The organism is Pseudomonas frederiksbergensis (assembly GCF_017114915.1).
GTDB lineage: Bacteria > Pseudomonadota > Gammaproteobacteria > Pseudomonadales > Pseudomonadaceae > Aquipseudomonas > Aquipseudomonas frederiksbergensis_I.
Map to the genome: position 1 here is coordinate 57672 of NZ_JAAUOE010000019.1, position 45753 is coordinate 103424.

Consider the following 45753-nt stretch of genomic DNA (forward strand, 5'->3'; position numbering starts at 1 on the left):
GGGGCGCGAACCGACGTCGATCGCGTTCTTCAACGGCGCCGGCACCGAACGGTTGTATTCCGGGGTCACGAACAGCACCGCGTCGGATGACCGCACTTGTTGTCGGAAAGTGCTGTAGGCTGCCGGCGGTGAATCTCCATCGATGTCTTCGTTGTACAGCGGCAAATCGCCGATTTCGACGATAGTCAGCTTCAGATTGGCAGGCGCCAGCTCGGCCAGCGCCAGCGCGACCTTGCGGTTGATCGATGCTTTTCTCAGGCTGCCGACCAGAACGGCGATCTCGTAGACATTGCTCATGGAAGATTCTCGACTGTTCGATGGGAAGAGCTTCTAGTTATAGATGATCGCAATGACGATTCAACCAGCGGGCGCTGGAAAATCGCCGCCCCTGACTATTTTTTTCCTGTAGGAAAACTTACCTCGCCCAACCACGGTCTACAGAGCCGCAAATTGAGTGATTTATCCCCAGAGGTTCTAAGCAGATGGCAGCAGTACTCGTCGGTCAGTTCCATGCAAGAGACGCGGAAGGCCGCATTTATTCCGTGCATGAGTTCCAGGAATCCACACCATCGCACGACGGCCAGGCCGGCTCTGCGCCTGTCACCACCTATAAACTGGCCATTGGCGACCGGGTCAACAAACTCGACGACAATGCGTTTGTGCTGGTGCAAACCGGCGTCACCCTCATTCGCGAACCTGAAACGAACGTTGCCTCATAACCCGCTGTTATGAGCAGAAGTCATATGCGCGCACTTGAGTTAGGATTCAGTCACTGACTCCCTCACCTGCTGAACATGGACTTCACGCATGCGTTTACGTCATATCGAAGTGATCCAGGCGCTCCTGCAGACCGGTCACCTGGGCACCGCCGCCGAATGGTTGCAGTTGCCCGTGACCGAGGTTGAACGCACCCTGCGCGATGCCGAGGATCAGCTGGGGTTCATGCTGTTTGCCAGCGTGCGTGGCCGTCTGCAAGCCACCCGCGAGGCGCGGGAGTTGCAGGTCGAGATCGCCCGCGTCTACGAAGCCCTTGAGCCGGTCCAGCGACTGGCCAGCAGCCTCAAGCAATATCTGGCCCCACCCCTGCGAATTATCTGCACCCCACCTTTGGCGCAACAATTGTTGCCCCAGAGCATCGCGGCCCTGCGCCGACGCCTCCCCGACGCGCCTTGCACCCTCCTGAGCCAGCCGACCCGCGAGATTGTCAGAAGCCTGCTGCTGCGTGAAAGCGATCTGGGTCTGAGCCTGCACGACCCGGACCACGCCGACATCCATTGCCAGGTCATCGCGCAGGGCAAGCTTCAGCTATTGGCGCCCCATGGCTGGCTGCAACCGAAACAGAAGTACATCTCGCTGCAAGACCTGGCCGGCCAGGCGATGGTCGGCCTGGAAGGTCACGACCCGCTCAGCCCGGCGCTGGATAACAAACTGCATGCGCTGCGCCCTGCCCCGGTCATCCAGACCCGGGTCCAGACTCATCAAATGATGCGCAGCATGGTCGAGGCCGGCGAAGGCCTGGCGATCGTCGATCCGTTCACCGCCCTCGGCGCCAAGTCGGCCGGGCTCGACGCCTGCCCGTTGGCGCCCGCCGTGCCGATCAGCGTCTATGCCTTGAGCCTGAAGAACGCCGAGCCCTCTTCGGCCATTCAGGCGCTACTGGCCATCATCACGGAACAAGCCGGGGCGATGCTGGCGAGCTGATCGGGTTTTCCAGCGGGTTATCGAACAGTCGATACCAGAACAACGCTACTTCGGCGGTGTTCGGGTCGATCCCGCGATAACGCAGATGATCGATCCCGCCGACCACGTAGCCACAACGTTCGTAAAGCCGACAGGCGCCCAGGTTGTTGTTCTGGGTTTCCAGCATGATGCCCGGCAATTTTTTCTTGCGACTCCAGAACTGCGCCACGTCCAGCAACGACTTGGCCACGCCATGGCGACGCGCCGGCGCATGCACCGCCAGCTCATCGATATGGGCAAAGCCGTTCCAGTTGGTGCTCACCACCAGGTGCCCCACCGGCTCGTCATCCAGATAGGCCATGAAAATCGCACTGTCGGCGGCATCGCGAAAACCGCTGAACTCCTCGGGATCGATGCCGTAGCACTTGCGGTACGGGGTGATCGGCGTCACCGGCCATTGCGCCACCGGTTTACCGATTTCTGCTGCTCCATAGGCGGCGACTTCAAAACTGAAATCACTGCCCCAGATATAAGCCGCAAAACCCTCATCGGCGACACGCACCGAGAGGCCTGGGTATTTGGGATTCATGACGGGTTGCATACGCGCAAAGGTCCTCATTCCTTGATGCAATCGACGGTGTAATGCCGTCCATTGCCCTCGTCTTCATGTTGCAAGCCATGCACATCGGCGACAAACCCGGGGAAGCTACTGTCGAACGTACGGGCAAACTTCAGGTAATCGATGATCGAACGGGTCGACTCGGTGAACCGCTCGCCGGGCATGATCAACGGGATCCCCGGCGGGTATGGCACCAGCATCACCGCCGCGATCCGCCCGTCCAGGGCATCGATCGAAACGGCCTCCACGTCCCCGCGTACCAATTGATCATAGGCGTGCGCCGGCTTCATCGCGACTTCCGGCAGCACCGTGTACATGCGTTTGAGGTGTTTGGCCGTGGCATTGCTGCGATAACAGGCGTGCAATTGATCGCACAGATCGCGCAAACCCATGCCTTGATAGCGGGCAACGTTCTGTTGCGCCACGCACGGCAGGCAGATGGCCAGGCTGACGTTGGCGTCATAATTGCGCTTGAATTCCAGCAACTCGGTCAGCAGCGTGCTCCATTTGCCCTTGGTGATGCCCATGGAGAACAGCACCAGAAACGAATACAGCCCGGTTTTTTCCACGACCAGCCCGCGTTCCCAGAGGAATTTGCTGACCACCGCCGCCGGAATCCCCCGCGTACTCAGGGCACCGCCCGCCGTCAAACCCGGCATCACCAGCGTGACCTTGATCGGATCGAGCAGCACGTAGTCGTCGGTCACACCGCCAAAGCCATGCCAATCGGCGTCGGGTTGCAGCAACCAGTCTTCGGTGACCACCTGCTCGATACCTTCGGCCGAGGGGGGTTGCCAGATAGAAAACCACCAGTCATCGGCGGCGATATGCTGACGCAGATTGGCCAGGGCCCGGCGAAAGCTCAGGGCTTCGTCGAACATTTCCTGCAACAGCGAACGACCGGCCGGCCCTTCCATCATCGCCGACGCCACGTCCAGCGAGGCGATGATGCTGTACTGCGGCGAGGTCGAGATGTGCATCATGAACGCTTCGTTGAAACGGTCGCGATCCAGTTGCCGCGCACCGCCGTCCTGAACGTGAATCATCGACGCCTGGCTGAACGCCGCCAGCAGTTTGTGTGTGGAATGGGTGGTGAACACCAAAGGGCTGTCTTCGCTGCGGGAAGTGCCCATGCCGTAACGACCGGCAAAGAACTCGTGGAACGCCGCGTAGGCGTACCAGGCCTCGTCGAAATGCAGCACTTCGACGCTGTTGCCCAGGCTCTGTTTGATCAGCTCGGCGTTGTAACAGAGGCCGTCGTAAGTCGAATTGGTCACCACCGCCAACTTGACCTTGGGCTCGCGGCCCTGGGTCAGCGGGCTGGCGTCGATCTTGGCCTGGATCGATTCGCGGCTGAACTCACTCAACGGAATCGGACCGATGATTCCCAGCTCATTACGCTCCGGGCACAGGTACAGCGGAATCGCGCCGGTCATGATGATCGAGTGCAGCACCGACTTGTGGCAGTTGCGATCCACCAGCACCAGATCATCGCGGGCCACCATGGAATGCCAGACGATCTTGTTGGCAGTCGAGGTGCCATTGATCACGAAAAAGGTGTGATCGGCGCCGAAATTGCGCGCGGCTCGCGCTTCTGCCTCCGCCAGCGGGCCGGTGTGATCGAGCAGCGAACCGAGCTCCGGCACCGACACCGACAAATCCGAACGCAGGGTGTTTTCCCCGAAAAACTGGTGAAACGCCTGCCCCACCGGGCTCTTGTGGTAGGCCACGCCGCCGCCATGGCCGGGGGTGTGCCAGGAATAATTGGAGTCGGCGGTATGTTGCACCAGCGCCTTGAAGAACGGTGGCAGCAAACCGTCCAGATACTTGCGCGCAGCGCGAGCGACCTGACGGGCGAGGAATGGCACGGTGTCTTCGAACAGATAGAGAATGCCGCGCAGCTGATTGAGCTCGGCCATGGCGTCGGCCGGGGCATTTTCCAGGGTGACCTGCTCCCCCAGGGCGAAGATCGGCAGGTCCGGTGCCCGAACCCGTGCCCGGCGGATCAGCTCAGCCATGTTCTGTAGAAGGTGAGCATTGGAGCTGGCGTCTTCGGCGGCAATCAACATGCAGGCGAGGCCGTGATGGGTCGAGGCGACCATACGCCCCTCGGTGTAATCGACCGCCGAGACAATGCTGAAGCCTTCCTGCTCCAGTTCCCGGGCAATGCCCCGCACACGATCACCGGCAACGGTGTCGGCCTTGATGTCGCGGTGGACGATCAGGACCGGGAATTTCAAATCTTTATACATGAGGCTCGGCGTCCTGAGGCGGCAGACCATGGCCTGCCAATAACCTCAGGGTAGAGGGTTGAAGCGCATGTGGCGAGGGGATGCCCTGAAGTGGGGCATTGGGTGCGATCTTTTAAGGCCTTCAGGCCTGAGCCTTGGCCTCGGCCAATTGCTGCCACAGCGACGGTGCGCCGGCGGATTTGGCGATGGCTTCCAGACGTGCCATGTGTTGAGCCAAATCTTCTTCACTGGCGCGGATGATCCGGGCTGGCTGACGGTCGGCCGGAAGACGACGGATTTCGGTAGCGGAGTTGTCCGCGCCCTCACCGGACCCATTGCCATCGGATGCGTTACCGGCCAACGACAGGCTGGTCTGGCCGCCGGTCATGGTCAGGTAAACGTCGGCGAGAATCTCTGAGTCGAGCAAGGCGCCGTGCAGTTCACGGCCGGAGTTGTCGACACCGTAACGTTTGCACAAGGCGTCGAGACTGTTGCGCTGCCCCGGGTGACGTTCCCGGGCCATGATCAGGGTGTCGAGGACCGTGCAGTGTTGCGTGATGTCCGCGCGATCGTGCTGGCCCATCAGCGCAAATTCGTTGTTGATGAAGCCAACGTCGAACGCCGCGTTATGGATGATCAGCTGTGCGCCCTTGATGAATTCAAAAAACTCATCGGCCACTTCCGTAAAACGCGGTTTGCCCACCAGAAACTCGTTAGTGATGCCATGGACGCCGATGGCGCCCTCGTCACTCTCGCGATCCGGTTGCAGGTATACGTGGAAATGCCGGCCGGTCAGGCGCCGACCGATCAACTCGACACAACCGATTTCGATAATCCGGTGGCCGTCGGTCACCGGCATGCCGGTGGTTTCGGTATCGAGTACAACGGATCTGGTGGCCATCAGTGCTCAGCTCTCAACGGGTCAATCGTGCAAAAGCGGCGATGTTATCACGCTCGCGGGATCGGGCGGGCGTCCGCAATCTGATCGTTCCCACGCGCAGCAAAGGAATGCATCCCGTGACGCTCTGCGTCACCCGCGAAGCGGAACGCGGAGCGTCCCTGGCGGCATTCCCACGCAGAGCATGGGAACGATCATCCGTAGAGGGTCTAGGCTTGCTTGTACCCGCGCACTTCATCAACGCCACGGTTGGCCAGCTGGTCAGCCCGTTCGTTGCCATGATGGCCAATGTGCCCGCGCACCCATTTCCAGGTGACATTGTGGCGGTTGACCTGCTCGTCGAGCAGTTTCCACAGGTCGGCGTTTTTCACCGGTTCTTTCGACGCGGTTTTCCAGCCGCGTTTCTTCCAGTTGGCCATCCACTCGTTGATGCCTTTCATCACGTACTGGGAGTCGGTCACCAGCAGTACGTCGCAGGAGCGCTTGAGTTCTTCCAGGCCGCGGATCGCGCCCATCAACTCCATGCGGTTGTTGGTGGTGTTGGCTTCGCCGCCCCAGAGTTCCTTTTCAACACCCTTGTACACCAGCAACGCCCCCCAGCCGCCCGGGCCAGGGTTGCCCTTGCAGGCGCCATCGGTGAAGAGTTCTACGCTATCGCTCATGCCAATCTATCCAGAAAATGCGGTGGCTCGCCGATCGGTGATCGACGATGCCCGAGGCCGGGGCGAACCCGGCCGGGAATATAAACGTGTATTACGGCTCGATATGGCGACGGTTGACCTTGGCCATCGGTAACGGGATCAGCTTGCCCATTGGCTCGCGCCGCTCCTGACGCAACGGCCGCAGCCCCACAACGATCTTGCGCGCGACCAATAAATAGAAGCCGCCACCCGACAATTGCCAGTCACCGGCCTTGCGTTCCCAACCGGCCAGACGGGCCTGCCAGGCGGGTGAGGCGAGCGGCGGACGATAGCACCCGAAGCGGCGTTTCTCCAGCGCGAAGCCCAGCAGGTTCAACCAGTCGCTGACCCGCGACGGCGAAATGCAGCGAGCCTGACGCAAGGCGTCATGGGCGAATACGTGACGCAGGCCCCAGCTGCTCCAGGGGTTGATCCCGATAATCAGCAGATGCCCGCCGGGGCGCACGCTGCTCGCCGCTTCGCGCAACAAACCGTGGGGCGACAGGCAGAAATCCAGTCCGTGCTGCAACACCACCACATCAGCGGCATGCTCGCTCAGGGGCCAGGCCTGCTCTTCGCAGACGATCTCGACCCCCGGCAACGGCGCACCGAGCCGCACATTGCGCTGGACCTGCGGTGCCGACGGGGGAGTCTGCGCCGAGGGGCCGTAATGCACCAGATAACCACCGAAGAAGCGCCCCAACTCGTCTTCGAGCATGCGTCGTTCTTCGTCGAGCAGAAATTGCCCGATGGGGCCGGACAGCCACTCACGGGCCGCGCTGATCAACGCCAGCCAGTCAGGATCAGCCTGAGCGAACGCTTTATCGGTCATTGCATTCTCCAACGCGCCAGGAAGTTCTAAGATGCGCCAATGTTTTCCGCTTGGCGAATCCGACGATGATACAGATCAGTGCCCTGCCCGCCTTCACCGACAACTACATCTGGTTGTTACAAGACCACGGCACCCGGCGCTGCGCCGTGGTCGATCCGGGCGATGCCGCGCCGGTACAGGCCTGGCTCGCGGCGCACCCGGGTTGGGTGTTAAGCGACATTCTGATCACTCATCACCATCATGACCATGTCGGCGGCGTCGAGCGGCTGAAAAAAGCGACAGACGCGACCGTCTATGGCCCGGCCAGCGAAACCATCCCGGCGCGGGACGTGGCCCTCAAGGACGACGACCGTATCAACGTGCTGGGCTGGGACTTCGAGGTCATCAAAGTGCCAGGCCATACCCTCGGGCACATCGCCTATTATCACCACGGCCATCTGTTTTGCGGCGACACCCTGTTCGCTGCCGGTTGCGGACGATTGTTCGAAGGCACACCCGAGCAAATGCATCACTCGCTGAGCCGTCTCGCGGCGCTTCCCGAAGACACGCTGGTCTATTGCACCCACGAATACACCCTGAGCAATCTGAAGTTTGCCGTGGCGGTCGAACCGGGCAACTCCGATACCCTCGAACGACTGGCCAAAGTCACCCGGCAACGGGAAGCCGGAACCATGACGCTGCCTTCGACACTGGCGCTGGAAAAGCGCACCAATCCGTTTTTGCGTACCGGCGAAACATCCGTTAAAGAAAAAGTGGACGAACGGAACGGAACGGAAAACCGGGCGCCGAGTGCGGTCTTTGCGGCACTACGGGCTTGGAAAGATACGTTCTAAAGATCCTGTGCGCTGGTACAAAAGTTCTGAATGGTTGACCGCAGGGGGTGCGCTTTCTAGAATCGCCCGACATTTTTGCCCGGAACTTACTTCCAGCCAATGTCGTCATCTATTCGTAAAGCCATCAATTCAGACGCATTGACCCGCTTGGCTCAAGCCATTGCGGTGGCTGTGTCCGCCACTTTGGCGGGCTGTTCCAGCCATGTGCCGCAGACCGAAGCGACACACACGCCGAAGGTCGCCGCGCGAGCCAAGCAAAAACCGATCTGGCTCAGCGAAAAACCGACACCGCAAATTCCACAAGACATCTGGGAGCGCATGCGCCAAGGCTTCCAGTTGCAGGACAACCTGGGCGTCAACCCGCGCATCGAGCAACAGCGCCTATGGTTCGCCAGTAATCCGTCCTTCCTCGAAAACGCCGGCGAACGCGGCAGCCTCTACATTCACTACATCGTCGAACGCCTTGAAGAACGCAACATGCCGCTGGAACTGGCGCTGTTGCCGGTGATTGAAAGCGCCTACAACCCGATGGCCTATTCCCGGGCCGACGCGGTGGGTCTTTGGCAATTCATTCCTTCCACCGGGCGTTACTTCAACCTGCGTCAGACCCGTTTCTATGATGGCCGTCGCGATATCACCGCCTCGACCACCGCGGCCATGGATTACCTGACCCGCCTGCACGACATGTTCAACGGCGACTGGCTGCTGGCCCTGGCGGCCTACAACGCCGGCGAAGGCACGGTCAGCCGGGCCATCGAGCGCAACGAACGACTCGGCCTGCCGACCGATTACTGGAACCTGCCGCTGCCGGCGGAAACCCAGGCTTATGTGCCGAAGCTGCTGGCGTTGTCGCAAGTGGTGTTGGCGCCCGATGCCTATGGCGTGAACCTCAACCCGATCGCCAACGAACCATACTTCCAGGTCGTCGAAATCAACCAGCGCATGGACCTGTCCAAGGTTGCCGCGGTGGCCAACATCGACGAAGACGAACTGTTCCAGCTCAATCCGGCCTTCAAGCAGCGCACCACCATCGACGGTCCCCAGCATCTGCTGGTGCCGACGTCCAAGGCGCAACTGCTGACCGCCAGCCTGTCGACCATGCGCCCTGAGGAGCTGATCAGCCAGCGGCCGCTCAAGCCGGTATTCGAAGGTGCCGACGACAGCGAAATCGCCAGCGTCAAGCGCGCTTACCGGGTCAAACGTGGCGACAATCTGGGCACCATTGCCAAGGCCAATAAGGTCGACATCAAAGACCTGCAACGCTGGAACAAGCTGAACGGCAAGAACCTCAAGGTCGGCCAGACCCTGGTGATGCAGGACACTACCAGGCGCAAATCCGGGCGCGTCAACACCGTAGTGGCGGCCAATAGCAAGGCAACGGGCAAAGCTGAGAAACAGAAGTCGCAGACCCAATACAAGGTCCAGCAAGGGGACTCGCTGTACATGGTCGCCAAACGCTTCAACGTCGAAATGCAGCACCTCAAGCGCTGGAACCCTCGGGTTGGCCAGGCGCTGAAGCCGGGGCAGATGCTGACGGTTGCTTCGCCACAATAAGCAGCGCGCCCTGTCGAGGGCTATTGTGGCGAGAGCTTGCTCCCGTCGGGTTGCGAAGCAGCCCCAAAACCTGATATCCGATGATTTCTGACACACCGCGTACTTAGGTTTACGACTGCTTTTTCCTGTCGGTACAAGCTGTTACTGTACGGCCGATAAAGCCCAAGCCGCCTGGATCGGATCTCTGACTTGAAGCGTCCCCTCCTCCTGCTCCTGATCAGCCTGGCCTTGAGCACCTGCGCAAGCGCGACGATCAGCGAAAGCCACGGTTATGCGCAGTTCGGCACGCTCAAGTACCCGGCCCGATTTACCCACTTCGACTGGGTCAACCCGCAAGCGCCCAAGGGCGGTACGTTGCGGGTGATGGCGTTTGGCACCTTCGATACGCTCAACCCCTACACGTTCAAAGGTTCAAGCCCGGTTTCCACCGGGAACTTCCTGCAATATGGCATCAACGAACTCAACGAACCGTTGATGGTCGGTACCGGCCAGTACGCGCCGTCCGGCGATGAGCCGACGTCCAGTTATGGCCTGATCGCCCAATCGGTGGAATACAGCGAGGACCGCAGCTGGGTGGTGTTCAACCTGCGCCCCGAAGCGCGCTTCCACGATGGCACGCCGATCACCGCTTACGATGTCGCGTTCTCTTACCGACGGCTGCTCAAGGAAGGTCATCCGCAATACCGCACCAACCTTCAGGAAGTGTCGCGGGTCGACATCCTCAACCCGCAGCGCATTCGCTTCGTCTTCAAACGCTCCGGCAATCCGTTGCTGATCCTGCGCCTGGGCGAGTTGCCCGTGTTGCCCCAGCACTACTGGAAAGATCGCGACTTCAAGGCCACCACCTTCGAGCCGCCATTGGGCAGCGGGCCATATCGCATCACCTCGGTAACCCCCGGGCGGCAGATCGTCTTCGAACGGGTCAAGGATTACTGGGGCAAGGACCTGCCGGTCAATCGCGGCAAGTACAACGTCGATCGCATGGAAGTCGAGTTCTACCGTGACAGCGACGTGGCCTTCGAAGCGTTCAAGGCCGGCGAGTTCGACATCTACATCGAGCATCAGGCGAAGAACTGGGCCAACGGCTACGACTTCCCGGCCGTGCGCCGTGGCGAGGTGATCAAGGCGCAGATCCCGCACCGGATCCCGACCCAGAGCCAGGGCCTGTTCATGAACACCCGGCGGCCAGCCTTCGCCGAGATCAAGGTCCGTGAAGCGCTGGGGCTGATGTTCGATTTCGAGTGGACCAACCGCACGCTGTTCAGCAGCGCCTACACACGTGCCATGAGCTATTACCCCAACAGCGAGTTTTCCGCCACCGGGCTACCGGTCGGTCACGAATGGCTGTTGCTCAAACCCTATCGCGACCAATTGCCCGCCAGGTTGCTCATCGAGCCGTTCAGCCTGCCGCAGACCGAAGGCCGCGGCATTCCACGGGAAACCATGCGCAAGGCCTTGAGCCTGCTCGCCGAGGCCGGCTGGAAGCTCAACGGTCAGCGACTACAGAATGCCATTGGCCAACCGTTGCGCTTTGAGATCCTGCTGGTCAACCCGAACCTGGAACGCATCCTTCAGCCTTACGTCGAGAACCTCGCCAGCATCGGCATCGACGCACGGCTGCGCACGGTCGACCGCGCCCAGTACAAACAGCGCCTCGATCAGTTCGATTACGACATGATCCTGATGACCCTCAACCAGACCCTCAGCCCGGGCCTGGAGCAATGGCAGTACTTCCATTCCAGCCAGGTCGGGGTCAAGGGCAGCAAGAACTACGCAGGCATCGCCAACCCGGTGGTCGACCATTTGCTCGAACAACTGCTCGCCGCCCAGACCCGGAATGAACAAGTCGCCGCCGGCAAGGCGCTCGACCGGGTGCTGTTATGGCAGCACTACATCATTCCCAACTGGTACCTCAATTATCACCGTTTGGCCTACCGCAACCGGTTCGCCTTCGTCACGACGCCGCCCTACACCCTGGGCCTGAGCGCGTGGTGGCTGAAATCTTCGGAGAAAGATCGATGAAACCCGTACGTGCCCTGCTCTTGCAGGCCAGCGGTCTGTTGTTCGCCGGGCTGGCCTGCGCCGCCCCGCAACATGCACTGACCCTGTACAACGAGCCGCCGAAATACCCGGCCGATTTTAAACACTTCGATTACGTGAATCCCGACGCGCCCAAGGGCGGTATCTTCCGTCAGGCCGGGTTCGGTGGCTTCGACAGCCTCAACCCGTTCATCAGCAAAGGCGTGCCGGCCGACGACATTGGCATGATCTACGACACCCTGGCCAAACAGGGCCTGGATGAACCCTTCACCCAATACGGCCTGATCGCCGGCAAAATCGAGAAAGCCCCGGACAACGGCTGGGTACGCTTCTACCTGCGGCCCGAAGCCCGCTTCCACGACGGCCACCCGGTGCGTGCCGAAGATGTGGTGTTCAGCTTCCAGACCCTGGTCAAGGACGGCGCTCCGCTCTACCGCGTCTATTACAGCGATGTGGAAGAAGTGGTCGCCGAAGATCCGCTCAAAGTGCTGTTCAAGTTCAAGCACACCAACAACCGCGAACTGCCGCTGATCCTCGGCCAGTTGCCGGTACTGCCCAAACATTGGTGGGCCACCCGCGACTTCAACAAGGGCAATCTGGAACTGCCGCTGGGCAGCGGCCCGTACAAAGTCAGCGAAGTGAAGGCCGGGCGCTCGGTGCGCTATGAGCGGGTCAAGGATTACTGGGGCAAGGACCTGCCGGTCAATCGCGGCTTCTACAATTTCGAGGTGATGACCACCGACTATTACCGCGACAACACCGTCGCGCTGGAAGCGCTCAAGGCCGGTCAGTTCGATTACTGGCTGGAATCGGCCGCGAAAAACTGGGCCAAGGCCTACAACATTCCGGCGGTGACCGAAGGGCGGCTGATCAAGGAAGAGATTGCCAACGGCAACCCGACCGGCATGCAAGGTTTCGTGTTCAACTTGCGCCGCTCGGTGTTTCAGGATGTGCGCGTGCGCCAGGCATTGACCCTGTTGCTGGATTTCGAATGGACCAACAAGCAACTGTTCAACGGCGCCTATGTGCGCACCCGCAGCTACTTCGAAAACTCGGAAATGGCCGCCACCGGCCTGCCGGACGCCGATCAACTGGCGATCCTCGACCCGTTCCGCGGCAAGATTCCCGAGCAAGTGTTCAGCGAGGCGTTCCAGAACCCGGTGACCGACGCCAGCGGCATGATCCGCACCCAGCAGCGCCAGGCTTATCAACTGCTGCAAGAGGCTGGCTGGCTGATCGTCGACGACAAAATGGTCGACGCCACCGGCAAACCGGTGACCCTCGAATTCCTGCTGGCCCAGACCGAGTTCGAGCGGATACTGCTGCCGTTCAAGCGCAACCTCAGCGACCTGGGCATCGACCTGGTGATCCGCCGGGTCGACGTCTCGCAATACATCAACCGCGTGCGCTCACGGGACTTCGACATGATCGTCGGCAGTTTCCCGCAATCCAACTCGCCGGGTAACGAACAGCGTGAGTTCTGGATGACCGACGCCGCCGACAAACCCGGCAGCCGCAACTCCATGGGCCTGAAAGACCCGGTGGTGGACCAACTGGTCGAGCAACTGATCAACGCCGATTCGCGCCAAAGCCTGGTGGCCCATGCCCGGGCGCTGGACCGGGTGCTGCAATGGGGGTATTACGTGATCCCCAACTGGCACATCAAGACCTGGCGCGTGGCGTACTGGAATCACATCGGCCACCCGAAGGTTTCGCCCAAATATGACATCGGCATTAACACCTGGTGGGTCAAGCCCGATGCAAAACCTGCGGTAGAAATCGAAACCCAACTGCAAGCCGACCCTGCGGGCACGGAGTAATCAGATGCTGGCGTATATTTTTCGGCGACTGCTGCTGATCATTCCGACCCTGCTGGGCATTCTGCTGATCAACTTCGTGATCATCCAGGCCGCCCCCGGTGGGCCGGTGGAACAGATGATCGCCAAGCTCGAAGGCTTCGAAGGCGCCACCAGCCGCATTGCCGGCGGCGGTGCCGAAGTGTCGGTGGCCGGTTCCGCCTATCGCGGGGCCCAGGGCCTGGACCCGGCGCTGGTCAAGGAAATCGAGCACATGTACGGCTTCGACAAATCGGCGCCGGAACGCTTGTGGATCATGATCAAGAACTACGCCACCCTGGATTTCGGCGACAGCTTCTTCCGCGACGCCAAGGTCATCGACCTGATCAAGGAAAAGCTGCCGGTGTCGATCTCCCTGGGGCTGTGGAGCACGCTGATCATGTACCTGGTGTCGATCCCGTTGGGGATCGCCAAGGCGACGCGACACGGCAGCCACTTCGACGTCTGGACCAGTTCGGCGATCATCGTCGGCTACGCGATCCCGGCGTTCCTGTTCGCCATTTTGCTGATTGTGGTGTTCGCCGGCGGCAGTTATCTCGACTGGTTCCCGCTACGGGGCCTGACCTCAAACAACTTCGATGAACTCAGCACCGGCGGCAAGATCCTCGATTATTTCTGGCACATGGCGCTACCGGTGACCGCCTTGGTGATTGGCAACTTCGCGACCATGACCCTGCTGACCAAAAACAGCTTCCTCGACGAGATCAACAAGCAGTACGTGGTCACCGCCAAGGCCAAGGGTCTGACCCGCCACCGCGTGCTGTACGGTCATGTGTTCCGCAACGCCATGCTATTGGTGATCGCCGGTTTCCCCTCGGCATTTATCGGGATCTTCTTTACCGGCTCGCTGCTGGTGGAAGTGATTTTCTCCCTCGACGGCCTCGGTTTGATGAGTTTCGAAGCCGCGATCAACCGCGATTACCCGGTGGTCTTCGGCACGCTGTTTATCTTCACCCTGCTGGGGCTGGTGGTGAAGCTGATCGGCGACCTCACGTATACCTTTGTCGATCCGCGTATCGACTTCGAAAGCCGGGAGCATTGAGATGAACCTGTCCCCGCTCAATCGCCGACGTTTCGAACTGTTCAAGGCCAACAAGCGTGGTTGGTGGTCGTTGTGGCTGTTTCTGATTCTGTTCGGCGCAAGCCTCGGCGCCGAGCTGATCGCCAACGACAAACCGCTGGTGGTGCATTACGACAACGCCTGGTACTTCCCGGCGCTCAAGCGCTACCCCGAAACCGCGTTCGGCGGCGAATTCCCGCTGGAAGCCAATTACAAAAGCCCGTACATCCGCGAACTGCTCAAGGCCAAGGATGCCTGGGTGCTGTGGGCGCCGATTCCCTACAGCTACCAGAGCATCAACTACGACCTGAAAGTCCCCGCCCCCGCGCCGCCTTCGGCCGACAACCTGCTGGGCACCGACGACCAGGGCCGCGATGTGTTGGCCCGAGTGATTTACGGCTTCCGGATTTCGGTCCTGTTCGCCCTGACCCTGACCCTGCTCAGCTCGATCATCGGCGTGATCGCCGGGGCCTTGCAGGGCTTTTATGGCGGCTGGGTCGATCTGGCCGGCCAGCGTTTCCTGGAGATCTGGTCCGGCCTGCCGGTGTTGTACCTGCTGATCATCCTCGCCAGCTTCGTGCAACCGAATTTCTGGTGGCTGCTGGGGATCATGCTGCTGTTTTCGTGGATGAGCCTGGTGGATGTGGTGCGCGCCGAGTTCCTGCGCGGCCGCAATCTGGAATATGTGCGCGCGGCCAGGGCGCTCGGCATGCGCAATGGTGCGATCATGTTCCGCCACATTTTGCCCAACGCCATGGTCTCGACCATGACCTTCATGCCGTTCATCCTGACCGGCGCCATCGGCACCCTGACGGCCCTCGACTTCCTGGGCTTCGGTCTGCCGCCGGGGGCGCCGTCGCTGGGTGAACTGGTGGCTCAGGGCAAATCGAACCTGCAAGCACCGTGGCTCGGTATGAGTGCGTTTGCAGTGCTGGCGCTGATGTTGAGCCTGTTGGTGTTTATCGGCGAGTCCGCTCGCGATGCCTTCGACCCGAGGAAGTGAAATGAATCAGGACAATCTGATCGAAGTGCGCGACCTGGCCGTCGAATTTGTCGTCGGTGAACGCGTGCAGCGGGTGGTCGAGGGCGTCAGCTTCGACATCAAGCGCGGCGAAACCCTGGCGCTGGTGGGCGAAAGCGGCTCCGGCAAATCGGTGACCGCCCACTCGATCCTGCGGCTGCTGCCCTACCCGCTGGCCCGGCACCCGTCCGGCACCATCACTTATTCCGACCGGAATCTGCTGGACCTGAAAGAGAAAACCATCCGCCACATCCGCGGCAACCGGATCGCGATGATCTTTCAAGAGCCGATGACCTCGCTCAATCCGCTGCATTCGATCGAGAAACAGATCAACGAGGTGCTGGGCATCCACAAAGGCCTGACCGGCAACGTCGCGACCAAACGCACGCTGGAGCTGCTGGAAATGGTCGGCATCCCTGAACCGCAGAAGCGTCTCAAGGCCCTGCCCCACGAATTGTCCGGTGGCCAGCGCCAGCGGGTGATGATCGCCATGGCCCTGGCCAACGAGCCGGAATTGCTGATTGCCGATGAGCCGACCACCGCGCTGGACGTGACCGTGCAGCTGAAAATCCTCGAATTGCTCAAGGCGTTGCAGGCCCGCCTGGGCATGGCGTTGTTACTGATCAGTCACGATTTGAACCTTGTGCGAAGAATTGCGCATCGCGTATGTGTCATGCAGCGTGGTTGCATCGTCGAACAGGCATCGTGCGAAGAATTGTTCCGCGCGCCGCAGCATCCGTACACCCGGGAACTGCTGGCAGCGGAGCCCAGCGGCAAGCCGGCAACCAATGTCATTGGCCCGCCGCTGTTGCAAGTCGAGGACCTGAAAGTCTGGTTCCCGATCAAAAAAGGCTTTCTGAAAAAGACCGTTGACCACATCAAAGCGGTGGACGGGATCAATTTCAGCCTGCCCCAGGGCCAGACCCTGGGGATTGTGGGGGAAAGCGGTTCCGGCAAGTCGACGCTCGGCCTGGCGATTTTGCGGCTGATCGGTAGCAAAGGCGCCATCCGTTTTGAAGGCAAGCAGCTAGACTGCCTGACGCAACAAGAGGTTCGACCGCTGCGGCGGGAAATGCAGGTGGTGTTCCAAGACCCTTTTGGCAGCCTGAGCCCACGGATGTGCGTGAGCCAGATCGTCGGCGAAGGCCTGCGGATCCACAAGATGGGCACCGAGGCCGAGCAGGAACAAGCGATTATTGCGGCACTCAAGGAGGTAGGTCTGGATCCGGAAACCCGGCACCGCTACCCCCATGAATTTTCCGGTGGGCAGCGGCAGAGGATCGCCATTGCCCGTGCTTTAGTGCTAAAACCGGCGTTGATTCTGCTGGACGAGCCGACCTCGGCCCTCGACCGCACCGTGCAACGCCAAGTGGTGGAGCTGCTACGTTCACTGCAAACCAAGTACAACCTGACGTATCTGTTTATCAGCCATGACCTGGCTGTCGTCAAAGCGCTGAGCCACCAGCTGATGGTGGTCAAGCATGGCCAAGTGGTCGAACAGGGAGACGCGCAAAGTATCTTTGCCGCCCCCCAACATCCGTATACACAGCAGTTGCTGGAAGCCGCTTTTCTGGCACCAGCCACTGCGCAATAAACCTGAAAGAGAGGAGCAACACATGGGTTTTCTCGCCGGTAAGCGCGTACTGATCGTCGGTGTCGCCAGCAAGCTGTCCATCGCATCCGGCATCGCTGCCGCCATGCATCGCGAGGGCGCTGAGCTTGCCTTCACTTATCAGAACGACAAACTCAAGGGTCGTGTCGAAGAGTTCGCACAAGGCTGGGGTTCGAGCCCTGAGCTGTGCTTCCCGTGCGACGTGGCCAGCGATGAAGAAATCGCCAAGGTCTTCGAAGAGCTGAGCAAGAAGTGGGACGGCCTGGACTGCATCGTGCACTCCGTCGGCTTTGCCCCGGGCGACCAACTGGACGGCGACTTCACCGAAGCCACCACCCGTGAAGGTTTCCGCATCGCTCACGACATCAGCGCCTACAGCTTCGTGGCCCTGGCCAAGGCCGGTCGCGAAATGATGAAAGGCCGCAATGGCAGCCTGCTGACCCTGTCGTACCTGGGCGCCGAGCGCACCATGCCGAACTACAACGTAATGGGCATGGCCAAGGCTTCCCTGGAAGCTGGCGTACGTTACCTGGCCGGCTCCCTGGGCCCGGACGGCACCCGCGTCAACTGCGTATCGGCAGGCCCGATCCGCACCCTCGCCGCTTCCGGCATCAAGAACTTCCGCAAAATGCTGGCCGCCAACGAAGCGCAAACCCCGCTGCGTCGTAACGTCACCATCGAAGAAGTCGGCAACGCCGGCGCCTTCCTGTGCTCGGACCTGGCGTCCGGCATCAGCGGCGAAATCATGTACGTGGACGGCGGCTTCAACACCACCGCCATGGGCAACATCGAAGAGTGATCTTCGGTTAGCCGTTAAAAACCCGCCTCTTCAGGCGGGTTTTTTTGCAGCCTCAATATTTATTCCATTGCCATCAACTCAGGATCCCAATAACCGTAGGCTCTTTTTTGGTCGTGTATGAACCACAATCAGCGGCAAGGATAATACGCCCACTGTTTCCCTGAACAATTCCGTCACTCGCATCGCCGGGCCCGAGCTTGATACTACCTGCACCGCCAAAGTCGAGGTCAAGCTCGCCGCGATTGTGAACACGCATCACGTGAATCCAGATATCACCGTCAAACCGGTACACCAACGCAACGATCCTCTGCTTAGAATGCATAACAGTCACGGGAAATAGGCGGCCCTCTCCAACATCAATCGGCAGTGGAGCTCCATCGTTAAATGTCGGGTCCGGTTTGCCATCAGGCATCAGCTTGAACATCGAGAAAGTCGAAACTGCTGCACCATCCCTTTTCTCGGTGCCTAGCAAGATGATTTTATCGTCGTCTACAGTCATCTTGGCACTGGAGCTATAGTTCTTCGCCTCCCAATATCCCCCGTCGGCGAATGTTTGGTCCAGCTTGCCATTGGACTCAAGGCACGCTACAGATATTCTCGCGTTAGAGGTGTCGTCTTTGACTCTGTCAAGCGTTGCACTGACTACGATCTTAGCGTCTGGCAAAGCCCCAATACCCTCGATCCGTGTGTCCTGACCCTTTATACGTATCTCAATCTGCCCGTCGATACCGAAGCCCCGATCGGACAAACCATTCACATCAAGACGATGCAGCCTTCCTGCCTCGTAAATGGGCCTCCCGTCCACATCGTCTACCCTGTACCCCGACGAAACCAAGAGTTTGCCGTCGGCCTGGAGACATGCAACAGGTCGATGCGGATAAAACCGGACGCTATCAGGATCGTACGGATAAGGAAAAATCTTAGTACCGTACTCCAAGTCCGGCCTGCCGTTGGGATGAAATCTCGAAACTGCAGTGCGCCAGAGGAAGTGTGTGCGGATCGAGCTTCCGACCAGCAAAAACTTGCCGTCGGCTTGACGGATCAACTGCTCGGGTCTCGCGTCTTCATCTTTCTCGAACTGGCATTTTACGACCCCGTTGTCACCAAAGGTCAGATCCTTCGAACCGTCTGATAATACCCGATGCAATTGGGTTTCTTCATCGATCCATACTGCGAGGATCAGTCCTTCACCATCGTCCGTAACCGCTCGTATTGAGCCCTCAGTAAGTTTGACCTCGCCATTCACGCCGAAGGAGAGATCAATGTCTCCGGCGCTTTGGGGATTTTGTTTGTTCGACTGGGTCATTTTTTAATCCTCTGGAAAGTCTATTGACTCCATCCAGGTTCAAAATGCCCATCAAACCTGACTGCGCGGAGATGCCGTTGGCAGCCCACTGTCGCGATTATCCAAATAGGTGGCAACTATCAGAACTGATAGTTGACTTTCCTTAAGAGCCAATTGACTGGCCAGGCATAGGTTTTTGTACAGCGATGTGTGCGCGCTTGCTCGCGAAAGCGGTTGGCCAGTCAACATTTTCTATATGCCGGACTCCGCCTTCGCGAGCAAGCCCGCACACAGGGATCAGTCGTCGATTTGTGTCAGACACCGGGCAAACAACTGCTGGATCGGTTGTGTCCGCTGGCTATAACGCTGCAACAGCACGATCTCCCGGTAGAACGTCAGCTCACCCAACGGGATGACCCGCACCTTCGCCCCATGCTCAAGCCATAATCCCGCCTCGGGCAATAGCGAAACACCCAGCCCGCATTCCACCATTTTGACGATGGCTTCCAGCTCATCCAGCTCCAGGGCCACTTGCACATCAATCTGCTGCTCGCGCAAAAAGCGAGTCACCAATCGCCCGCCGAACGAATTGCGGTCATAGCGTACGTGGGGGTGGTTGGCGAGTAACTGCAGCGGGTCGTCGCCCTCAAGGTCTACCGGCACGATCAGTACAAACGGCTCCCGGCGGATGACTTGCACCGACAATTCCTTGGGTAGTTCAAACGGTGGCTTGATCAGAATCGCCAGGTCCACTTCGCCGGTGTCCACCTGGCTCAACAGGTTCAGGGATACCCCCGGCACCAGTTTCGCCTCCAGCAACGGCGCCTGTTGCCTGAGTCGCAATAACGCCTGGGGCAACAACCCGGTCTGGGCGGTGGCCACCGCGCCGATCTTCAATTCGCCACGAAACTCGCGGATGTCATCACTGACGGCCATGCGGCTGAAGGTCTCGAGCATTTCCTGAGCCATCGGCAACGCCCGCTGCCCCGCCGCATTGAGAATCGCCTGACGTCCGGTGCGATCGAACAGACGTATACCCAACGCCTGCTCCAGATTGCGGATCTGCGCGCTGACTGCCGACTGAGTCAGCCCGATGTGGATGCCTGCCGCAGCAAATGTGCCATGGCGTGTCACGGCAATGAAGGTTTTCAGTTCCCGCAGCATACGGCCCCCAATTGATCGAAATAATTTGAGCTCGCTGCAAAAACTATCGTCTTTCAATCGAAAAGCACAAGATTAAACTCAGTCTCAACTCCTACCCCGTCGAGGCACATCCGATGCAACTGTCCCCTTTTCATTTGGCCATCCCGGTTTACGATTTGGCCGCTGCCCGGCGCTTCTATGGCGAAGTGTTCGGCCTGCAAGAAGGTCGTTCCAGCGAGCACTGGGTCGACTTCAACTTTTTCGGCCATCAACTGGTGATTCATCTGGCGCCGAAAAACGCTTCTCAGGAAGCGGCCCATACCAACGCCGTGGATGGCCATGACGTACCGGTGCCGCATTTTGGTGTGGTATTGGGGATGGAGGAATGGGAAGCGCTGGCCGAGCGTTTGAAAGACCTTGGTACACACTTCGTGATCGAGCCGGGTATCCGGTTTCTGGGATTGGTGGGCGAACAAGCCACGATGTTTCTCTTCGATCCCTGTGGCAATGCCCTGGAGTTCAAGGCATTCAAAAATATCGATCAGTTGTTCGCCAAATGATCCGCCCGGCGCCCTTCAAGAATGACGAGCGTCGAACTGTCGGGCGCGCAACGCCTTATCAACCAGCGCCAGCAGGTCTTGCGCCGTTTGGGGTAGCTGAGCATCAAACTCGATCTGCCCGACACTGAAACGAATGTCATACCCACGATGCACCGTGGCATTGCGCTCATCGAGTATTTCTTCGAGGCGCGCCCTGATCGCGGCGATTTCCACTGGGGCGGCGCCCGTCAACAAGGCAACAAATTCATCGCTGCCCAGCCGGCCGATCACGTCGCTTTCACGAAAGGCTATACGCAGCACATCGGCGAAGGTTTTCAGGGCATTGTCGCCCTCGGCACGCCCATACAGCTGGTTGATGCGCTTGAAGTGATCGAGATCGAAAAACAGTAGCGTCGCGGGTTTGCCCATCTGCCGACAGGCCTCCAGCCCCAACCGCGCCAGAGCCTCGAAACCATGACGATTGGACAGCAGCGTCAACTCATCCATGCTCGCCATCTGCACGCCCATCAGTTCTTGCTCGGCCTTGCGCGACAAGTCGCGCAGTGCATCGCGATCCTGCGCTGCGCTGTCGAGAACGTTCGGCGCGCCAGCGCCGGGTTTGACCGGTTTGCCTGGGGTTAGCATCACTCACTCCTTTGATGGGTATGAACATTAGAGTCGTTCACACCCGGTATGACTCCCTGTAAACACGCCGCTGGTCAGCTACCCGCCACCGGACACGGCCCTCCAGCGTCCGCCCAGAGTTTGAACCGGGTGACGAAAATATGATGGGGGACCGGCACCGGCACCCGTCCCTCACCCGGACGCCAGCCCCAGAGCACCAGTTTGTCTTCGCTGACATGTTTGATCAGTGCCGCAAAATCACGATCGCCATTACTGGAGCGGTCCTTGATCGTCGCGCACAACCGGTCGGGTGGCAGGCCAATCCAGGCCATTTTGTGCGCGGCCGGCGGCAGGCTCCAATGTGGCGCCCCGGGCGGTGCGTGAGGCCCATAACTGGCGGGCGGATTGCTTTCGGCATGGCAACTGGCACACGGCAAACCAGCCGCCCCTTTGCCATCCATCCCGCGAACCACACTCATCGCGTGAGGATTGCCGGCGTCGAACTGTAAAGGCGAATCGCCGGGGATATGGCAGTTCTGACAACGGGGGCTCTGGAACACCTTCTGCACCGTCTCGAATGCCTTCACCGCTTCCTTATCATCAGCGAACAGGTCCGAGGCGTAACCACTCAGCCCGATCAACACCACCGCGCCCAATAACAGATGTCGTCTCATCTCACACCCCCGACAGTTGCAGCGGCAGTTCCCGCAGACGCTGCCCGGTCAGCGCAAACACCGCATTCGCCACGGCTGGCGCCACGGGCGGCACACCAACCTCGCCGATGCCGCCGGGTTTGTCGCTGCTAGGGACGATGTGCACCTCGACCACGGGCATCTCGTTCAAGCGTAGTACCTGATAGTCGTGATAATTGGACTGCTGCACCTGGCCGTCCTTGAACGTCAGTTTGCTGTGCAAGGTAAATCCCAGACCGAAGGTGATGCCTGATTCCATCTGCGCGGCGATGCCCTGCGGATTCACCGCAATGCCGCAATCCACCGCACACACCACCCGGTGCACATGAATCGCCAGGTTGTCCTGGGACACCTCGGCCACCTGGGCGACGTAACTGCCGAAGGACTCATGCACCGCCACACCCAACGCGTGGCCATCCGGCAATGGCGCCTTCCAGTTGGCTTTTTCCACCGCCAGATTCAACACCCCCAGATGCCGCGGATGCGCCTTGAGCAAGGCCCGTCGGTATTCCACCGGATCCTTGCCCGCCGCGTCGGCCAGTTCATCGATCAACGACTCCATGACGAATGCCGTATGGGTATGCCCCACCGACCGCAGCCACAGCACGCTGATGCCGGTTTGCGGGGAATGCAGGTCGACCAGGTGATTGGCCAGCCCCTCAAGGTAAGGACTGTCGGCCACACCTTCGACAGAGGTTTTGTCGACGCCGTCCTTGACCATGGTCGCCTCGAACGATGTGCCGGCCATGATCGACTGCCCGACCAGCACATGCTTCCAGGCGATCGGCATGCCGTCGGCGTCCAGCCCGATGCGCGCCTGATGCAGAAACGCCGAGCGATAGTAACCGCCGCGAATGTCATCCTCTCGGGACCAGACGGTTTTCACCGGCACGCCCGCCGCTTTGGCGACGTACACCGCCTCGCTGACAAAATCCGAGGTCGGGTTGGCCCGACGCCCGAAACCGCCACCGAGAAATTGGGTGTGGATCTCGACCTGTTCGGGTTTGAGCCCGGTGATTTTCCCGGCGATCATCTGATCCAGGGTCTGAAACTGCGTGCCGGTCCAGATTTCGCATTTGTCCTTGGTGATTTTCACCGTGCAATTGAGCGGTTCCATCGGTGCATGGGCCAGGTACGGCACGCTGTATTCGGCCTCGATAGTCTTCGCAGCTCTGCCTAACATCACCGTCGCATCCCCGGCCTGGCTGGCCGAGGTGCCGGGGGTCGCGGCGAGTTTACGAAAGCTCTCCAGCAGTTGCTGGCTGTCGAGCCCGGCGTTCGGCCCCAGGTCCCATTCGACTTTCAATGCATCACGGCCCAGCTTTGCCGCCCAGTAATGATCGGCAATCACCGCCACCCCCGTGGGCACTTGCACCACTTTGTGCACCCCCGGTATCGCCAGTGCCTCAGCGCCTTCGAAGGATTTGACGCTACCACCGAACACCGGTGGCCGAGCGACCATCGCCGTCATGAGGCCGTCGAATTGCACGTCCATGCCGAATTTGGCCCGACCGGTGATTTTCTCCGGGGTGTCGAGGCGTTTGGTGGGTTTGCCGATGACCTTCCAGTCCTTGGCCTCCTTAAACTTGATCGACGCCGGATCCGGCACCGGCAACTTGCCGGCGTCATCCGCGAGTTCGCCGTAAGTGGCGCGTTTATCGCCGGCGATGACCACGCCCGATTCGGTGCGAATCTGCGAAGGCGCCACGTCGAATCGCTTGGCCGCCGCCTCGATCAGCATCAAGCGTGCCGTCGCCCCGGCCTGACGATAGCGATCGAACTCCATCCAGGTCGAGGTCGAACCGCCGGTGATTTGCATCCCGCCAAACCCCGGCAGGCCATACTCGGCGGCCGAGGCCGGCGCGTGTTCGACACGGATTTTCGACCAGTCGGCGTCCAGCTCTTCGGCGATCAGCATGGTCAGGCCGGTCCAGATGCCCTGGCCCATTTCTGAATGACCGAGCAGCACGGTGACGCTGTTGTCGTTGCCGATGCGTAAAAAGGCATTGGGCGCGAAAACGTCTCCTTGATTCTCGGCGCCGAGGGCAAAGCGATGGCCGCCGGGGATGACAAACCCCACCACCAGACCGCCGCCCAACACGGCACTGCCCTTGAGAAAACCGCGACGTGAGACAGCGTTGATGCTGTTCATGGCTCAGACTCCCTTCAACGTGGCTTCAACCTCGACCGATCTCGGCGGCGCGTTTGACCGCGGCGCGGATTCTTGGGTAGGTGCCGCAGCGGCAAATGTTGCCGGACAACCCCTGGTCGATGTCGCTGTCGGTGGGTTTGGGGATCTTCGCCAGCAAGGCGGCGGCCGACATGATCTGCCCGGACTGGCAATAACCGCACTGCACCACGTCGAGCTCGGCCCAGGCCTGTTGCACCGGGTGCGAACCGTCGCGGGACAGGCCTTCGATGGTGAGAATTTTCTGCCCGTGGGCCACCGCCGTGGCGGGCGTGATGCAGGAGCGCAGCGGCGCGCCGTCGACATGGACGGTGCAAGCGCCACACTGGGCCATGCCGCACCCGAATTTGGTGCCCGTCAGGTGCGCGACATCGCGCAGCACCCAGAGCAACGGCATGTCCGCGGGGACATCCAGTTCCTGGTCCTTGCCATTGATGTTCAGGGTCAGCATGCGGGTTTCCTCAGACTCACAGTGCTCTGAAGGGGCGCCGCTGTGGCAGCGAAATGCCTACGCGCGCCCTGGGTTATCCCTACAGCTAAGCGCAATTTGACCCACAAGCCATGTTCATCGACCACCGGTCGCCAACTTGTCGATCTACGGCACCACCCGTCGCCTTCAGTCTGACTACGCTGATAATCCAGCGTGTCTAACCTGCCGAGGACAACCGCCATGCAACGCTTTCCAAAACTCACGCCTTGCCTGTGGTTCGACGATCAGGCCGAAGCGGCGGCGAAGTTTTATTGCTCGATCTTCGACCACTCTAAAATCACCGCCATCACCCACTACGGCAAGGCCGGTCAGGAAATCCATGGCCGTGCGGAAGGTTCGGTGATGACTGTCAGTTTCGAGCTCGACGGCCAGACCTTTACAGGGCTCAACGGCGGGCCGGTGTTCACGTTCAACGAGGCGATATCGTTTCAAGTCAATTGCCAGAACCAGGAAGAAGTCGACCATTTCTGGGGCAACCTGTCCGCCGGCGGCCCGGTGCAGGCCCAGCAATGCGGCTGGCTTAAGGATAAGTTCGGCGTGTCGTGGCAGATCGTGCCGGTGGCGCTGATGCACATGATGCAGGATCCCGACACGAACAAGTCCCAGCGTGCCATGCAAGCGATGCTGCAGATGAAAAAGCTCGACATCGCCGAGCTGGAACGAGCCTTTGCTGGCCAGAGCTAATACACTCAAGCCCTGGCCTGCCGAGGACACCGAGATGAAGCACAGCGTCGTCAAAAAAGATGCCGACAAAGCCCCGCGCTTCTGGCGCGACGACGCCCTGCCCTTTATCGAAGCCCGTTCCATCGCCGATGGTCGCGAGGTCTGTTACAGCCGGCATGCCCACGAACACTTTTCCATCGGCGCGATCACCGCCGGGCGCAGCATCTATATTCATGAACAATCGCAGTTCGAAGTCGCGGCCGGCACCGTGGTGCTGATGAACCCAGGCGATGTACATGCGTGCAACCCGATCGACGATCAGCCGTGGTCGTACCTGATGCTGTACGTCGAGACGCCTTGGCTGACCGACTTGCAGCATCAACTCGGTTTCAGCCAGGACTCGGCGTTTCGCCGGTTTTCCATCACCCACAATCGCGACCTTGAGCTGTTCGCCGGCCTGAAGAACTTGTACGACGTATTGGTCGATCAGCAGCAAGACGTGCTGCGCAAGCACAGTGCGGCGGTGGAGTTTTTCACTGAAGTGCAACAGCGGCTCAACCCCGTCGATCAACCGCTGCGCGAAGCCAATTTCAAGCTGGAACGGGCCGCCGACTACATTCGCGACAACTGCACGCAAACGCTCAAGCTCGAGGACATTTGCGAAGCGGCCCAATTGTCACCGTCCTACCTGATCCGCGCCTTCAAGCAGCATTACGGCATGACACCCCATGCATTTCTGATCAACCGACGCATCCAGTTCGCCCGGGATCGACTGCGCAGCGGCAGGCTGATCGCCGATGTGGCGCTGGAAGCCGGGTTTGCCGATCAGGCGCATTTTCAGCGGGCGTTTAAACAGCATCTGGCGGCTACGCCGGGGCAGTATCGCGGTTGATACCACAATAGCCGGATTGCCTTGTCCCGGACAAATATATACACACATAACTAACAACATGACCGGCCTCGCAAAACAACCGGGCTTCAATACGCCGCACATTCCCCGCGAAACACTTTGCATGCAAATACGAACACGCTTCACAAAGTTATCCTTTACCCTCAAAACTTAACTACTCGCAACAGCCATTTATTTAACTACGGCCTGTTACTCATCATTCACCGATCAGAAAAATTTTAAATATGTATTCCAAAGATATGCAGCCCGCACACACCGCAGATCAACTTCAAAAACAAGAAATAATTACAACAATCACTGAGGTCATTGGCAATGAACATGCCATTGAACATCTTGAATGGGCGTGGAACCGAATTCTGGTTCCCTGTGTGGGAGGAACCTCTTTTGACCAGATTCATCGCCCCGCCAAAGTTTCTTTATCCATACTCGTCCGGCATTCCGACTTTCTGACGATACGCAATCGACGCGCCATACCGCAGAGCGCGATTTTCCTGGTGGATGACCGTGGTCGCCTGTATTTCTCCTATCGCAATTTGATCGGCAACAATAACCGTCGGGGCACCGCTTATGTTTCTCCCAAGGACATCACTGCCGACGTCGCCGGCCTGGCAGATTTCGACAACGAGCTGAAGCTTTTGGCCAACATGGCCAAGTTGACCGGTGGGTGGATTACTTCAGGGGACCACATCGTTGTCGGTCAATGGCTACGCTTTCAAGGTCTGCAAGTGCCGAACAACGAACAAGACACCAGAAGCCTGCTTGACCTGCTCAATTTCTCGACATTGCCCGAGAGCCCCAAGTACGGAAATTACTGGGACCTGCTGGACGCACCTGACGATTCGCCGTTCAAACTCGATGAAAAGCATCGGGCAATCATTCGTCAAGTGACAGAGGATTTGACTGGAGGAGAAACCTCGCTGGTGGCGCACTTCGGTGCGCATTTAATGCTTGAGAGCACTTCGGCAGACGCATTGTCGACCAGCACGAACTATCGCTTACAGCGGCTGATCGAACTCGCGGTATGGAGCTCCGGGCAAGCGCAAGACTATATCGAAGCATTGGGCTGGTTCGCCAACGAAGCTGAATCCAGGCCAACGCCCGAGCTTGTCGAGCAACTGTTGATCGCCGCCATGTTGCTCGACCTCGACCCGGCCCTGGACGTTGCCAACACGACCTTCGCCGGTTTCGACCTTTACTCGAAACGTTACTTCAAACGTCATCCTTCCTATGTCCGTTCGCAATTGGAAAAGCATCTGGTTGACAGTCTGAACCTCGATCCCCTGTTTGCCCCGCTGGTGGCGGAGTTGGTGCTCGGGGGAATGACGCCGCAATACCTGTTTGCCGAGTGGCCGTCCGGACTGCAAATGGGTACACCGGCGTGGGTGGTCGGCACTCAGGCCGTGCATCTCGCAGAAGCGCTGATTCCAGGCGTTACCCGCAAAATGACGTACCAACAGCTGCTGGGGTTCGGGCAATCCGCGAAGGCTATGCCACAACTGGCATCATTGCAGGCGTCCCATTCGGTTGATCCGGTGGTCACCTGGGCCTTGATGAATGGACTCATCACTCACGATGCCGAAGGCAACGTGAACCAGGAAGCCATCACCCACGCCACGCAGGAATATGAACAGTACCTCAACAAGTTGCTGAGCGCCGCCGAGGCTTTTTCCAAACCGTTGCCTGACCGTAGACAGCTCGCTTTAAAAGAACTGAAGTCCGCCGTACCGGATTGTGATCCCGATGAACGGCTGGTCAAACACCGTGGCAGCGGAGGCGGAGCCGGTCGCAAAGTTTCGCTGCTCGATCTTTATATGGGTGATGAACTTCACACTCAGGATTGGGATCGCATCAGAGGCACCAGTCTCTACAACTCGTATCCGGCACTGGCGCAACTGTTTCCCGTTGCCGAGCTTTACGAGCCCGCTATCGAGCAGCAGTTCAACGCAATGACGGGAGCGCTGGCCAGCTATATCGAAGTCGCACTTTCGCAACTGCACCCGGAGGATGCCAGGTACATTGAATACGGGGCTTTGGGTATTTACTGCATTCAGAAAATCGACTTCAGAGACGAAACCGTGTCCGCCCGCCCTGGTGTCACCATCCCGGCAGCTGAGTTACCGGGGGAAACGGGTCGTTATGGCGTCATCATTTGCGCGCAGTACGCTAATAACACAATCCGCTGTTTTGAACTGTTTCCCATGAGGATGGAATGCCGGTACAACCCTGAACTTGAAGAGATCTTTACCCCATTGATCTCGGGCGACTTCCATCGCCTCGATACAACCTTCGTTGACCGGAAAAAGATCGAAAGCATCCCCATCGACATACGGGCTTACCTGCAAAACCTGGCTCCGCGAGATAACGCCAATTCCAGGCTGTACATCCGCAAGATCGCTGAACTCAAACCGCTGACCGGGGATCCGGATCCAGACTACCCGAACCCCTATTTTCGCTCTGCTCGCAAAGAGGCGCTCGGCGAACTTATTGCCAAGGAAAATCCGTACATCACGCAAAGTGAGATTCGCCAGCTAGGTCTCCACCAAACCCAAAGAGAGCGGGCAATTGAAAAGACCGAAGCCATTTTCAACACCCTTCTCAACCTGATCATTCCGTTCAAGGAGTGCGTGGAAGGACTTGCCTCTGCGGACGCTAAAAAGCAGGGGGCTGCTATCGTCGACTGCGTTGTGGACGCTGCAGTGCTGGCCCTCACCATCGCGGCCGTACCTGTCAAGATTGTCGCTAGCAGCACCAAAGCCGCGACCATGGCCACCAGACTGCTTTCGGCTTCCCGGGTGTTGGCAGGCACGACCCTGAGCCTGTTCAACCCGCTGGACGGGTTGCCGAAGTTGCTCAGGGGCGGAGGCAAACTGCTCGGCCGAGGCGTTTCGAAACTGAGCGCTCACACCCTCTCCACCACCCGTCAAGCGCGGCAGCAATTGCGTTATCTGACTGGAGCGAACAGCTACAACCTGCTCAAGGCCATCGATCATACCGGCTCGGCTTCGCGGATCCGCATGTCATTGGACACGGTGACCCATGCCAGGGCCGTTTTCAAAAGTGATCTCATCGAGAACGCGGAACAGATTCTCAAGCAACTGCACGCCAATGACACAAAACTGCTGGGCAATATCCCCGAACAGGAACTGACGCACCTGCTGGAAAACGCTCTGGTCGACATTGCACTCAAAGCCGACTCTGCTCAGTCGCTCAAAACAATACTGGATCCGCAGGTGGTCGACAGCCTGGTGAAGCAACAGGCGCAAAAATACAGCCTGGCCAATCTGCATCAGTTCCGTGACCACACGACATTGCCAGAGCTGTTCGATACCACTTTGCAGATCGAGTACAAAAACCTGACGTACATGCAGGCCCACCAGAACACACTGATTGCAAAAGATCTGGGCAAGGCACCTTTCGACCGCGTCCTGGACGAACTGACATTCAATCCGGGAGGGCTGACAGACAACACCGATCGCGCCACAGCCTGGATCCTCAACGCCTCAAGCTCTCGCAACGAGTTGGATAGCATAAAAAACCTGCTGCTCGAGTACAGCGCCAACGGCAAGCCTTTGAATGACCCGGCCGTCTACACCGAGTTACATCGCCGAATCGCACCAAGGGATACTGGCGGCTTGCGGAGCCCTACCGGTGAGGCTCGTTACCCGTCCAACGTTTCAGGGGCAGCATTGCTGGAAAAACACGCGACGGCACTGGATCCGGCCAATGAGCATTTCGCCAAGCAGATGCTGGGGGCAATGCTCGGTTATCACAGTTTTGTCGATGGCAACGGCCGCACCGCCCGCGCCGTGTACGCCATTGCGGAACTGCGAAAGGGGCGATTCAACGCGCTCGGCAAAACATCGGAAGATGCGCTGAGCGGATTGGCCTGACATTAGTGAGCTAATACAGGCCTGCGCAGAACTATTGTGGGAGCGAGTTTGCTCGCTCCCACATCCAGGGGAATTTTGACGGCACTCAAGGCAGCAGCAGGTAAATTGCGCTCACTGCCAACAACAACGCCATTGCGCGATTGAACACCCGCATCCCCAGCGGATTACTCAGGTAGCCGCGCAAAAACGTCCCGGCATAGGCCCAGCAACCTACCGACAGATAGCAGATCACCAGATACACCGCCGCAAACTGCCACACCAGCCGGGCTTCGCCGTCAGCGACGAACGCGCCCATCCCTGCCACGCAAGCCAGCCAGGCTTTCGGGTTGAGCCATTGCATCACCGCGCCGTAGAGCATCGACGGCGCCCGGCCTGACTCTTTCGCATCAAGACGGCCGTCATCGGTGGCCAGTTTCCAGGCCATGAACAGCAGAAACGCCACCCCGGCCAGTTGCACCACCCGGGTCATGAATGGCCACAGTTTCAGCACCTCATGCAACCCCAGCCCCATCAATACCAGCAGCAACACGAACCCCAGCGTCGCCCCGGCCACATGCCGCTGACTGGCACGAAAGCCGAACTGTGCCCCGGAACTCAACGCCACGATGTTCACCGGGCCCGGTGTAATGGAAGCCGCCAGGGCAAACGCCGCCATGGAAAGAATCAGACTCATTGCATACCTTCATCAATTCAGTTGAACCAGGCCTCAAGGTAAAGAGCCACCTGAACGCTGTATTGAAGAAAATACCCCTCTGCCTTTGGGCCTGAACATCACCCCGGATTGCAGTGACCCTCATCACGCAGGTAGTATTGAGAACGATTCACACTAAGACCTGGAAAATCGACCGGTGCAACCTCTCCCTACCAGCAAGCTGGGCGTCTTTTTCAGCGACCACCACCGCTGGCTGCTGCAGCATATTCAGCGGCGTCTTCGCAATCACGCGGATGCTCAGGACACTGCCGGCGATACGTTTTGCCAAATGCTGGTGGCCCGCGTCGACCCCGACAGCATCGAACAACCCCGTGCGTACCTTGCAACGATCGCTCGACGGCTGATGTTCGATCGTCATCGTCGGCGCAAGCTGGAGTTGGCGTACCTGGAACGCCTGTCCACGCTGCCCGAAGCACTGGCCCCCTCTCCCGAAGAACAGTTGCAATTGATCCAGGCATTGGTCGCGATCGACCGGGCGCTCGACGGTTTGCCAATGATCGTCAAGGCGACCTTTCTCTACAGCCAACTGGACGGTCTGAGTTACGTGGCCATTTCGCACAAGCTGGGGCTGTCGGAACGCACGGTCAGCCGGTACATGAAACAGGCGCTGCGCCAGTGCTATCTGAGCGAATTATCGCCATGAGCAAGCAGCGCCTGGATCCCGTCAGCGAGCAGGCCATTGACTGGATGGTGAGGCTGCGCGCCGGTACGCCCGATGCCGCATTGCAAGAGCGTTTCAACGCATGGCTGGCGATGGATCCTGCCCATGCTCAGGCCTGGGCAACCTTGCAGGAGCGTGTCGGCGATTCCTTCAACACGGTTCGCACCCTGGATCGACGTGTGCCCGGTCAAGCCGGCGAAGCCCGTCAACTGCTGCTGCAGCCCCATGGTTCGCGACGCGACGCGCTCCGTGTAATCGCCGGTTTGGGCGTGCTCGGTGGCGGTTTGTGGCTGGGTGCCCGCAGCCCGCTGGGTGATTCGATACTGGCCGATCTGCACACCGGGCGCGGCCAACGTCAGGACTTCAATCTGGTCGACGGCAGTCGCCTGAGCCTGAACGCCGACAGCGCGGTGGACCTGCACTTCGATGACCAGCAACGGCTGGTGGTTCTGCGCCACGGAGAGCTGGTGATTCAGGTGGCCGCCGATCCCCGACGTCCGCTGCGCGTGCGTACCGCACAGGGTGAAATACGCGCGCTGGGCACTCGATTCCTGGTCGCTCAGGAGCAGGACGACAGCCGGGTGGTGGTGCTGCAGCATTCGGTCGAAGCGCGGCTTTTTAACGGCACGACGCTTGATCTGCAAGAAGGTCAGTCGGCCTTGCTGTATGACCGGCAGATAATCCCCATTACTGGCGACCAGCGCCATCGCGCCGACTGGCTCAGTGGGCGGCTGAACGTGCTGGACGATCCGCTGCATCAGGTCGTCGACGCTCTACGCCCCTACAGTCGGGGTTTTGTACGGGTCGCCCCCGAGGTTCGCAATTTGCGCGTCCAGGGCGTTTTCCCGCTCAACGACCCCGATCGGGCCTTCACCGCTCTAGCCGAAACCCTGCCAATACGCGTGGACCGCTACAGCCCCTGGGTAACGCTGATTCGTGCCAGATAATTTTTTTTGAAAATCACTCTCATTCGTGTCCGGTTTTCATTTCTCGTCCCACCTATCTCCTGACACTTCCACACGATCAGGAGAATGCTGTGTTCAACCCGTGGTCCCAATCCCTTTGCGCCGCCGCTGCCCTGGCAACACTGGCCAGCCCCCAACTGGCCCAGGCGCAAACCCTGACCTTCAACTTGCCGGCCGGCCCACTGGCCAGCACGCTGAATGCCATCGCCAGCCAGAGCGGGCATATCGTTTCATTGGAGCCTTCACTGGTGCAGGGCAAACAGGCGCCGGCGGTGATCGGCCAGATGCTTGCTGAACAGGCGATGCACAGGGCGCTGACGGGCAGCGGCCTGCAATTGCGGGTGACCGAGCAAGGCAACTTCAGCGTCGAGCCGGCCACGGACAGCAACGCAACGCTGCAACTGGATGTGACCAGCATCGTCGAGCGCAGCGCCGATGCCACCACCGAAGGCTCGGGCTCCTATGCCGCGCGGTCGGTGACCCTCGGCAAGGGCACACACACCCTCAAGGAAATTCCACAATCGGTCACGGTCATGACCCGCAAACAAATGGACGACCAGGGCTTGACTGATCTCAAGGACGCGGCCAACCAGACCACCGGACTGGTGGGCGTCCAGGGCGTGGGCAAAGGCATGATCCTGACTTCTCGCGGTTTCCAGATCGATGACTGGCAGTACGACGGCGTGCCGATCCCGCGCAACACCTACTCGCTGGGCAACTGGGCCACGCAGGACCTGATTTTCTTCGATCGCATGGAAGTGCTGCGCGGCGCCTCCGGATTGCTTCAGGGCACAGGCAGCCCCGGTGGTGCGATCAACCTGGTGCGCAAACGCGGCCAGAACGCACCGACCGTGGCCCTCACCGGCAAGGCTGGCTCCTGGGATCACTACGGCCTGCAACTGGATGCCGGCGGGCCGCTGAACCAGACCGGCACCGTGCGTGGACGCTTCGTTGCCGACGAGGACCAGAGCGGTTCATTCATCGACTATGAATGGAGCAAGACCCACTCGCTGTACGGCGCTCTGGACATCGATCTGCGCGACGACACCACCCTGGGCGTGGCCGTGAGCCGCTCCAATGCCGAATCACGCCCAATGCTGCGTGGTCTGCCACGCTACGCTAACGGCGACCCTGTCGACGTGTCGCGTTCAACCTACTCCGGCGCTCGCTGGAACCATTCGGACATCGACGTCACCACCGTCTATGCCGATCTGGAGCATCGTTTCAACGATGACTGGGCCTTCAAGGTCGGCGCAGTGCGCATGAGTGAAGAGAACAAATCCACCCACCAGCGGGTGCAAACCTCCGCAGACGGCCTCAACGCCGATGGCAGTGGCGTGCAATACGCCGATTGGGTCACGGACTTCGACTCCACCAAGATCGGTCTGGACATGAACCTGACCGGGCACTTTGAAGCCTTGTCCATGCCGCAGGAAATCATGCTGGGCGGCAATTACGCCAAGATGACCACGGATGACCGTTTCGCGCGAACCTTCAATAACAGCAGCGACAGCATTTTCGATATCGACCACGACCGCCCCGAAGTCAGCTACGAGGGCTTGCTCAATACCGTTGGCGGCCGAGCGACCACCAGCCAGTACGACATCCGTCAAAAGGGTCTGTACGGCAGCTGGCGGATCAAACCGTTCGAGCCGCTAACGCTGGTGCTCGGCTCCCGGGTCAGCTGGTACGACTACAGCTACACGTCAGCGAACCAGGCGGCATTCAGCAACCTCTCTATCGCCAATTCTCCAAGTACCACGAACGAAACCGGGGAAGTCACGCCCTATGCCGGCATCGTCTACGACCTGAACCGCGAATGGGCGGTCTATGCCAGCTACACCGACGTGTTCGAACCACAGACCGCACGCACCGCGAGCGGATCGGTGCTCAAACCGGTGATCGGCACCAACTACGAAATCGGCCTCAAGGGCGAGCTGATGGATGGCCGGGTCAACACCTCCCTGGCCGTGTTCCGCTACGACCAGGAAAACCGCGCCGTCAACGACGTCGCCTCGGGTTTCGCCTGCGACGGATGGTATTGCTCGACGGCCGCGGGGAAGGTTCGCAGCCAGGGGATCGAGGCGGAAATCAGCGGCGAAGTGCTCAGCGGTTTGCAATTGTTCGCCGGCTACACCTACAACACCACCAAATACCTCGAGGATCCGACCAACGAAGGCAAAGTTTTCAGCCAATGGACGCCCAAACACATGCTGCGGGTCTGGAGCGACTACCAGTTCAGTGGTGACTGGAGCCGAGTCAGCACCGGCCTGGGCTTCACCGCCCAAAGCCACACCCTGGGTTACGAACGAACTTACCAGGTGCCGGGTTACACCGTGTGGAACGCCCGTCTCGGGTACCAACTTACCCCCGAGATCAGTCTGGCACTCAACGCCAACAACCTGTTTGACAAGCACTACTACATGGCGGGGTACAACCAGCTTAATGGCAACAACAACTTTGGTGATCCGCGAAACCTCATGTTCAGCGTGAAATACACCCCCACGTTCTAGCCACGAGTGGCGGGCCTATACTTTAAAAGTCGGCACACTCGCGCGACATGCAACCGTGTTTGATCCAGGGGGTGGCGCGTCGAGTGTTCATTCACGCAGGCCACGGCCTGCCTTTTTCGTAGGGAGGAGAAAATCATGGCGCGTAAATACATCGACTGCCGCGAGTTCCCAAGCGATTCCAAATGCTCGGTCGCGCTGTCCGCGGACTCTGAAAACGAACTGCTCGAGGCCGCCGCACAGCATGCGGTCAGTGTTCACAAACACACCGACTCACCGCAGCTGCGTGCGCAACTGAAGACGATGTTTCACGACGGCACCCCGCCTGTTGAAGCACCGCGTCCTGCGTAGGAGCCGCCAAAGGCTCGGGCCGAACGCTGCCCGAGCCTTCGGTCGTTGCATTACGCTTGTCGCCAGCGTTTGGCTAAGCTCAATACATCAGGCGCGCTGAAACCTGAGCGATAGCGGCCATCAGCGGATCTGGATTGGCATCAAGACGGTACTCCCCAAGGAGACGACTATGTATGCGGTGATAAGAACCTACCTGGGTGCTGGAGCAAAGCAGCTTTTCGAGCTTATAGAAGAGCGCAATGCCGACGTCGAAGCGACCCTGCGCACAGTGCCTGGCCTCGTAAGCTACACACTGCTCAATACGGGTGATGGCGGTACGTCGGTGACTGTTTGCACGGACAAGACCGGCACCGATGCGAGCTTGAAAGTCGCGCGCGACTGGATTCAGAAAAATGCCTCGCATATCCACGCCGACCCGCCGGTCGTAACGGAAGGTCCGGTTATTGTGCAGATCAAATAGCGCGCCCTTGCGATTGCTCTCATGAAGCATTTGCGTGCCTGCATTCAAGGTGCGCGCCTACAGGGAATGCGGGGATGCGGTGCCATTAAGTGTACGGCCATTTGCATCCCCCACTGTATAGGCCAGGCCATGACCCCTTCGTGATAAAACTACCGCTCTCGCTTCTGGAGCGCCGTTCATGGACCTCGCCACCCTCACCCTGTTTTTGCCGGCCTGCTTCGCCCTGAACATGGCCCCCGGCCCGAACAATCTGCTGTCAGTCAGCAATGCCACCCGTTATGGCTACCGTCGCGCCTGTGTGGCCGGCGTCGGTCGCTTGCTGGCGTTTGCCGCAATGATCGCCCTGGCCGCCGTCGGCTTGTCAGTGGTGCTGCAAACCTCGGAATGGCTGTTCTACGCGATCAAGATCATCGGCGCCGCCTACCTGTTGTACCTGGCTTGGCAACTGTGGCGTGCCAATCCCGAGGCCGAGCGGCTTGTGACCGGCGCGCCGATTGGAATTGTCGCTCTGGCGCGGCAGGAATTCCTGGTGGCGGCGGGCAATCCCAAGGCCATCTTACTGTTCACTGCGTTCCTGCCGCAGTTTGTCGACCCGACTCGACCGATTGCCGCGCAATTCGTGGTGCTCGGCGCGCTGTTCCTGCTGCTGGAATGGATCGCCATCAGCGCCTACGCCTACATGGGCCTGCACATGCGCCGCTGGTTCGCCGAACCACGGGGCAAGCGGTTGTTCAACCGTTGCTGCGCGGGTTTGTTGTCGGCGGCGGCCTCGGTGCTGTTGATGGCGAAACGGGCCTGATCCTTACGCTTGGGACGGTCCTTTCAGTTCGACAAGGTTGCCGTCCGGATCGAAGCAATAGATCGACAGCCCGTTGCCTTCGGCGCCGAAACGCACGGCGGCTTTCTCGGGCGCCAGGCCGAAGGACTGCAAGTGACTGACCAGCGCTTGCTCGTCAAACGGTTCGATGCGCAGGCAGAAGTGATCGACGTTGCGCCGTTCGCGGCCAGCGGCAGCCCCCCCCTTGCGGCCGAGTTCGCCCTGGATGTCGACGAGGTCGATCATCGAGGTGCCCGCACGCAAATGCACCAGGCCCAGATCGTCGCGACGCTTGACCAGTTCGGCGCCCAATACCTCGCGGTAAAAAGTGATGCTTCGCTCGAGATCCTCGACGCGCAGGACGATGTGATCGATGTGTTTAATCGTGAACGCTTGCATTAGGTGGATTCCTGTAAATATCGTTTACAGCATTGCCGGTGACTCGATGACTGTAGTTCAGGGCCACAAAAATTCACTGTCGATTTTCCGGTGGAGGCGCCAGGCGACGCGGCTTATGCTCAGCCCATGAACCTACAAAACGCTGTGCTGCCGCCCCACGCCGAGATGGTTCGCGCCATGCTCGAACGCGACACCGCCTACGAGGGGGTGTTCTTTACCGCGGTCAAAACCACCGGCATCTTCTGCCGCCCCAGTTGCACGGCGCGCAAACCGAAGCCGGAAAACGTCGAGTTCTTCGCCCATGCCGATGAGGCGATGTCAGCGGGCTATCGCGCCTGCCTGCGCTGCAAACCCCTGGACGCCGCGGCCATTGCCCCGGACTGGGTGCAGCAACTGCTCAAATCCGTCGACGCCGACCCCGACCAGCGCTGGACCGATGCCCAATTGCAGGCCGAGGGCATCGAGCCGCTGAAACTGCGGCGCTGGTTCAAGCAGCACTTCGGCATGACCTTTCACGCCTGGCTGCGCAGCCGACGCCTGGGCATCGCCCTGGGCGGCATCAAACAGGGTGAATCCATCGACAACGCGGCGTTCGATTCCGGCTACGAGTCCCTGAGCGGTTTTCGCGATGCGTTTCAAAAGTCGTTCCATATCACGCCCGGTCGCGCCGTCCACAGCGAACCCCTGCTGTTCACCCGATTGACCACCCCGCTGGGGCCGATGATCGCCATGGCCGAACGGCGCGGGTTGGTGCTGCTGGAATTTCTCGATCGACCGGCCTTGACCAAGGAAATCGAAGAACTGCAGAACCGTTATGGCTATGCCGTGGCCCCCGGACACAACGGGCATTTGCAGCAGATCGAAGAAGAACTGGCGCAATACTTCGCCAGCAAACGCAGCGAGTTCAACGTGCCATTGCACCTGCCCGGCAGCGCATTCGCCAAACAGGTGTGGACCGAATTGATGAAGATCCCCTACGGCCAGACCAGCACTTATGGCGCGATTGCCGCGCAACTGGGCAAGCCCGGCGCCAGTCGTGCCGTGGGCATGGCCAACGGACAAAACCGCCTGGCGATTGTGCTGCCCTGTCATCGGGTGATCGGCGCAGATGGCTCGTTGACCGGCTATGGTGGTGGTCAACCGCGCAAAGCGTTTCTGCTCCGGCTGGAAAGCGCCGCGGTGCAAATCACCCAACAACTGGCATTCTGATCACTCCACGGGTTCCAATAAAAAGGAAGGACATTCGATGGACACACTCGACACTCAATTCCACCAACTGCACCAGAGCGGCCTGCTGATTCTGACCAACGTCGCCGATGCCACCGGGGCGCGACTGGTGGAACAGTTGGGCAGCAAAGCCGTGGCCACCAGCAGCGCGGCGGTGGCCTGGGTTCATGGTTATCCGGATGGCAACACCTTGCCACTGGAACGGCTGGTTTCCACCGTCGAGTCCATCGCCCGGGTCATCAGCGTGCCGTTGAGCGTGGACATCGAGGCGGGTTATTCCGATGACCTGGGGCGGGTGGCGCAAGTGGTCGACGCGGTGATCGCCGCTGGCGCCGTGGGGATCAATATCGAGGACGGTGCTGCCCCGCCCGACCTGCTGGCCCGCAAGATCGAAATCGCGCGCCAGGTCGCCAATCGCCGGAATGTGAAGCTGTTCATCAATGCCCGCACTGACGTGTACCTCAGGGGCCTGGTGCCGGCCGAAGATCGTGTCGCAGAGACGCTCAAGCGGGCCGCGTTGTATCAGGCGGCCGGTGCCGACGGGCTGTTCGCCGCGGGTGTCACGGCGGCGTACGAGATCGACGCCCTGTGCCACGGCACAACCCTGCCGCTGAACGTGCTCGGTTTCCCGGGCCTGCCTGCGCCGGAAGAACTGCAAGCCCTCGGCGTGCGCCGTTTGAGCGCCGGCTCGGGCATCGCCGAGTTCCTCTACGGTGCCATGGCCGGCCTGGCCAAAAGCTTTCTGCAAACCGGAAAACTCGACAGTAGCAACCTCAAGGCCTTCACCTATGGCGAAGTGAACGCCCTGCTGGCCCCGACCGGGAAAGTTTGACCGCAAGCAATAGGGTGCGGCGCTGCGGGGGGACGACTAGTCTTGCCGCAGTCACCCGCCCCTCAGGATGCTCCATGCCCGATACTTATCAACTGGCCAGCGAATTCCTCTCGGCCCTCGATGCCGACTGGCAACGCCACATCAGCGCTGTCGGCCCCTGCCTGCATCAGCCCCATGCGGCTCGCGATCCTTATGAGTCGCTGGTGCGGGCGATTGCCTATCAGCAACTGCATGCCAAGGCCGGCGATGCGATTGTCGGCCGGCTGCTGGCGTTATTTCCTGAGAGCACCTTCCCCAGACCCGAGCAGATTCTGGCGACCGATTTCGAGCAGATGCGCGGTTGCGGGTTCTCCGCCAGCAAGATCGCGACCATTCAGGGCATCGCGCAGGCGGCGTTGGACGGCGTGGTGCCGGACTACGCCACGGCGCTGGCCATGGACGATGAAGCGTTGATCGAGCGCTTGATCAGCTTGCGCGGAGTCGGTCGCTGGACCGTGGAAATGCTGCTGATCTATAGCCTGGAACGGCCGGACATTTTGCCGGCCGATGATTTTGGGGTGCGTGAGGGTTATCGACGGCTCAAGGGGCTGGAACAACAGCCGAGTCGCAAGCAATTGATCGATATCGGGAGGGCGTGGAGCCCTTATCGGACGGTGGCGGCATGGTACTTGTGGCGGGTACCCAATCGGTAGACCGTGTAATCGTTCATCGTCGGCAAGACCGCAAACATTTGGTCTGTAGGAGCGGGCTTGCCCGCGAAGGCGCCCGGCCAACCACCACAAATCCAACTGTCCAGAAATGCCTGTCGGAGGTCCCCATGCAGCTCGAAGGCTCCTGCCATTGCGGCGCGGTGTCGTTCAGCCTGACCAGCGCCCACCCCTACCCTTATCAGCGTTGCTACTGCTCGATCTGTCGCAAGACCCAGGGCGGTGGCGGTTACGCGATCAACCTCGCGGGCGATGCCGCCAGCCTCAAGGTGCGCGGTCGCAAACGCATCTCCATTTACCATGCACGGCTCAAGGATGAAGGTGATAAACGCACCCGCCGCAGCACCGCCGAGCGGCATTTCTGCTCTCTTTGCGGCTCGGGATTATGGCTGTTCAGCCCTGAGTGGCCGGAACTGATTCACCCGTTTGCCTCAGCCATCGACACTCCGTTGCCCGTACCGCCGGAGCACACGCATCTGATGCTCGGTTCCAAGGCGCCGTGGGTGGAAGTCGAGGCGCATCCGGGCGACCAGCAATTTGACGTCTACCCCGAAGAGTCCATTGCCCAGTGGCATGAGCGCCTGGATTTGAGGCGTTAAGCCGCGACCGGCACACCACTATGAAAGCGAAACTCCACATCCGGCGACTCGATCAACGCCTGCTCGGCGTCACGAACCTTGTCGATCACCTGGGCAATGTCCTTGGCGTCACCGTACTGATAGGCCAGTTTCAGGTAACCCTGAAAATGCCGGGCTTCGCTTTTCAGCAAACCGAAGTAGAACTTGCCCAGTTCTTCATCCAGATGCGGCACCAGCGCCTCGAAACGCTCGCAGCTGCGGGCTTCGATAAAGGCGCCGACCACCAGGGTGTCCACCAGTTTCACCGGTTCGTGGCTACGCACCACTTTACGCAGCCCCGAGGCGTAACGCCCGGCGGACAGTTGACGCAGCCCGATCTTGCGCTTTTTCATCAAGCGCATGACCTGCTCGTGGTGCACCAGCTCTTCCCGGGCCAGACGCGACATCAGGTTGATCAGATCGACGTGCGAGTGATACTTGGCAATCAGGCTCAACGCCGTGCTGGCCGCCTTGAATTCGCAGTTCTTGTGGTCGATCAGCAGGGTTTCCTGATCGGCCAGCGCAGCCTGGACCCAGCCATCGGGCGTGCGACAGCCGAGGAACTCGTGAATTTCGGGAAGGATCATGGGGCTCACGGATAAAGGTTCAAAACGAAGGGCGCCGATTATACCGGCCTGCCGACAGACCACCAGCCGCCACCGTTGATATGCATCAAGTCGCGAATGCCCGACCAGCAACTATAGTTGTCCAACGCAGTGTTTTTACCTTCCTGGAGAACCCGATCATGCAAGCCATTCGCAGCATTCTGGTGGTCATCGAGCCCGAACACTCGGAAAGCCTGGCGCTCAAACGGGCCAAATTGATCGCTGGCGTGACCCAGGCTCATCTGCACCTGCTGGTCTGCGATAAAAAGCATGATCACAGCGCAATGCTCGGCGTACTCAAGGTGGCCCTGCTGGCGGATGGTTACAACGTCACCACCGAGCAAGCCTGGAACGAAAGCCTGCATGAAACCATTATCGACGTGCAGCAGGCCGAAGGTTGCGGGCTGGTGGTCAAGCAGCATTTCCCTGACAGCCCGCTGAAAAAGGCCCTGCTGACCCCGGCGGACTGGAAACTGCTGCGCTACTGCCCGACCCCGGTGCTGCTGGTGAAAACCGCCAAACCCTGGGCCGGCGGGGTGATCCTGGCGGCCATCGATGTCGGTAACATGGACGGCGAACACCGCACCTTGCATGCCAGCATCATCGATCATGGCTACGACATTTCCAGCCTGGCCAAGGCCCATCTACACGTGATCAGCGCCCATCCGTCACCGATGCTGTCGGCGGCCGACCCGACGCTCCAGCTCAAGGAAACCATCGAAGCCCGTTACCGCGAGCAGTGCAAGGCGTTCCAGGCCGAGTTCGACATCGACGACGACCACCTGCACATCGAAGAAGGCCCGGCGGATGTGTTGATTCCGTACATGGCCCATAAGCTGGGGGCCTCTGTGACGGTGATCGGCACCGTGGCCCGGACCGGGTTGTCCGGGGCGTTGATCGGGAATACCGCGGAAGTGGTGCTCGATGCGCTGGAGAGCGATGTGCTGGTGCTCAAGCCGGATACAGTCATGGACCATCTGGAGGAGATCGTGATCCGGCATTGAGATTTTCGGCGTCGGGTCGATCGCCTTCGCGGGCAAGCCTCGCTCCTACAGGGTAAGCAACGCAAGACTGTAGGAGCGAGGTTTGCCCGCGAAGCTTTNTAAGCAACGCAAGACTGTAGGAGCGAGGTTTGCCCGCGAAGCTTTTAAAAATCAGCCGCCGAAGGCGTCTTTTAGGAACCCCGGCGCAATGTAACGCTGGTAATGCGCTTCAGACAGCAGGAAAAACTCCCGATCAATGGCATCGCGCAGCTCCGGCAGGTTCCAGTCGCGAAACTCCGGCAGCAGCACCATCCCATAGGCTTCCAGATTATTGATCACCCGCGCGCCCCGAGCGATCAACTGATAAGCCCAGCAATATTCCGACTGATGCGGCACAAAGCGGATCTTGCGCTGTTCCAGCTGCATTCTGAGAAGCGCAGGATCGAAAATTTCTACCTTGGCGGCCATCACCTGCGACAACAGCTGCTCAAGACGCAGCCACACCGCGCGTTTTTCTTCCTCGTTGTAACCGTTCCAGTGGATCACTTCGTGGTGGAAACGCTTGCAGCCACGGCACACCAGATCACCGTAAACAGTGGAACAGAGGCCGACGCAGGGGGTCTTGATGGTCTGATTGGGCATAGGTAGGCAAAACACGGGAAAGCAGAACAGGCGGGCATGTTAGCCCTTTGTCTAACATTCATCACCCCTCAAAGTTTTGGACCCAACTTACCTTTAAATTTTTTTTGCCGTAGAATCAGCCAGCCTTTTAAGGCGCCAATGTCCGTTAGAAGCTGTTTTCAAAGCGTCACGAGCACAGTCGTTCCTTCAGAGCGGTGTTGGCGAAGGGTTTTTCCAGCGGGGAAAAGCCCAACGCCAACCCTCATCAGCTCCCCGTTCTGCAGGCGTAAAACTTTGAAAGCAGCTTCTGTAAGGAATTGCCGGTAATTCTGGCTAAGCGGCCCACAACGCCACGCAGCGCATGAGTACGGCAATTTCGGGATGAGCGTCCCGGACACCCATTTGGGACCACTGATGAGGGTAATAACTGTGCTTGAAGCCTACCGCAAACATATCGAAGAGCGCGCAGCACTGGGTATCGTTCCCCAGCCGCTTAACGCCGAACAAACTGCAAGCCTGGTCGAGCTGCTGAAGACCCCCCCGGCTGGCGAAGAAGCTTTCCTCGTTGACCTGATCACCAATCGCGTTCCGCCAGGAGTGGACGAAGCCGCCTATGTAAAGGCCGGTTTCCTGTCTGCCCTCGCCAAAGGCGAAACCAAATCCCCCCTGATCGACAAGAAGCGCGCTGTTGAACTGCTCGGCACCATGCAGGGCGGCTACAACATCGTGACTCTGGTAAACCTGCTGGACGACGCCGAACTGGCACCAGTAGCCGCCGAAGAACTCAAGCACACCCTGCTGATGTTCGACGCCTTCCACGACGTGGCTGAAAAAGCCAAGAACGGCAACGTTCACGCCAAGGCCGTGCTGCAGTCCTGGGCGGACGGCGAGTGGTTCAAGAAGCGCCCGGTGCTGGCCGACAAGATCAGCCTGCGCGTCTTCAAGGTAACCGGCGAAACCAACACCGACGACCTGTCCCCTGCTCCAGACGCCTGGTCGCGTCCAGACATCCCGCTGCACGCCCTGGCCATGCTGAAAATGGCCCGTGACGGCATCGTGCCTGATGAACAAGGCAAGACCGGCCCGATGAAGCAGATCGAAGAAATGCGCGGTCAAGGTTTCCCTATCGCCTACGTCGGTGACGTGGTCGGTACCGGTTCCTCGCGTAAATCGGCGACCAACTCGGTACTGTGGTTCTTCGGCGACGACATCCCTTACGTTCCGAACAAGCGTGGCGGCGGCTTCTGCTTCGGCAGCAAGATCGCTCCGATCTTCTACAACACCATGGAAGATGCCGGCGCACTGCCGATCGAGTTCGACGTTTCGAACATGAACATGGGTGACGTGATCGACCTGTACCCGCACGCTGGCAAAGTCTGCAAGCACGGTACCGATGAAGTCCTGACCACCTTCGAAATGAAGACCCCGGTTCTGCTGGACGAAGTCCGCGCTGGCGGCCGTATTCCGCTGATCATCGGCCGTGGCCTGACCGAGAAGGCTCGCGCCGAGCTGGGTCTGCCACCGTTCGACCTGTTCAAGAAGCCTGAAGCTCCGGCCGAAAGCACCAAGGGTTTCACCCTGGCGCAGAAAATGGTCGGCAAGGCTTGCGGCCTGGCAGAAGGCAAAGGCATTCGTCCTGGCACCTACTGCGAACCGAAGATGACCACCGTGGGTTCCCAGGACACCACAGGTCCCATGACCCGTGACGAACTGAAAGACCTGGCGTGCCTGGGCTTCTCCGCTGATCTGGTGATGCAGTCCTTCTGCCACACCGCGGCGTATCCGAAGCCGATCGACGTGACCACCCACCACACCCTGCCTGACTTCATGATGACCCGCGGCGGTGTTTCCCTGCGTCCGGGCGACGGCATCATCCACTCGTGGCTGAACCGCATGCTGCTGCCGGACACCGTGGGTACCGGTGGTGACTCCCACACCCGTTTCCCGATGGGCATCTCGTTCCCGGCCGGTTCCGGTCTGGTCGCGTTCGCCGCTGCCACCGGCGTCATGCCGCTGGACATGCCGGAATCGATTCTGGTGCGCTTCAAAGGCAAAATGAAACCTGGCATCACCCTGCGTGACCTGGTTCATGCCATTCCTTACTTCGCCATCCAGAACGGTCTGCTGACCGTCGAGAAGAAAGGCAAGAAAAACGCCTTCTCCGGCCGCATCCTGGAAATCGAAGGCCTGGAAGGCCTGACGCTGGAACAGGCTTTCGAGCTGTCCGACGCGTCGGCCGAACGTTCGGCTGCCGGTTGCACCATCAAGCTGTCGAAAGAGTCGATCACCGAGTACCTGCAGTCCAACATCACCCTGCTGCGCTGGATGATCGGCGAAGGCTACGGCGATGCACGTACCCTGGAACGTCGCGCTCAAGCGATGGAAGCCTGGATCGCCAACCCGCAACTGATGGAAGCCGATGCCGACGCCGAATACGCCGAAGTCATCGAAATCGACCTGGCCGACATCAGCGAGCCTGTGCTGTGCGCGCCGAACGATCCGGACGATGCCCGTCTGCTGTCCAGCGTTGCTGGCGAGAAGATCGACGAAGTGTTCATCGGTTCGTGCATGACCAACATCGGTCACTTCCGCGCTGCCGGTAAACTGCTGGATCAGGTCAAGGGTCAGTTGCCAACCCGTCTGTGGCTGTCGCCGCCGACCAAAATGGACGCTCACCAGCTGACCGAAGAAGGCTACTACGGCATCTATGGCAAGGCTGGCGCACGCATGGAAATGCCAGGCTGCTCGCTGTGCATGGGTAACCAGGCACGTGTAGAGCCGAACTCCACCGTGGTGTCGACGTCGACCCGTAACTTCCCGAACCGTCTGGGTGACGGCGCGAACGTCTACCTGGCTTCGGCCGAGCTGGCGTCCGTGGCTTCCATCCTGGGTCGCCTGCCGACCGTCGAGGAGTACATGGAATACGCTGGCAAGATCGACAGCATGGCGGCCGACGTTTACCGCTACCTGTCCTTCGACCAGATCGCCGAGTTCCGTGAAGCTGCTGCGAACGCCAACATCCCGGTCGTTCAAGCCTAACGTTACAACGCCATAAAAAACGCCGCCCATCGTGAGATGTGCGGCGTTTTTTTATGCCTTGGTTTAGCTGAAGACCACTGATCGTTCCCACGCTCTGCGTGGGAATGC

The 45753-nt window shown here is 59.7% G+C and carries 42 protein-coding genes (1 of these 42 cut by a window edge); 26 read left to right on the top strand and 16 right to left on the bottom strand.

The features are described 5' to 3' along the window. Window positions 1-297, bottom strand: partial view of an NADPH-dependent FMN reductase gene (locus tag HCU66_RS15320; protein WP_205889271.1) — the 5' portion only. It extends 264 nt beyond the left edge of the window; the window shows 297 of its 561 coding nt (coding positions 1-297); its start codon is at window positions 295-297; its stop codon lies beyond the left edge, outside the window. A 185-nt stretch (window positions 298-482) separates the two neighbouring features. Between HCU66_RS15320 and HCU66_RS15325 the strand changes: the two genes are divergently transcribed. Next, the gene (locus HCU66_RS15325) at window positions 483-719 is read left to right on the top strand and encodes a hypothetical protein (RefSeq protein ID WP_205889272.1); all 237 of its coding nucleotides are present in this window, start codon (window positions 483-485) and stop codon (window positions 717-719) included. Window positions 720-807: 88 nt separating this feature from the next. Continuing rightward, entirely contained in the window at window positions 808-1701 is an 894-nt protein-coding gene (locus HCU66_RS15330; RefSeq protein WP_205889273.1) for a LysR substrate-binding domain-containing protein, read from the top strand. On the opposite strand, the gene HCU66_RS15335 is transcribed toward HCU66_RS15330, so the two are convergent. From HCU66_RS15335 to HCU66_RS15355, 5 genes are all read right to left on the bottom strand, one after another. Continuing rightward, complete coding sequence (locus tag HCU66_RS15335) at window positions 1667-2281, bottom strand: GNAT family N-acetyltransferase (protein ID WP_205889274.1); 615 nt, start codon at window positions 2279-2281, stop codon at window positions 1667-1669. The genes HCU66_RS15330 and HCU66_RS15335 overlap by 35 nt on opposite strands. A gap of 14 nt (window positions 2282-2295) precedes the next feature. After that, complete coding sequence (locus tag HCU66_RS15340; RefSeq protein WP_205889275.1) at window positions 2296-4551, bottom strand: Orn/Lys/Arg family decarboxylase; 2256 nt, start codon at window positions 4549-4551, stop codon at window positions 2296-2298. Between the two features lie 121 nt (window positions 4552-4672). Further along, the gene (dnaQ, locus tag HCU66_RS15345) at window positions 4673-5431 is read right to left on the bottom strand and encodes a DNA polymerase III subunit epsilon (RefSeq protein WP_205889276.1); all 759 of its coding nucleotides are present in this window, start codon (window positions 5429-5431) and stop codon (window positions 4673-4675) included. Between the two features lie 206 nt (window positions 5432-5637). Next, window positions 5638-6090, bottom strand: a complete 453-nt coding sequence (rnhA, locus tag HCU66_RS15350) for a ribonuclease HI (RefSeq protein ID WP_205889277.1) — start codon at window positions 6088-6090, stop codon at window positions 5638-5640. A 91-nt stretch (window positions 6091-6181) separates the two neighbouring features. Beyond that, window positions 6182-6940 carry a methyltransferase domain-containing protein gene (locus HCU66_RS15355; protein ID WP_205889278.1) on the bottom strand — a complete coding sequence of 253 codons (759 nt, stop codon included), beginning with the start codon at window positions 6938-6940 and terminating at the stop codon, window positions 6182-6184. A gap of 65 nt (window positions 6941-7005) precedes the next feature. On the opposite strand from HCU66_RS15355, the gene gloB reads away from it, so the two are divergent. From gloB to fabI, 8 genes are all read left to right on the top strand, one after another. Beyond that, on the top strand, window positions 7006-7773 hold the full coding sequence (gene gloB, locus HCU66_RS15360; protein ID WP_205889279.1) for a hydroxyacylglutathione hydrolase: 768 nt from the start codon (window positions 7006-7008) through the stop codon (window positions 7771-7773). A 99-nt stretch (window positions 7774-7872) separates the two neighbouring features. Further along, window positions 7873-9327, top strand: coding sequence for a transglycosylase SLT domain-containing protein (locus HCU66_RS15365; RefSeq protein ID WP_205889280.1), 1455 nt, complete (start codon window positions 7873-7875; stop codon window positions 9325-9327). 207 nt (window positions 9328-9534) lie between these two features. Further along, window positions 9535-11349, top strand: coding sequence for an extracellular solute-binding protein (locus HCU66_RS15370; protein WP_420908058.1), 1815 nt, complete (start codon window positions 9535-9537; stop codon window positions 11347-11349). After that, the gene (locus HCU66_RS15375; RefSeq protein ID WP_205889282.1) at window positions 11346-13187 is read left to right on the top strand and encodes an extracellular solute-binding protein; all 1842 of its coding nucleotides are present in this window, start codon (window positions 11346-11348) and stop codon (window positions 13185-13187) included. The genes HCU66_RS15370 and HCU66_RS15375 overlap by 4 nt, the downstream gene beginning before the upstream one ends. Window positions 13188-13191: 4 nt before the next feature. Further along, window positions 13192-14265 carry a microcin C ABC transporter permease YejB gene (locus HCU66_RS15380; protein ID WP_205889283.1) on the top strand — a complete coding sequence of 358 codons (1074 nt, stop codon included), beginning with the start codon at window positions 13192-13194 and terminating at the stop codon, window positions 14263-14265. Window position 14266: 1 nt separating this feature from the next. After that, window positions 14267-15286, top strand: coding sequence for an ABC transporter permease (locus tag HCU66_RS15385; protein ID WP_205889284.1), 1020 nt, complete (start codon window positions 14267-14269; stop codon window positions 15284-15286). Window position 15287: 1 nt separating this feature from the next. Beyond that, entirely contained in the window at window positions 15288-16898 is a 1611-nt protein-coding gene (locus HCU66_RS15390) for an ABC transporter ATP-binding protein (RefSeq protein ID WP_205889285.1), read from the top strand. Window positions 16899-16920: 22 nt separating this feature from the next. Beyond that, window positions 16921-17715: an enoyl-ACP reductase FabI gene (gene fabI / locus HCU66_RS15395; protein ID WP_003202751.1), complete on the top strand. Its 795-nt coding sequence runs from the start codon at window positions 16921-16923 to the stop codon at window positions 17713-17715. Window positions 17716-17788: 73 nt separating this feature from the next. Here the strand turns inward: fabI and HCU66_RS15400 are convergent, their stop codons facing one another. Together HCU66_RS15400 and HCU66_RS15405 are read right to left on the bottom strand one after the other, a co-directional pair. Next, window positions 17789-19021 carry a hypothetical protein gene (locus HCU66_RS15400; RefSeq protein ID WP_205889286.1) on the bottom strand — a complete coding sequence of 411 codons (1233 nt, stop codon included), beginning with the start codon at window positions 19019-19021 and terminating at the stop codon, window positions 17789-17791. Between the two features lie 276 nt (window positions 19022-19297). Continuing rightward, window positions 19298-20164 (bottom strand): LysR family transcriptional regulator, encoded by an 867-nt coding sequence (locus tag HCU66_RS15405; protein ID WP_205889287.1) that lies wholly within the window; start codon window positions 20162-20164, stop codon window positions 19298-19300. 113 nt (window positions 20165-20277) lie between these two features. Between HCU66_RS15405 and HCU66_RS15410 the strand changes: the two genes are divergently transcribed. Beyond that, complete coding sequence (locus HCU66_RS15410; protein ID WP_205889288.1) at window positions 20278-20703, top strand: VOC family protein; 426 nt, start codon at window positions 20278-20280, stop codon at window positions 20701-20703. Between the two features lie 15 nt (window positions 20704-20718). Here the strand turns inward: HCU66_RS15410 and HCU66_RS15415 are convergent, their stop codons facing one another. The 4 genes from HCU66_RS15415 to HCU66_RS15430 all read right to left on the bottom strand — a co-directional run bounded on the left by HCU66_RS15415 (window position 20719) and on the right by HCU66_RS15430 (window position 24637). Further along, window positions 20719-21327 carry a GGDEF domain-containing protein gene (locus tag HCU66_RS15415; RefSeq protein ID WP_205889289.1) on the bottom strand — a complete coding sequence of 203 codons (609 nt, stop codon included), beginning with the start codon at window positions 21325-21327 and terminating at the stop codon, window positions 20719-20721. 74 nt (window positions 21328-21401) lie between these two features. Next, complete coding sequence (locus HCU66_RS15420) at window positions 21402-21980, bottom strand: hypothetical protein (RefSeq protein WP_205889290.1); 579 nt, start codon at window positions 21978-21980, stop codon at window positions 21402-21404. 1 nt (window position 21981) lies between these two features. Then, the gene (locus HCU66_RS15425) at window positions 21982-24150 is read right to left on the bottom strand and encodes a xanthine dehydrogenase family protein molybdopterin-binding subunit (protein WP_205889291.1); all 2169 of its coding nucleotides are present in this window, start codon (window positions 24148-24150) and stop codon (window positions 21982-21984) included. Between the two features lie 25 nt (window positions 24151-24175). Then, a complete protein-coding gene (locus tag HCU66_RS15430; protein WP_205889292.1) occupies window positions 24176-24637 on the bottom strand; it encodes a (2Fe-2S)-binding protein in 462 nt (153 codons plus the stop codon). A 219-nt stretch (window positions 24638-24856) separates the two neighbouring features. On the opposite strand from HCU66_RS15430, the gene HCU66_RS15435 reads away from it, so the two are divergent. The 3 genes from HCU66_RS15435 (at window position 24857) to HCU66_RS15445 (ending at window position 30139) form a co-directional block, all read left to right on the top strand. Further along, window positions 24857-25360 (top strand): VOC family protein, encoded by a 504-nt coding sequence (locus tag HCU66_RS15435; protein ID WP_205889293.1) that lies wholly within the window; start codon window positions 24857-24859, stop codon window positions 25358-25360. Between the two features lie 34 nt (window positions 25361-25394). Beyond that, window positions 25395-26231: a helix-turn-helix transcriptional regulator gene (locus tag HCU66_RS15440; RefSeq protein WP_205889294.1), complete on the top strand. Its 837-nt coding sequence runs from the start codon at window positions 25395-25397 to the stop codon at window positions 26229-26231. A 242-nt stretch (window positions 26232-26473) separates the two neighbouring features. Beyond that, window positions 26474-30139, top strand: coding sequence for a hypothetical protein (locus HCU66_RS15445; protein WP_205889295.1), 3666 nt, complete (start codon window positions 26474-26476; stop codon window positions 30137-30139). An 85-nt stretch (window positions 30140-30224) separates the two neighbouring features. On the opposite strand, the gene HCU66_RS15450 is transcribed toward HCU66_RS15445, so the two are convergent. Next, window positions 30225-30812 (bottom strand): LysE family translocator, encoded by a 588-nt coding sequence (locus tag HCU66_RS15450; protein WP_205889296.1) that lies wholly within the window; start codon window positions 30810-30812, stop codon window positions 30225-30227. Between the two features lie 175 nt (window positions 30813-30987). On the opposite strand from HCU66_RS15450, the gene HCU66_RS15455 reads away from it, so the two are divergent. From HCU66_RS15455 to HCU66_RS15480, 6 genes are all read left to right on the top strand, one after another. After that, window positions 30988-31494, top strand: a complete 507-nt coding sequence (locus HCU66_RS15455; RefSeq protein ID WP_205889297.1) for a sigma-70 family RNA polymerase sigma factor — start codon at window positions 30988-30990, stop codon at window positions 31492-31494. Beyond that, window positions 31491-32459, top strand: coding sequence for a FecR domain-containing protein (locus tag HCU66_RS15460; protein ID WP_205889298.1), 969 nt, complete (start codon window positions 31491-31493; stop codon window positions 32457-32459). The genes HCU66_RS15455 and HCU66_RS15460 overlap by 4 nt, the downstream gene beginning before the upstream one ends. 89 nt (window positions 32460-32548) lie before the next feature. Beyond that, a complete protein-coding gene (locus tag HCU66_RS15465; RefSeq protein ID WP_205889299.1) occupies window positions 32549-34990 on the top strand; it encodes a TonB-dependent siderophore receptor in 2442 nt (813 codons plus the stop codon). Window positions 34991-35125: 135 nt separating this feature from the next. Continuing rightward, complete coding sequence (locus tag HCU66_RS15470) at window positions 35126-35338, top strand: DUF1059 domain-containing protein (RefSeq protein WP_205889300.1); 213 nt, start codon at window positions 35126-35128, stop codon at window positions 35336-35338. 169 nt (window positions 35339-35507) lie between these two features. Then, window positions 35508-35798 carry a hypothetical protein gene (locus tag HCU66_RS15475; protein WP_205889301.1) on the top strand — a complete coding sequence of 97 codons (291 nt, stop codon included), beginning with the start codon at window positions 35508-35510 and terminating at the stop codon, window positions 35796-35798. A gap of 178 nt (window positions 35799-35976) precedes the next feature. Beyond that, a complete protein-coding gene (locus HCU66_RS15480) occupies window positions 35977-36597 on the top strand; it encodes a LysE family translocator (protein ID WP_205889302.1) in 621 nt (206 codons plus the stop codon). A 3-nt stretch (window positions 36598-36600) separates the two neighbouring features. Here HCU66_RS15480 and HCU66_RS15485 read toward each other — a convergent pair whose 3' ends face one another. Then, on the bottom strand, window positions 36601-37014 hold the full coding sequence (locus tag HCU66_RS15485) for a VOC family protein (protein WP_205889303.1): 414 nt from the start codon (window positions 37012-37014) through the stop codon (window positions 36601-36603). Between the two features lie 126 nt (window positions 37015-37140). Between HCU66_RS15485 and HCU66_RS15490 the strand changes: the two genes are divergently transcribed. The 4 genes from HCU66_RS15490 to HCU66_RS15505 all read left to right on the top strand — a co-directional run bounded on the left by HCU66_RS15490 (window position 37141) and on the right by HCU66_RS15505 (window position 40379). Next, entirely contained in the window at window positions 37141-38223 is a 1083-nt protein-coding gene (locus HCU66_RS15490) for a bifunctional transcriptional activator/DNA repair enzyme AdaA (RefSeq protein WP_205889304.1), read from the top strand. 37 nt (window positions 38224-38260) lie between these two features. Continuing rightward, complete coding sequence (locus tag HCU66_RS15495; protein ID WP_205889305.1) at window positions 38261-39073, top strand: isocitrate lyase/PEP mutase family protein; 813 nt, start codon at window positions 38261-38263, stop codon at window positions 39071-39073. A gap of 74 nt (window positions 39074-39147) precedes the next feature. Beyond that, a complete protein-coding gene (locus HCU66_RS15500) occupies window positions 39148-39765 on the top strand; it encodes a DNA-3-methyladenine glycosylase family protein (protein ID WP_205889306.1) in 618 nt (205 codons plus the stop codon). A 125-nt stretch (window positions 39766-39890) separates the two neighbouring features. Then, entirely contained in the window at window positions 39891-40379 is a 489-nt protein-coding gene (locus HCU66_RS15505) for a GFA family protein (protein ID WP_205889307.1), read from the top strand. Here HCU66_RS15505 and HCU66_RS15510 read toward each other — a convergent pair. Continuing rightward, a complete protein-coding gene (locus HCU66_RS15510) occupies window positions 40376-40984 on the bottom strand; it encodes a MiaE family protein (RefSeq protein WP_205889308.1) in 609 nt (202 codons plus the stop codon). The two genes, HCU66_RS15505 and HCU66_RS15510, sit on opposite strands and share 4 nt — an antisense overlap. Window positions 40985-41142: 158 nt before the next feature. Here HCU66_RS15510 and HCU66_RS15515 point away from each other — a divergent pair, with 158 nt between their 5' ends. Further along, the gene (locus HCU66_RS15515) at window positions 41143-42006 is read left to right on the top strand and encodes a universal stress protein (RefSeq protein WP_205889309.1); all 864 of its coding nucleotides are present in this window, start codon (window positions 41143-41145) and stop codon (window positions 42004-42006) included. Between the two features lie 150 nt (window positions 42007-42156). Here HCU66_RS15515 and HCU66_RS15520 read toward each other — a convergent pair whose 3' ends face one another. Continuing rightward, a complete protein-coding gene (locus HCU66_RS15520) occupies window positions 42157-42627 on the bottom strand; it encodes a DUF1289 domain-containing protein (RefSeq protein ID WP_007937731.1) in 471 nt (156 codons plus the stop codon). 408 nt (window positions 42628-43035) lie between these two features. On the opposite strand from HCU66_RS15520, the gene acnB reads away from it, so the two are divergent. Then, complete coding sequence (acnB, locus tag HCU66_RS15525) at window positions 43036-45645, top strand: bifunctional aconitate hydratase 2/2-methylisocitrate dehydratase (RefSeq protein ID WP_205889312.1); 2610 nt, start codon at window positions 43036-43038, stop codon at window positions 45643-45645. Window positions 45646-45753: the final 108 nt, after the last annotated feature.

Bases quoted from the DNA above. Each gene is read 5' to 3' on its own strand.
- HCU66_RS15325 (WP_205889272.1), top strand. From the start codon at position 483: ATGGCAGCAGTACTCGTCGGTCAGTTCCATGCAAGAGACGCGGAAGGC.
- HCU66_RS15330 (WP_205889273.1), top strand. From the start codon at position 808: ATGCGTTTACGTCATATCGAAGTGATCCAGGCGCTCCTGCAGACCGGT.
- HCU66_RS15335 (WP_205889274.1), bottom strand. From the start codon at position 2,281: ATGCAACCCGTCATGAATCCCAAATACCCAGGCCTCTCGGTGCGTGTC.
- HCU66_RS15340 (WP_205889275.1), bottom strand. From the start codon at position 4,551: ATGTATAAAGATTTGAAATTCCCGGTCCTGATCGTCCACCGCGACATC.
- dnaQ (WP_205889276.1), bottom strand. From the start codon at position 5,431: ATGGCCACCAGATCCGTTGTACTCGATACCGAAACCACCGGCATGCCG.
- rnhA (WP_205889277.1), bottom strand. From the start codon at position 6,090: ATGAGCGATAGCGTAGAACTCTTCACCGATGGCGCCTGCAAGGGCAAC.
- HCU66_RS15355 (WP_205889278.1), bottom strand. From the start codon at position 6,940: ATGACCGATAAAGCGTTCGCTCAGGCTGATCCTGACTGGCTGGCGTTG.
- gloB (WP_205889279.1), top strand. From the start codon at position 7,006: ATGATACAGATCAGTGCCCTGCCCGCCTTCACCGACAACTACATCTGG.
- HCU66_RS15365 (WP_205889280.1), top strand. From the start codon at position 7,873: ATGTCGTCATCTATTCGTAAAGCCATCAATTCAGACGCATTGACCCGC.
- HCU66_RS15375 (WP_205889282.1), top strand. From the start codon at position 11,346: ATGAAACCCGTACGTGCCCTGCTCTTGCAGGCCAGCGGTCTGTTGTTC.
- HCU66_RS15380 (WP_205889283.1), top strand. From the start codon at position 13,192: ATGCTGGCGTATATTTTTCGGCGACTGCTGCTGATCATTCCGACCCTG.
- HCU66_RS15385 (WP_205889284.1), top strand. From the start codon at position 14,267: ATGAACCTGTCCCCGCTCAATCGCCGACGTTTCGAACTGTTCAAGGCC.
- HCU66_RS15390 (WP_205889285.1), top strand. From the start codon at position 15,288: ATGAATCAGGACAATCTGATCGAAGTGCGCGACCTGGCCGTCGAATTT.
- fabI (WP_003202751.1), top strand. From the start codon at position 16,921: ATGGGTTTTCTCGCCGGTAAGCGCGTACTGATCGTCGGTGTCGCCAGC.
- HCU66_RS15400 (WP_205889286.1), bottom strand. From the start codon at position 19,021: ATGACCCAGTCGAACAAACAAAATCCCCAAAGCGCCGGAGACATTGAT.
- HCU66_RS15405 (WP_205889287.1), bottom strand. From the start codon at position 20,164: ATGCTGCGGGAACTGAAAACCTTCATTGCCGTGACACGCCATGGCACA.
- HCU66_RS15410 (WP_205889288.1), top strand. From the start codon at position 20,278: ATGCAACTGTCCCCTTTTCATTTGGCCATCCCGGTTTACGATTTGGCC.
- HCU66_RS15415 (WP_205889289.1), bottom strand. From the start codon at position 21,327: ATGCTAACCCCAGGCAAACCGGTCAAACCCGGCGCTGGCGCGCCGAAC.
- HCU66_RS15420 (WP_205889290.1), bottom strand. From the start codon at position 21,980: ATGAGACGACATCTGTTATTGGGCGCGGTGGTGTTGATCGGGCTGAGT.
- HCU66_RS15425 (WP_205889291.1), bottom strand. From the start codon at position 24,150: ATGAACAGCATCAACGCTGTCTCACGTCGCGGTTTTCTCAAGGGCAGT.
- HCU66_RS15430 (WP_205889292.1), bottom strand. From the start codon at position 24,637: ATGCTGACCCTGAACATCAATGGCAAGGACCAGGAACTGGATGTCCCC.
- HCU66_RS15435 (WP_205889293.1), top strand. From the start codon at position 24,857: ATGCAACGCTTTCCAAAACTCACGCCTTGCCTGTGGTTCGACGATCAG.
- HCU66_RS15440 (WP_205889294.1), top strand. From the start codon at position 25,395: ATGAAGCACAGCGTCGTCAAAAAAGATGCCGACAAAGCCCCGCGCTTC.
- HCU66_RS15445 (WP_205889295.1), top strand. From the start codon at position 26,474: ATGTATTCCAAAGATATGCAGCCCGCACACACCGCAGATCAACTTCAA.
- HCU66_RS15450 (WP_205889296.1), bottom strand. From the start codon at position 30,812: ATGAGTCTGATTCTTTCCATGGCGGCGTTTGCCCTGGCGGCTTCCATT.
- HCU66_RS15460 (WP_205889298.1), top strand. From the start codon at position 31,491: ATGAGCAAGCAGCGCCTGGATCCCGTCAGCGAGCAGGCCATTGACTGG.
- HCU66_RS15470 (WP_205889300.1), top strand. From the start codon at position 35,126: ATGGCGCGTAAATACATCGACTGCCGCGAGTTCCCAAGCGATTCCAAA.
- HCU66_RS15475 (WP_205889301.1), top strand. From the start codon at position 35,508: ATGTATGCGGTGATAAGAACCTACCTGGGTGCTGGAGCAAAGCAGCTT.
- HCU66_RS15480 (WP_205889302.1), top strand. From the start codon at position 35,977: ATGGACCTCGCCACCCTCACCCTGTTTTTGCCGGCCTGCTTCGCCCTG.
- HCU66_RS15485 (WP_205889303.1), bottom strand. From the start codon at position 37,014: ATGCAAGCGTTCACGATTAAACACATCGATCACATCGTCCTGCGCGTC.
- HCU66_RS15490 (WP_205889304.1), top strand. From the start codon at position 37,141: ATGAACCTACAAAACGCTGTGCTGCCGCCCCACGCCGAGATGGTTCGC.
- HCU66_RS15495 (WP_205889305.1), top strand. From the start codon at position 38,261: ATGGACACACTCGACACTCAATTCCACCAACTGCACCAGAGCGGCCTG.
- HCU66_RS15500 (WP_205889306.1), top strand. From the start codon at position 39,148: ATGCCCGATACTTATCAACTGGCCAGCGAATTCCTCTCGGCCCTCGAT.
- HCU66_RS15505 (WP_205889307.1), top strand. From the start codon at position 39,891: ATGCAGCTCGAAGGCTCCTGCCATTGCGGCGCGGTGTCGTTCAGCCTG.
- HCU66_RS15510 (WP_205889308.1), bottom strand. From the start codon at position 40,984: ATGATCCTTCCCGAAATTCACGAGTTCCTCGGCTGTCGCACGCCCGAT.
- HCU66_RS15515 (WP_205889309.1), top strand. From the start codon at position 41,143: ATGCAAGCCATTCGCAGCATTCTGGTGGTCATCGAGCCCGAACACTCG.
- HCU66_RS15520 (WP_007937731.1), bottom strand. From the start codon at position 42,627: ATGCCCAATCAGACCATCAAGACCCCCTGCGTCGGCCTCTGTTCCACT.